At 71.5% G+C, this 53,719-nt stretch carries 43 protein-coding genes and 1 riboswitch; of the genes, 14 read left to right on the top strand and 29 right to left on the bottom strand.

What is annotated here, in order from left to right:
* Positions 1 to 155 precede the first annotated feature (155 nt).
* The 9 genes from B073_RS0128550 to B073_RS0128505 all read right to left on the bottom strand — a co-directional run bounded on the left by B073_RS0128550 (position 156) and on the right by B073_RS0128505 (position 14,119).
* Positions 156 to 689 (bottom strand): GNAT family N-acetyltransferase, encoded by a 534-nt coding sequence (locus B073_RS0128550; protein WP_026247819.1) that lies wholly within the window; start codon positions 687 to 689, stop codon positions 156 to 158.
* 24 nt (positions 690 to 713) lie between these two features.
* A complete protein-coding gene (locus B073_RS0128545; RefSeq protein ID WP_018541503.1) occupies positions 714 to 1,559 on the bottom strand; it encodes a GNAT family N-acetyltransferase in 846 nt (281 codons plus the stop codon).
* Positions 1,560 to 1,832: 273 nt separating this feature from the next.
* Positions 1,833 to 2,990 carry a flavodoxin-dependent (E)-4-hydroxy-3-methylbut-2-enyl-diphosphate synthase gene (gene ispG, locus B073_RS0128540; RefSeq protein WP_026247818.1) on the bottom strand — a complete coding sequence of 386 codons (1,158 nt, stop codon included), beginning with the start codon at positions 2,988 to 2,990 and terminating at the stop codon, positions 1,833 to 1,835.
* A gap of 196 nt (positions 2,991 to 3,186) precedes the next feature.
* A complete protein-coding gene (locus tag B073_RS0128535; RefSeq protein WP_018541501.1) occupies positions 3,187 to 4,488 on the bottom strand; it encodes a M50 family metallopeptidase in 1,302 nt (433 codons plus the stop codon).
* The gene (dxr, locus tag B073_RS0128530) at positions 4,485 to 5,801 is read right to left on the bottom strand and encodes a 1-deoxy-D-xylulose-5-phosphate reductoisomerase (protein WP_018541500.1); all 1,317 of its coding nucleotides are present in this window, start codon (positions 5,799 to 5,801) and stop codon (positions 4,485 to 4,487) included. Before dxr ends, B073_RS0128535 begins: the two co-directional genes overlap by 4 nt.
* Positions 5,802 to 5,900: 99 nt before the next feature.
* A complete protein-coding gene (locus B073_RS0128525) occupies positions 5,901 to 7,820 on the bottom strand; it encodes an acyl-CoA dehydrogenase family protein (RefSeq protein WP_018541499.1) in 1,920 nt (639 codons plus the stop codon).
* Positions 7,821 to 8,372: 552 nt separating this feature from the next.
* Positions 8,373 to 9,830 (bottom strand): aldehyde dehydrogenase family protein, encoded by a 1,458-nt coding sequence (locus B073_RS0128520; RefSeq protein WP_018541498.1) that lies wholly within the window; start codon positions 9,828 to 9,830, stop codon positions 8,373 to 8,375.
* Between the two features lie 200 nt (positions 9,831 to 10,030).
* Complete coding sequence (locus B073_RS0128515; RefSeq protein ID WP_026247817.1) at positions 10,031 to 11,731, bottom strand: PucR family transcriptional regulator; 1,701 nt, start codon at positions 11,729 to 11,731, stop codon at positions 10,031 to 10,033.
* Between the two features lie 243 nt (positions 11,732 to 11,974).
* Complete coding sequence (locus tag B073_RS0128505) at positions 11,975 to 14,119, bottom strand: ATP-binding protein (RefSeq protein WP_018541496.1); 2,145 nt, start codon at positions 14,117 to 14,119, stop codon at positions 11,975 to 11,977.
* A 254-nt stretch (positions 14,120 to 14,373) separates the two neighbouring features.
* On the opposite strand from B073_RS0128505, the gene gabT reads away from it, so the two are divergent.
* Positions 14,374 to 15,723 carry a 4-aminobutyrate--2-oxoglutarate transaminase gene (gabT, locus tag B073_RS0128500; RefSeq protein ID WP_018541495.1) on the top strand — a complete coding sequence of 450 codons (1,350 nt, stop codon included), beginning with the start codon at positions 14,374 to 14,376 and terminating at the stop codon, positions 15,721 to 15,723.
* A 512-nt stretch (positions 15,724 to 16,235) separates the two neighbouring features.
* The gene (locus B073_RS0128495; RefSeq protein WP_018541494.1) at positions 16,236 to 16,949 is read left to right on the top strand and encodes a phosphatase PAP2 family protein; all 714 of its coding nucleotides are present in this window, start codon (positions 16,236 to 16,238) and stop codon (positions 16,947 to 16,949) included.
* Between the two features lie 256 nt (positions 16,950 to 17,205).
* Here B073_RS0128495 and B073_RS0128490 read toward each other — a convergent pair whose 3' ends face one another.
* From B073_RS0128490 to B073_RS0128465, 6 genes are all read right to left on the bottom strand, one after another.
* The gene (locus tag B073_RS0128490; RefSeq protein WP_234025185.1) at positions 17,206 to 18,657 is read right to left on the bottom strand and encodes an NAD(P)/FAD-dependent oxidoreductase; all 1,452 of its coding nucleotides are present in this window, start codon (positions 18,655 to 18,657) and stop codon (positions 17,206 to 17,208) included.
* A gap of 14 nt (positions 18,658 to 18,671) precedes the next feature.
* A complete protein-coding gene (locus tag B073_RS0128485) occupies positions 18,672 to 19,550 on the bottom strand; it encodes an ABC transporter permease (RefSeq protein WP_018541492.1) in 879 nt (292 codons plus the stop codon).
* Positions 19,550 to 20,488, bottom strand: coding sequence for an ABC transporter permease (locus B073_RS0128480; RefSeq protein WP_018541491.1), 939 nt, complete (start codon positions 20,486 to 20,488; stop codon positions 19,550 to 19,552). Before B073_RS0128480 ends, B073_RS0128485 begins: the two co-directional genes overlap by 1 nt.
* On the bottom strand, positions 20,485 to 21,666 hold the full coding sequence (locus B073_RS0128475; RefSeq protein ID WP_018541490.1) for an ABC transporter ATP-binding protein: 1,182 nt from the start codon (positions 21,664 to 21,666) through the stop codon (positions 20,485 to 20,487). The genes B073_RS0128480 and B073_RS0128475 overlap by 4 nt, the downstream gene beginning before the upstream one ends.
* A gap of 79 nt (positions 21,667 to 21,745) precedes the next feature.
* Positions 21,746 to 23,005, bottom strand: a complete 1,260-nt coding sequence (locus tag B073_RS0128470) for a polyamine ABC transporter substrate-binding protein (RefSeq protein WP_018541489.1) — start codon at positions 23,003 to 23,005, stop codon at positions 21,746 to 21,748.
* 105 nt (positions 23,006 to 23,110) lie between these two features.
* Positions 23,111 to 24,637 (bottom strand): gamma-aminobutyraldehyde dehydrogenase, encoded by a 1,527-nt coding sequence (locus B073_RS0128465; RefSeq protein ID WP_018541488.1) that lies wholly within the window; start codon positions 24,635 to 24,637, stop codon positions 23,111 to 23,113.
* 202 nt (positions 24,638 to 24,839) lie between these two features.
* Between B073_RS0128465 and B073_RS0128460 the strand changes: the two genes are divergently transcribed.
* Both B073_RS0128460 and B073_RS0128455 read left to right on the top strand, forming a co-directional pair.
* The gene (locus B073_RS0128460) at positions 24,840 to 25,460 is read left to right on the top strand and encodes an NADAR family protein (protein WP_018541487.1); all 621 of its coding nucleotides are present in this window, start codon (positions 24,840 to 24,842) and stop codon (positions 25,458 to 25,460) included.
* Between the two features lie 79 nt (positions 25,461 to 25,539).
* A complete protein-coding gene (locus B073_RS0128455) occupies positions 25,540 to 26,562 on the top strand; it encodes an adenosine deaminase (RefSeq protein WP_018541486.1) in 1,023 nt (340 codons plus the stop codon).
* 50 nt (positions 26,563 to 26,612) lie between these two features.
* On the opposite strand, the gene B073_RS0128450 is transcribed toward B073_RS0128455, so the two are convergent.
* The 3 genes from B073_RS0128450 to B073_RS0128440 all read right to left on the bottom strand — a co-directional run bounded on the left by B073_RS0128450 (position 26,613) and on the right by B073_RS0128440 (position 30,102).
* A complete protein-coding gene (locus B073_RS0128450; RefSeq protein ID WP_018541485.1) occupies positions 26,613 to 27,188 on the bottom strand; it encodes an HXXEE domain-containing protein in 576 nt (191 codons plus the stop codon).
* A 144-nt stretch (positions 27,189 to 27,332) separates the two neighbouring features.
* Entirely contained in the window at positions 27,333 to 28,514 is a 1,182-nt protein-coding gene (locus B073_RS0128445; RefSeq protein WP_026247815.1) for a polyamine ABC transporter substrate-binding protein, read from the bottom strand.
* 133 nt (positions 28,515 to 28,647) lie between these two features.
* The gene (locus tag B073_RS0128440) at positions 28,648 to 30,102 is read right to left on the bottom strand and encodes a gamma-aminobutyraldehyde dehydrogenase (protein ID WP_018541483.1); all 1,455 of its coding nucleotides are present in this window, start codon (positions 30,100 to 30,102) and stop codon (positions 28,648 to 28,650) included.
* Positions 30,103 to 30,277: 175 nt separating this feature from the next.
* On the opposite strand from B073_RS0128440, the gene B073_RS0128435 reads away from it, so the two are divergent.
* The 4 genes from B073_RS0128435 to B073_RS0128420 all read left to right on the top strand — a co-directional run bounded on the left by B073_RS0128435 (position 30,278) and on the right by B073_RS0128420 (position 34,271).
* On the top strand, positions 30,278 to 30,772 hold the full coding sequence (locus tag B073_RS0128435; protein WP_026247814.1) for an Lrp/AsnC family transcriptional regulator: 495 nt from the start codon (positions 30,278 to 30,280) through the stop codon (positions 30,770 to 30,772).
* 2 nt (positions 30,773 to 30,774) lie between these two features.
* A complete protein-coding gene (locus B073_RS0128430; protein WP_018541481.1) occupies positions 30,775 to 32,136 on the top strand; it encodes an aspartate aminotransferase family protein in 1,362 nt (453 codons plus the stop codon).
* Positions 32,137 to 32,376: 240 nt separating this feature from the next.
* Positions 32,377 to 33,117: an ABC transporter ATP-binding protein gene (locus B073_RS0128425; protein ID WP_018541480.1), complete on the top strand. Its 741-nt coding sequence runs from the start codon at positions 32,377 to 32,379 to the stop codon at positions 33,115 to 33,117.
* The gene (locus B073_RS0128420) at positions 33,099 to 34,271 is read left to right on the top strand and encodes a hypothetical protein (protein ID WP_018541479.1); all 1,173 of its coding nucleotides are present in this window, start codon (positions 33,099 to 33,101) and stop codon (positions 34,269 to 34,271) included. The genes B073_RS0128425 and B073_RS0128420 overlap by 19 nt, the downstream gene beginning before the upstream one ends.
* 499 nt (positions 34,272 to 34,770) lie before the next feature.
* Here the strand turns inward: B073_RS0128420 and B073_RS0128415 are convergent, their stop codons facing one another.
* On the bottom strand, positions 34,771 to 35,193 hold the full coding sequence (locus B073_RS0128415; RefSeq protein ID WP_018541478.1) for a RidA family protein: 423 nt from the start codon (positions 35,191 to 35,193) through the stop codon (positions 34,771 to 34,773).
* Between the two features lie 156 nt (positions 35,194 to 35,349).
* On the opposite strand from B073_RS0128415, the gene B073_RS0128410 reads away from it, so the two are divergent.
* From B073_RS0128410 to B073_RS0128400, 3 genes are all read left to right on the top strand, one after another.
* Positions 35,350 to 35,757 (top strand): MarR family winged helix-turn-helix transcriptional regulator, encoded by a 408-nt coding sequence (locus tag B073_RS0128410; protein WP_018541477.1) that lies wholly within the window; start codon positions 35,350 to 35,352, stop codon positions 35,755 to 35,757.
* 231 nt (positions 35,758 to 35,988) lie between these two features.
* Positions 35,989 to 36,930: an LOG family protein gene (locus tag B073_RS0128405; protein ID WP_018541476.1), complete on the top strand. Its 942-nt coding sequence runs from the start codon at positions 35,989 to 35,991 to the stop codon at positions 36,928 to 36,930.
* A 230-nt stretch (positions 36,931 to 37,160) separates the two neighbouring features.
* Positions 37,161 to 38,189 (top strand): membrane protein, encoded by a 1,029-nt coding sequence (locus B073_RS0128400; RefSeq protein WP_018541475.1) that lies wholly within the window; start codon positions 37,161 to 37,163, stop codon positions 38,187 to 38,189.
* A gap of 99 nt (positions 38,190 to 38,288) precedes the next feature.
* Here the strand turns inward: B073_RS0128400 and B073_RS41400 are convergent, their stop codons facing one another.
* Entirely contained in the window at positions 38,289 to 39,608 is a 1,320-nt protein-coding gene (locus B073_RS41400; RefSeq protein ID WP_018541474.1) for a glycosyltransferase 87 family protein, read from the bottom strand.
* A 295-nt stretch (positions 39,609 to 39,903) separates the two neighbouring features.
* On the opposite strand from B073_RS41400, the gene B073_RS0128390 reads away from it, so the two are divergent.
* Complete coding sequence (locus tag B073_RS0128390) at positions 39,904 to 41,058, top strand: sensor histidine kinase (protein ID WP_026247813.1); 1,155 nt, start codon at positions 39,904 to 39,906, stop codon at positions 41,056 to 41,058.
* Entirely contained in the window at positions 41,052 to 41,738 is a 687-nt protein-coding gene (locus tag B073_RS0128385; protein WP_018541472.1) for a response regulator, read from the top strand. Before B073_RS0128390 ends, B073_RS0128385 begins: the two co-directional genes overlap by 7 nt.
* Before the next feature lie 54 nt (positions 41,739 to 41,792).
* Here the strand turns inward: B073_RS0128385 and B073_RS0128380 are convergent, their stop codons facing one another.
* The 9 genes from B073_RS0128380 to rpsB form a co-directional block, all read right to left on the bottom strand.
* Positions 41,793 to 42,866, bottom strand: a complete 1,074-nt coding sequence (locus B073_RS0128380) for an ABC transporter ATP-binding protein (RefSeq protein ID WP_018541471.1) — start codon at positions 42,864 to 42,866, stop codon at positions 41,793 to 41,795.
* On the bottom strand, positions 42,867 to 44,552 hold the full coding sequence (locus tag B073_RS41395; protein WP_018541470.1) for an ABC transporter permease: 1,686 nt from the start codon (positions 44,550 to 44,552) through the stop codon (positions 42,867 to 42,869). It abuts the gene before it with no gap.
* A 53-nt stretch (positions 44,553 to 44,605) separates the two neighbouring features.
* Positions 44,606 to 45,685 carry a thiamine ABC transporter substrate-binding protein gene (locus tag B073_RS0128370; protein WP_018541469.1) on the bottom strand — a complete coding sequence of 360 codons (1,080 nt, stop codon included), beginning with the start codon at positions 45,683 to 45,685 and terminating at the stop codon, positions 44,606 to 44,608.
* Between the two features lie 103 nt (positions 45,686 to 45,788).
* Positions 45,789 to 45,912, bottom strand: a riboswitch (TPP riboswitch).
* Positions 45,913 to 45,945: 33 nt separating this feature from the next.
* Positions 45,946 to 47,058 (bottom strand): 23S rRNA (adenine(2503)-C(2))-methyltransferase RlmN, encoded by a 1,113-nt coding sequence (gene rlmN, locus B073_RS0128365; RefSeq protein ID WP_018541468.1) that lies wholly within the window; start codon positions 47,056 to 47,058, stop codon positions 45,946 to 45,948.
* A 168-nt stretch (positions 47,059 to 47,226) separates the two neighbouring features.
* On the bottom strand, positions 47,227 to 48,378 hold the full coding sequence (locus tag B073_RS0128360; protein WP_018541467.1) for a phosphatidate cytidylyltransferase: 1,152 nt from the start codon (positions 48,376 to 48,378) through the stop codon (positions 47,227 to 47,229).
* Positions 48,378 to 48,935, bottom strand: a complete 558-nt coding sequence (gene frr, locus B073_RS0128355) for a ribosome recycling factor (RefSeq protein WP_026247812.1) — start codon at positions 48,933 to 48,935, stop codon at positions 48,378 to 48,380. The genes B073_RS0128360 and frr overlap by 1 nt, the downstream gene beginning before the upstream one ends.
* Positions 48,936 to 49,110: 175 nt before the next feature.
* Positions 49,111 to 49,881 (bottom strand): UMP kinase, encoded by a 771-nt coding sequence (gene pyrH, locus B073_RS0128350; RefSeq protein ID WP_018541465.1) that lies wholly within the window; start codon positions 49,879 to 49,881, stop codon positions 49,111 to 49,113.
* Positions 49,882 to 50,043: 162 nt separating this feature from the next.
* Positions 50,044 to 50,880, bottom strand: coding sequence for a translation elongation factor Ts (gene tsf / locus B073_RS0128345; protein ID WP_018541464.1), 837 nt, complete (start codon positions 50,878 to 50,880; stop codon positions 50,044 to 50,046).
* Positions 50,881 to 50,987: 107 nt separating this feature from the next.
* Complete coding sequence (gene rpsB / locus B073_RS0128340) at positions 50,988 to 51,851, bottom strand: 30S ribosomal protein S2 (protein WP_018541463.1); 864 nt, start codon at positions 51,849 to 51,851, stop codon at positions 50,988 to 50,990.
* 1,045 nt (positions 51,852 to 52,896) lie between these two features.
* On the opposite strand from rpsB, the gene B073_RS49400 reads away from it, so the two are divergent.
* Positions 52,897 to 53,484 carry a hypothetical protein gene (locus B073_RS49400; RefSeq protein WP_420706465.1) on the top strand — a complete coding sequence of 196 codons (588 nt, stop codon included), beginning with the start codon at positions 52,897 to 52,899 and terminating at the stop codon, positions 53,482 to 53,484.
* Positions 53,485 to 53,719: the final 235 nt, after the last annotated feature.

The raw sequence follows: 53,719 nt of genomic DNA, 5'->3' as shown, positions 1-53,719 counted from the left end.
GCGGTGCCGGGTCTGCGGGGCAGGGGGTGTGTCCGGACTGCTTCGCTTTACGTCCGGACACACCCCCTGCCCCTCCGACCCGTCCCCTCCCGTGGGTGGGTGGGGAGCTGGTGGGTGGGGGCTGGTGTGGGTGGTCCGGTGCGGGTCGTGGGCCGTCAGCGCTTCAGGGGGAGGGGGGCGCCCATGACTGCGTAGGGGGTGGGGGCGCTGGGGAAGAGGACGCGGCGGGCGATGTCGTGGTAGCCGAGGGAGCGGTAGAGGCCGCGGGCGGGGCTGTCGGTGTCGATGGCGGAGAGGATGCTGCGGGGTTCGGTGGCCACGTCGGTGAGGCGGGTGATCAGAGCGCGGCCGATGCCGCGGTTCTGGTAGGCGGGGTGGACGTGCAGCTCGGTGATGACGAAGGAGTCGTCGAGCCAGTGGTCCAGGCCCTGGCTGCGCAGGTAGGGCTCGACGACGGTGGACCACCAGTGGGTGCGTTCGTTGGGCATGCCGTAGACGAAGCCGACGAGGCGGCCGGCGGGGGTGGTGGCGCCCAGCGCACGGGCGCCGCGGCACCCGAGGTGGCGGAGGACGATGTGACGGCGGACGGCGATCTCCTCGTCGCCGAGTCCGAAGGCGAGGGCCTGTACGGCGAGCGCGTCGTCCACGCGGGCAGTGAGATCGAGGGGGCCCACCGCGACGTCATCCATGCTCGGAGCGTACAAGGCCGGGGCTCAGAACAGCACGCTCATGAAGGCGCCGACTTCCTCGAAGCCCACTCGGCGGTAGGCGGCGCGGGCGGCGGTGTTGTAGTCGTTGACGTAGAGGCTGGCGACGGGGGCGACGTCGGCGAGTGCGTAGCGGAGCACGGCGGCCATGCCCGTCTCGGACAGGCCGCGGCCGCGGTGCGCGGGGTCGACCCAGACGCCCTGGATCTGGCAGGCGAGCGGGGTGGCGGCGCCGATCTCGGCCTTGAAGACGACCTTGCCGTCGTCGATGCGGGCGAACGAGCGGCCGGCGCCGACGAGTTCGGCGACCCGGGCCTGGTAGAGCAGGCCGCCGTCGCCGGCGAGCGGGGAGATGCCGACCTCTTCGGTGAACATGGCCACGCAGGCGGGCATGATCATGTCGAGTTCGTCCTTGCGGATCCGCCGGACGCGTGGGTCGGGGGCGATCTCGGCGGAGGGGGTGCGGGTGACCATCAGCGGCTGGTGCGCGCGGATCTCGCGGGCCGGGCCCCAGTGGGGTTCGAGCAGCTCCCAGAGGGCGGCGGTGGGGCCGGCCGGGCCGACGACGGAGGAGCAGCGGCGGCCCTGGCGGCGGGCGCGTTCGGCGAAGCCGCGGATGGCCTCGGGGGTGGCGCAGACGGGGACGAGGTTGGCGCCGGCGTAGCAGAGGGACTCCAGCCGGCCGCCGACGTACCAGCCCCACATCTCGCCGCCGAGCCGCCAGGGGTCGAGGCCGGCGACCTGGACGCGGGCGGCGACGAAGGCGTTGGCGACCGGTTCGCGGTCCAGGACCGCGAGGGCCGCGTCGAGCTCTCCCGGTTCGAGGACCTTGAGGGCGGTGGTCGTCAGCACGAGTCGGAAAGCCTCACCGTTGTGGGGCCTGGGAGGCCAGGCGGGAGCAGGTCCTGGCACTGTACCTCCACCGGGCCGACGGCCACCTGGGCAGCGGTGGGACGGACCGTGCGGACGGGACCTGGCATCACGCGCCCGGTCATGGGACGTGCGGCGGCAAGCGGGACGGCGGGGCCGGGGCCGGAATACCGCTCCGGCCCCGCCACGTTGGGGCCCCGCAGGGGGGTCGTGCACCCCCTACGGGATCTGTTCGCCCGTGCCCTAGGTACCCGCTCAGCCGGCGGTGCTGACCGTCGGCGTCCCGGAGGCGACGCCGTCGGCCTCCATCTGTGCGGCGATCTTCATGGCCTCTTCGATGAGGGTCTCGACGATCTTGGACTCGGGGACGGTCTTGATGACCTCGCCCTTGACGAAGATCTGGCCCTTGCCGTTGCCGGAGGCGACGCCGAGGTCGGCCTCGCGGGCCTCGCCGGGGCCGTTGACGACGCAGCCCATGACGGCGACCCGGAGCGGGACCTCCATGCCTTCGAGGCCGGCGGTGACCTCGTCGGCGAGCTTGTAGACGTCCACCTGGGCGCGGCCGCAGGAGGGGCAGGAGACGATCTCCAGGCGGCGGGGGCGGAGGTTCATCGACTCCAGGATCTGGATGCCGACCTTGACCTCTTCGACGGGCGGCGCGGAGAGCGAGACCCGGATGGTGTCGCCGATGCCCTCGCTGAGCAGGGCGCCGAAGGCGACCGCGGACTTGATGGTGCCCTGGAACGCCGGGCCGGCCTCGGTGACGCCGAGGTGGAGGGGGTAGTCGCACTGGGCGGCGAGCTGGCGGTAGGCGTTGACCATCACGACCGGGTCGTTGTGCTTGACCGAGATCTTGATGTCGCGGAAGCCGTGCTCCTCGAAGAGGGACGCCTCCCACAGGGCGGACTCGACCAGGGCCTCGGGGGTGGCCTTGCCGTACTTCTGGAGCAGGCGCCGGTCCAGGGAGCCGGCGTTGACGCCGATCCGGATCGGGGTGCCGGCGTCGGAGGCCGCCTTGGCGATCTCCTTGACCTTGTCGTCGAACTGCTTGATGTTGCCGGGGTTGACGCGGACCGCGGCGCAGCCGGCGTCGATGGCGGCGAAGACGTACTTCGGCTGGAAGTGGATGTCCGCGATCACCGGGATCTGCGACTTCTTCGCGATCACCGGCAGCGCGTCGGCGTCGTCCTGGGTGGGGCAGGCGACCCGGACGATCTGGCAGCCGGAGGCCGTCAGCTCGGCGATCTGCTGGAGCGTGGCGCCGATGTCGGAGGTGCGGGTGGTCGTCATCGACTGCACCGAGACCGGTGCGTCTCCGCCCACGGCGACCGTACCGACCTGGATCTTGCGGCTGACCCGGCGGTCGGCGAGCTTGGTCGGTACGTCCGGCATTCCCAGTGAAATGGCAGTCATCTGGCGAGCAACCCCAAGGTATGGATCAGGGCCCTGATTCGGCGGGCTTCCGGTCATCGAGCCTACGGCACCCGGCTCGCGGGAGGCACATCGAACCCTTATGCCCCTCGAAAGGGGGCGGCCGGGCACGCCCATACGGTCGCCGCGTGCCCGGCCGTGGGTTTTACGAGGCCGGTTCTGCCCCGCGGGGCAGAACCTAGGTGAGCTTCACCGGGTTCACCACATCCGCGACCAGGACGAGCAGGGTGAAGCAGACGAAGATCCCGGCGACGACGTAGGCGACCGGCATCAGCTTGGCGACGTCGAAGGGGCCGGGGTCGGGGCGCCGGACGATCTTGGCGAAGGCGCGGCGCAGCGACTCCCACAGGGCGCCGGCGATGTGGCCGCCGTCGAGCGGCAGCAGCGGCAGCATGTTGAACAGGAACAGCGAGAGGTTGAAGCCGGCGACCAGGAAGAGCATGGTCGCCACCCGCTGCTCCGGCGGGATGTGCAGGGAGAAGACCTCGCCGCCGACCCGGGCCGCGCCGACCACGCCCATCGGGGAGTCCTGCTTGCGCTCGGCGCCGTTGAAGGCTGCGTTCCACAGGTCGGGGATCTTGCCGGGGACCTGCACCAGCGAGTCCACGCCCTGCGAGACCATGTTGCCCATCCGGTCCACGGACTGGCCGAAGGTCTGCTGGACGATGCCGCTGGCCGGGGTGAAGCCGAGGAAGCCGGCGGTGACGTACTGGCCGGGGACGTAGCCGCCGTGGCCGTCGGTCTTGGCGACCTTGTTCTCGATGAGGTCGGCGTGCAGGGTCTGCCGGGTGCCGTGCCGCTCGACGACGAGGGTCGCCGGGCCGGTGGTCCTGCGGATCTGGTCCTGGAGGGTGCCCCAGTCGGGGACGGGGTGGCCGTTGAACGTGACGATCTTGTCGCCGGCCCGCAGCCCGGCGGCCTTGGCCGGGGAGTCCTTGGCGCCGGCCGGGCACTTGTCGGTCTTGGCGGAGGCCGAGATGACGCAGTCGGAGACCGAGCTGACCTGGGTGGTCTGGGTGTTGATGCCGAAGCCCATCAGCACGCTCATGAAGATCACCACGGCCAGGACGAGGTTCATGAACGGCCCGGCGAACATCACGATGACGCGCTTCCAGGGCCTGCGCGTGTAGAACAGCCGGTGCTCGTCGCCGGGCTGGAGCTCCTCGAAGGCCGCCGAGCGGGCGTCCTCGATCATGCCGCGGAACGGGGAGGTGGAGCGGGCCTGGAGCTTCCCGTCGTCGCCGGGCGGGAACATGCCGATCATGCGGATGTAGCCGCCCAGCGGGACCGCCTTGATGCCGTACTCGGTGTCGCCCTTCTTGCGGGAGAAGATCGTCGGCCCGAAGCCCACCATGTACTGCGGCACCCGGATGCCGAACATCTTGGCCGTGGTGAGGTGGCCGAGTTCGTGCCAGGCGATGGAGAACAGCAGGCCGACGACGAAGACGACTATGCCGAGGATGGTCATCCAGGTCGTCATGCGCGAGCCTCCGAGGGGGTGCGTGCCGCCGCGGCGGCCAGTTCGCGGGCGCGGGCGCGCGCCCAGGTCTCGGCCTGCAGGACGTCCGCGACGGTGAGGGAGGTTCCGTCGGCGGCCGTGCCGTCCGGGCGTGCGCCGTCCTGGCTCTGCTTCATCACCACTCCGGTTGCCAGCCCTTCGTCGACCACTGCCGCGACCGTATCCACAATCCCTGTGAACGGCAGCCCGCCGGTGAGGAACGCCTCGACGCACTCCTCGTTCGCGGCGTTGAAGACGGCCGGGGCGGTGCCGCCCAGTTCACCGACCCGGCAGGCCAGCGGCACGGACGGGAAGGCTTCCTCGTCGAGCGGGAAGAACTCCCAGCTCAGGGCCCGGGTCCAGTCCACGCCGGGGGCCGCGTCGGGGACCCGCTCGGGCCAGCCCAGGCCCAGCGCGATCGGCATCCGCATGTCGGGCGGGCTGGCCTGGGCGAGGGTGGAGCCGTCGGTGAACTCCACCATCGAGTGGACGTAGGACTGCGGATGGACGACGACCTCGATGCGGTCGAAGGGGACGTCGAAGAGCAGGTGCGCCTCGATGACCTCCAGGCCCTTGTTGACCAGGGTCGCGGAGTTGATGGTGACGACCGGGCCCATCGACCAGGTGGGGTGGGCCAGCGCCTGCTCGGGCGTGACGCCGGCCAGTTCGCGCCGGGTGCGGCCGCGGAACGGGCCGCCGGAGGCGGTGACCACCAGCTTGCGGACCTCGGCGCGGGTGCCGCCGGCCAGGGCCTGGAAGAGCGCGGAGTGCTCGGAGTCGACGGGGATGATCTGGCCGGGCCGGGCGAGGGCCTTGACCAGGGGGCCGCCGACGATCAGCGACTCCTTGTTGGCGAGCGCCAGCACCCGGCCGGCCTTCAGGGCGGCGAGGGTGGGCGCGAGGCCGATGGAGCCGGTGATGCCGTTGAGGACGGTGTGGCAGGGCGAGGCGGCGAGATCGGTGGCCGCGTCGGGGCCGGCGAGGATCTCCGGCAGCGGCTCCCCCACGCCGTAGCGCGCGGCCAGCGCCTCGCGGAGCGCGGGCACCGCCTCCGCGCGTGCCACCGCGACGGCGGTGACCCGCAGCCGGTGCGCCTGCTCGGCCAGCAGCTCGACCCGGCCGCCGGACGCGGCGAGCGCGGTGACCCGGAACCGGCCGGGGTTGCGCAGCACGATGTCGATGGCCTGGGTGCCGATCGAACCCGTCGAGCCGAGGATCACGATCTCCCGGGGGCCGGCGGGGTCGCCGGCGGCCGGCTCGAAGCGCAGGTGCGGGTGGGCGAGGGTGTCCGTCATGTGGTCCATTGTGGCCGGTCGGCGGGGCGCCCCGGCCACCGAGGGCGCCCCCGCCCCGTACGGGCGACGCGCGGGCCGCCCGTACGAGACGTGCGGGGCTCAGCGGAAGGGGCGGCGGGCGTTGTCCTGGGTGCTGGGGCCGGGGGTGGCGTCGGCGATCCAGGGGCCGTCGCCGCTGGGGTCGACGACGCCCTCCTCCAGCCAGGTGTAGCGGCCGCCGAGGACGCCGGAGACGACCTTGCGGTCCAGGGCGTCGGTGTTGGTCCACAGCCGGTGGAACAGCTCCTCGACGCGGATCCGGGCCTGCCGGCAGAAGGCGTCGGCGAGCTGGTGGGCCTCCTGGCCGTGGTCGCCGGTGAGCCGCAGGTGCTCGGCGCGGACGCAGGCCGCGCTCATCGCGAACAGCTCGGCGCCGATGTCGACGATCCGGCCGAGGAAGCCCTGCTTGGTCTCCATCTTCCCCTGCCAGCGGGACATCGCGTAGAAGGTGGACCGGGCGAGCTTGCGGGAGGTCCGCTCGACGTACCGCAGATGGCCCGCCAGCTCGCCGAACTCCGCGTAGGTACGCGGGAGTTGGCCGGGTCCGGCGACGAGCCTGGGGAGCCAGCGGGCGTAGAAGCCGCCGGCCTTGGCGGCCGCCCTGCCCTTGTCGCCCAGGGACTTGTCGGGGTCGATGAGGTCGCCGGCGACGGAGAGGTGGGCGTCGACCGCCTCGCGGGCGATCAGCAGGTGCATGATCTCGGTGGAGCCCTCGAAGATCCGGTTGATGCGCATGTCGCGCAGCATCTGCTCGGTGGGGACGGCGCGTTCGCCGCGGGCGGCGAGCGAGTCGGCGGTCTCGAAGCCGCGGCCGCCGCGGATCTGGACGAGTTCGTCGGCCATCCGCCAGCCCATCTCGGAGCCGTAGAGCTTGGCGAGGGCGGCCTCGATACGGATGTCGTTGCGGTTCTCGTCGGCCATCTGGGAGGCGAGGTCGACGACGGCCTCCAGGGCGAAGGTGGTCGCCGCGATGAAGGAGATCTTGGCACCGACCGCCTCGTGCCCGGCGATCGGGCGGCCCCACTGCTCGCGGGCGCCGGACCACTCGCGGGCGATCTTCAGGCACCACTTGCCGGTGCCGGCGCACATCGCGGGCAGCGAGAGCCGGCCGGTGTTGAGGGTGGTGAGGGCGATCTTCAGGCCGGCGCCCTCGGGGCCGATGCGGTTGGCGGCCGGGACCCGGACCCGGTGGAAGCGGGTGACGCCGTTCTCCAGGCCGCGCAGGCCCATGAAGGCGTTGCGGTTCTCGACGGTGATGCCGGGTGCGTCGGCCTCGACGACGAAGGCGGTGATGCCGCCCTTGTGGCCCTCGGAGGCGGGGACCCGGGCCATCACCACCAGCAGGTCGGCGACCACGCCGTTGGTGGTCCACAGCTTCACGCCGTCGAGGAGGTAGTCCTCGCCGTCCGGGACCGCGGTGGTCGCCAGGCGGGCCGGGTCGGAGCCCACGTCGGGCTCGGTGAGCAGGAACGCGGAGATGTCCGTGCGGGCCAGCCGCGGCAGGAACGTCTCCTTCTGCTCCTGGGTGCCGAAGAGTTTCAGCGGCTGCGGTACGCCGATCGACTGATGCGCCGAGAGCAGCGCGCCGATCGCCGGGCTGGCGGAGCCGACCAGGGCGAGGGCGCGGTTGTAGTAGACCTGCGTGAGGCCGAGACCGCCGTACTTGGGGTCGATCTTCATGCCCAGGGCGCCCAGTTCCTTCAGGCCGCGCACGGTCTCGTCGGGGATCCGGCCCTCGCGCTCGATCCGGGCGCCGTCGATCTCCGTCTCGCAGAACTCCCGCAGTGTGGCCAGGAACTTCTCCCCTCGCCGGACGTCGTCCACCGCGGGGGTCGGGTGCGGATGGATGAGGTCGAGCCGGAAGCGCCCCAGGAACAGCTCCTTGGCGAAGCTGGGCTTGTGCCAGTCCTGCTCACGGGCCGCCTCGGCGACCTGGCGGGCTTCGCGTTCGGAAACGTTGCGGATGGACGGAGCGGTCATCAGGAACTCACCTCGCCGCGAATCGGGGGTGCTGCCGGCGGACCGGTCGGCCCGCCGGGCAGTGCTACTTGTGACAAGTACCCGATCCGGGCGGGTTGCACCAGCGGAGGGGAGGCCGGGGGCGGGTCCTTGCCACCGGTGGGCCGGGCGGTCCCGGAGGCGGTGCCCGCGGGGTGTGCGCGGGCCGGCGCGGCCCGGCCTTCCGGGGGGTGCGGCATACCGCGCTGGTTGTACGCGCGGGTGGTTCCTCCTCCCCCCCGCGTACGGCCCCGCATCCGCCTCGGTCAGGAGTAACCGGGGCGGAACGGGGCCGTAGCGTCTGAAGTCCGGGCCGGCGGGGGCGGTGCCGGAGAACGGGGGGCGCGGCGCGCTCCGGAAACAGGGTGCCGGAGCGCGCCGCGCGAGGTGGCCGGCGCCGGGGGGTGCGCCGGCCGGGACCTGGCGGGCGGTACGGCCCGAGGGATGGCCGTCGCTGTCCACCGGGCCAGGCCGGTTCGGGACGTGGTGCGGGCCGGGGCCGCCGGCCCGCACGGTGCCGGGATCTCCCGGGGGCTACAGGTCCAGTCCGGTGAGGACCAGGACCCGCTCGTAGGTGTAGTCGTCCATGGCGTAGCGGACGCCCTCGCGGCCGACGCCGGACTGCTTGACGCCGCCGTAGGGCATCTGGTCGGCGCGGTAGGACGGCACGTCGCCGATCACCACGCCGCCGACCTCCAGCGCGCGGTGCGCGCGGAAGGCGGTCCGGGCGTCGTGCGTGAACACGCCGGCCTGGAGGCCGAACTTGGAGTCGTTGACGGCTGCGAACGCCGCGTCCACGCCGTCGGCCTTCTGGAGGGTGAGCACCGGGCCGAAGACCTCCTCGGTGGCGAGGGTCGCGCCGGCCGGGACGTTCTCCAGCACGGTCGGCGCGTAGGAGGCGCCGTCGCGCTTGCCGCCGGTGAGGAGGCGGGCGCCGCGCTCGACGGCGTCGTCCACCCAGGACTCCACCCGCTTGGCGGCGTCCTCGCTGACCAGCGGGCCGACCTCGGTGGCCGGGTCGGTCGGGTCGCCGGTGACCTGGGCCTCGACGCGCTCGACGACCTTGGCCACCAGCCGGTCGTAGACCGAGGTGTCGGCGACGACCCGCTGCACCGAGATGCAGGACTGGCCGCCCTGGTAGTTGGCGAAGGTGGCGATGCGCTGCGCGGCCCAGTCCAGGTCCTCCTCGGAGGACCAGTCGGACAGCACCACGGCCGCGCCGTTGCCGCCCAGCTCCAGGGTGCAGTGCTTGCGCGGCACCGAGTCGAGGATGGCGTAGCCGACGGTGTCGGAGCCGGTGAAGGAGATGACCGGCAGCCGCTCGTCCTGGACCAGCGCCGGCATCCGGTCGTTGGGGACCGGGAGGATCGACCAGGAGCCGGCGGGCAGGTCGGTGCCGGCCAGCAGCTCGCCGATGACCAGGCCGGAGAGCGGGGTGGCCGGGGCGGGCTTGAGGATGATCGGGACGCCGGCGGCGATGGCCGGGGCGATCTTGTGGGCGCAGAGGTTCAGCGGGAAGTTGAACGGGGCGATGCCCAGGACCGTGCCGCGCGGGAAGCGGCGGGTGAGCGCGAGCCGGCCGGCGCCGCCGGCGTCGGTGTCCAGGCGCTGCGCCTCGCCGCCGTTGAAGCGGCGGGCCTCCTCGGCCGCGAAGCGGAACACCGAGATGGCGCGGCCGACCTCGCCGCGCGCCCACTTGATGGGCTTGCCGTTCTCCGCGGAGATCAGCTGGGCGAGCTCCTCGGTGCGCTCCACCAGCCCGCGCACCACGTGGTCCAGGGCGGCGGCCCGGACATGGGCGGGGGTCGCGGCCAGCTCGTCCTGGACGGCGACGGAGGCGGCCACGGCCTCCTCGACCTGGGCCTCGGTGGGAACGCTCACCGTGCCGACGAGACGTCCGTCCCACGGGGAGGTGACATCGAAGGTGGCCTCGCCGGTGGCCTCACGGCCGGCGAGCCAGAAGGCGGTGGGGGCTGCAGCAGTGTTCGGCACAGTGGATCCCGGCCCTTCAGTGATGGTGGGTGGTGCGCGCGCAGCTCTGGGAGCGGCTTGGCACAGGACTCTGCAGCCCACCGTAGGGGTGCGGCGGCCTCGTGGCGCTTGTCCGAAGCGGCGTAATCCGCGGGGCCGTCCCTCCGTGGTGGAGTCCGGGGCGGGGTGGGGCGCGGGCGGGTCGCGTCTCCCCGCTCCCGCTACTCCCCCACCGGCCCCGACGTCGCCTTCAATGCCAGCCACAGCTCCATCCGGACGTCCGGGTCGTCCAGCGAGCGGCCCAGGATCTCCTCGACGCGGCGCATGCGGTAGCGCAGGGTGTGACGGTGGACGCCCAGGTCGGCGGCGGCCGCGTCCCACTGGCCGTGCCGGGCGAGCCAGGCGCGCAGCGACGCCACCAGGTCGCCGCGGCCGGTCTTGTCGTGTTCGCGCAGCGCCCGCAGCAGTCCGTCGGCGAAGGCCCGGACCGCGTCGTCGGCGAGCAGCGGCAGGACCGAGCCGGCCGCCACGTCCTCGTGTTCCACCAGGGTGCGGCCGCGCCGGCGGGCCACCGAGAGCGCCTGCTCGGCCTGGCGGTAGGCGTTGGCGGCGGCCATCGGGCCGGTGGGCGCGGAGAGGCCGACGGCCAGGACCTCGCCCTCCCGGCCGGTGCCGTTGCGGGAGTTCCGGCCGCGCGGGCGCGGGTGCTCGCCCCGGCGGGCGTCGGTCGAGGCGGCGAACGCGGTACAGGCGTCCGCGGCCGCGCCGCCGTCCGTGACCAGCACGATCAGCCGGCCGCCGCCCGGTACGGCGAGCACCGCCTCGCCGGCGCGGGCGGCGGCGGACTCCACGGCGTCGGCCAGCGCGTCCAGCGCGGACGGGGTGCCGGCGCCCGAGGACGACGACGGTCCCCCCTGGTCGAACGAGGCCGGGAGCTTGGCCGGGAGCTTGGCGGAGGCCGGCTGCTCGTCGGCGGGCACCGGCTCGGCCACCACGATCCGGAACGGGGCGTCCAGCAGCCCTCCGTAGAGCCGTCCGGCCACCGCCCGGGCGTGGTCCGGCTCGCCGGCCAGCAGCATCTTCAGGACCGCGGCGCCCAGCCGCTGCTCGGCGTCCTGGAGCGCCCGGGACCGCTCGGTGGTCAGGGTCAGCAGCGCGACCGCCGAGTGCACCGCATAGCGCGCGGCGGTGCCCAGCGGCGCGTCGGTCCCGACGGCGAGCACCCCGCGGGCCCGGCGGCCGGTGCCCAGCGACTGGAGCTCCACCCGGTCGTCGCCGTCGGTGTCGCTCACCACGGAGCTGGCGGGCGCGGGCCGTTCGCGCAGCCGCGCCACGTCCTCGGCGAGCCGGGACGCGCGCCGCGCCGCCCAGTCGGGGGCGGCCGCCACCACCGCTCCGGACGCGTCGTAGAGCGCCGCCCAGCCGCCCAGGTGCGCCGCGAGCCGGGCCAGCAGCTCGGCCGGGCCCTCGGTGCCGAGCGCCGCCCGGGTCAGCTCCCGCTGCGCCTCGAAGCCGGCGGTGACCGCGCGGTACTGGTCGGCCGCCACGGCCGCCGACACCGCCTTGCTGATCGCGATGAACGGCGTGCGGCGGGGCACCCCCAGCAGCGGCAGGTGGTGCCGGCGCGCGGCCTCGACCAGTGCCTCCGGTACGCCTTCGTAGTTCACCCCGACCGCGAACCCGAGCCCGACCACGCCGGCCTCGGCGACCCGCCGCACATAGCGGTCGGCGGTATCCGGATCCTCCGCGTCCAGCTTGAGCGCGGTGATCAGCAGCAGCTCGCCGCCCTCCATGTACGGCACCGGGTCGATCAGCTCGCTGGCGTGTGCCCAGCGCACCGGGGCGTCCAGCCGGTCCTCGCCCGCGAGCACGGTCAGCTTGAGCGCGGTGTGGTTGACCAGGGAGGCGAGGGTGTGCGGCATGAGACCTTCGATGGCTCCGGCGGACGGCACGACCGCGACCGGCTGCCGAGTACCCCTGCCGGCCTCCTGCCGGCTCCCGCCGATCGTCCGCGCCGCCCGCATGAACGGCTGACGTGTACGCCGCCCTGTATGAACGGCTGCTGTCGATTCTGCCTCAACGGAGGGTTTCGAGGACACTCCCCGGCGCCGGTCGCCCAGGGACCGGGGGCCGGGGGCGGGCGCGCACGTATACGGGCCGGGCGGTCAGGAACGGAGATCGACGAGAACGGGCGGGGCGTGCTCCCCCTCGACCGTGGTCACCGACAGCACCGCATGGCCGGCCGGCAGCGCGTTCGCGAGGTCCGAGGCGGACCAGCGTTCGCGTTCGACGGTGCGGACGGTGATGGCCTTGGAGGTGGCGGCCTTGCCGGTGACCAGTTGGCGGACGAGGTGGAACGCCTTCATCCCGGCACCGTGCGCGATGATTTGACGGTCCGTCACATCACGCGTCTCCACCCACTCCTTGCCCCACACCTCGGCGAACGGCGCCCCGTCCCAGGGTGTGACGCCCGCGAACGCCATCCGGCAGCCGACCGAGCCGAGCAGCGCGCTGCGCAGCGCCTCGGGGACGTCGTCCAGCGAACGCAGCGTCAGCACCGCCCCGGCGTTGGCCGAGCGGAGACGCTGCAGACCGCGCAGCGCCTCGGCCGTGATGGTGTGCGCCGCCTCGTCGAGGACCAGGCAGGCGAACAGCGAACGGTCCGCGCGGGCCACCGCGCACTCGGTGAACTGCGCCAGGACCAGCCGGGCCAGGATCCGGGACGCCTCGGCGTGGCCGCGTTCGGGCAGCTCGATACGGACCCGGAGGGGGTGGTCCAGGGCGCGCAGCGACACCTGCCGGGTGGTTCCCGTGGGGTCGAAGAAGGCGGCGAAGGCCGGGCGGTCGAGGAGCGCGATCCGGTCCGCGAGCAGAAGGGCCACATCGCCGGGACGCTCGGACTGGCGTGCACGGGCGTCGAGTTCGCGCAGCAGGGTGTGGTCGCCGACCGCTTCCAGGGCGGTGCGCAGTGCGGCCACCGCCTGCGGCGCGCCGTCCAGCAACTCGCGCAACTCGGGCACGGTCGGGAAGCGGCCATGGGCGGCACGGAACGGCCCGAGCAACTGGGCCAACGCGGTCGCGGCACGCCGGCTGTCACCACCGGGAAGCTGTTCCGCAAGGTCCCCGACAAGCCCCTCGGCCAGAATCCCGGCCGCCTCGTCGGGGTCGGTGGTGCCGCCGTAGAGGTCCAGATCGCAGTCCGGATCGGGACGGCCGATCCGCACCACCACGTCGAACGCGTCGTCGGGACCGAGCGCGGAACCGGCCGGGCCGACGGCGACCACCGCGCACTGCCCGGCCAGCGCCTGCAGGCACATCGCCTCCACCACCGGGCGGACGAGTCGGGTGGTCTTGCCGCTCCCGGCGGGCCCGACCGCCAGCAGCGAGGTGCCCAGCACCCGGGGCTCCAGGGCGCAGCCGCTGCCCCGGTGCTGGTACGGGTTGCGCGGATGCTCGGCGGCGGTGCCGATCCGCACCTGGTGCGCGAGCAGGTCGTGCGGGGCGGTGCGGCGGGCCAGGTCGCGCTGCCCGGAGGGGTGGGCGCAGGCCGCGGCGCCGTGCCGCAGCACGGTGTCGGTGAAGGAGGCCAGGGAGTTCCGCCCCGAGCGCACCGAACGCCAGGCCCGCGAAATGCGCGCCACGTCCACGTCGTTCATGGCACCCGAGCGGGCCTCGGCGGCGAGCCTGTCGGCGGCGTCCGGGGCACCGTGGGCACGGAGTTCGGGCCACTGCGCGGGGTCGGTGGCCGCTTGGGGCTTGGCGGCGGGGTCACGGGTGCGGAGGTGGCGGAGGACAGGCCCCAGGACCCGACGGCCGAGCTCCGGCCAGCGTCCGAGACGGCCGAAGATGACGGTGATGAGGGCCAGCAGCAATCCGTAATAGATGTAGGTGGCCCAGACGAACGCCATCTTGTCGCCACCGGGCATCCGCCAGGAATCCGGAGTGAGCAGCAGGAGCGGCCAGAGCCAGTAGTTGCCGAGGTATCCGTTCGACAGCAACGACCACAGCAGCCAGCCGCACAGGAGCGAGATCACGGCCCCGCTGATCAGCTGCCGCAGCGGGATGCGTTCGGGTTCTTCCGTGGCACGCGGGCGGTGCCCGTATGTCCAGATGCCGGGCGCCGCCGCGGGCCGCGGTGTGCGCAGCCAGTTCAGCAGGGGCGGCTGGCCTGCCGCCATCGCCGGCGGTGCGCTGGGCCGCGGTGGGGTCGGCGGCGCCGCCGGCCGAGGCACCGCGGGGCCGGGGCACCGCTCCCCGGACGGCGGAGGTGCGGCGGTGTGCTGTGCGTCCTGCGTGCCCTCGGTGTCCATCCGGTGCCCCTTGTCCCCCTTGAGACGTGGCCTGCCGCGTCGGTTCGCCGGCCTGTCGTTGTCATGCCCGCGCTGGCGCGCCGTCGCCGGGCGTGCCGCCGCTCAATTTACTGGCCGCGCCCCGCCGCTATGTCCGGTGCGGACAACGCAACACGCGCACTTCTCCCGAACGGAACATGCCACACCTGCCCCACCGCCCCTAACCTGCGAGAACAAGACCTCTGTACGTCCGTGTTCCACCCCAGGAGACTGCCATGACCGAACTGTCCGGAGGGCCCGCCCTCCCCCAGGAGCGTCGCGTCGTCACCGCGATCCCCGGCCCCAAGTCCCAGGAGCTGTGGGCCCGCAAGCAGGAGACCGTGGCCGCCGGTGTCGGCGCGGTGCTGCCCGTCTTCGTCAAGCGCGCGGGCGGCGGTGTGCTGGAGGACGTGGACGGCAACTCCCTGATCGACTTCGGCTCCGGTATCGCGGTGACCTCGGTCGGCAACAGCGCGGAGGCCGTGGTCCGCCGGGCCGCCGCGCAGCTCGCGGACTTCACCCACACCTGTGCGATGGTGACGCCGTACGAGCCGTACGTCGAGGTCTGCGAGCAGCTGGCCGAGCTGACGCCGGGCGACCACGCGAAGAAGTCGGCGCTGTTCAACTCCGGTGCGGAGGCCGTCGAGAACGCCGTCAAGATCGCCCGTGCGTACACCAAGCGCCAGGCGGTCGTCGTGTTCGACCACGGCTACCACGGCCGGACGAACCTCACGATGGCGCTGACCGCGAAGAACATGCCGTACAAGCACGGCTTCGGCCCGTTCGCGCCCGAGGTCTACCGCGTGCCGCTGGCCTACCCCTTCCGCTGGCTGACCGGCCCGGAGAACTGCGCACAGGAGGCCACCGACCAGGTGATCACGCAGATCACCAAGCAGATCGGCGCGGAGAACGTCGCGGCGATCATCATCGAGCCGGTGCTCGGCGAGGGCGGCTTCATCGAGCCGGCCAAGGGCTTCCTCCCGGCGATCGCGAACTTCGCGAAGGAGAACGGCATCGTCTTCGTCGCGGACGAGATCCAGTCCGGCTTCTGCCGTACCGGCCAGTGGTTCGCGTGCGAGGACGAGGGCGTCGTGCCGGACCTCATCACCACCGCCAAGGGCATCGCCGGCGGTCTGCCGCTGGCCGCCGTCACCGGCCGCGCCGAGATCATGGACGCCGCGCACGCGGGCGGCCTGGGCGGCACCTACGGCGGCAACCCGGTGGCCTGCGCCGCCGCGCTCGGCTCGATCGAGACCATGCGCGAGCTGGACCTGAACGCCAGGGCCAGGCGCATCGAGGAGGTCATGAAGGGCCGCCTGACCGCGATGCAGGAGAAGTACGACATCATCGGCGAGGTCCGCGGCCGCGGCGCGATGATCGCGATCGAGCTGGTCAAGCCCGGTTCCAAGGACCCGGACCCGGAGGTCACCGCGGCGCTCGCCAAGGCGTGCCACCAGGAGGGCCTGCTGGTGCTGACGACCGGTACGTTCGGCAACGTGCTGCGCTTCCTGCCGCCGCTGGTCATCGGCGAGGACCTGCTGAACGAGGGTCTGGACATCCTGGAGTCGGCGTTCGGCACGCTCTGAGCGGGACCTGCCTTCCGGGCGCCCGGAGGGCGTGAAGAAGATGTGCGGGGGCAATGGCGGGCGCGTGATGCGGCTTACCGGGCGCGCTTCCGGTGCCGTACGGTTTCTGCAGATGAGAGAAACACCCCGCCCGCAGGGGACTGCGGGCGACGCCCGGTCGGTGCTTCCCGGCTTCGACCTGGCTGTGCCCTCGCGCACACCACCGGGACCCCTGGCACGGGGCTCCGGGAATCCTCACCGATCGGCTGTCCGCCCGCCCCAGACCCCCCGGGGCGCGCGGCACACCGGTCCTCGCGGCCGCTCCGGAGCCACCCCCCCTGTTCCGGAGCGGCCGCATCTTTTTGCCTTGCGGGGAGTTTCACGGGTTTTTGCGTTGCGGGGAGTTTCACGGGCGCTTGATGGCGTGCTTCATGGGGCGGTCGATGACTTGACGTGGTGGTGTGCGGAGGGGGTGTGAGGGGGTGGCTCTGGCCGGGAGTGGCTGAACGGGTGTGGCTGATGGGGTGTGGGTGATGGGGCGGGGTTTCCGGCGTTCCTTCGGGGGGCGGTCGGTTCGACGGTATGCCCTTCTCGCGCTGTGCAGTGCGCTGCTCTTCGGGCTGGTCACCTGGCAGGTGGCGGCCCACGGGGCGGTGCGCGGGCTCGACGAGCGGCTGGGCCGCGGGGTGGCGGCCGGTGCGGTTCCCGGGCCGCTCGCCCAGTTCTTCGCCGATCTGGGCAATGCGACGGTGGCCGTGCCGGTGCTGTTGGCGGCGGCCGGGTGGGCGGTGTGGCGGACCCGCCGCGGAGGCGCCGGACCGGGGCGGGTGTGGCCGGCGCCGGTGGCAGCGGTGGGGGCGCTGGCCGCCGTGCCGGCCCTCGTCGTCCCGTTCAAGGTATGGCTGGACCGGCCGGGGCCGCCCCGGATGGCCGGCGTGCACGAGGGGTTCTATCCGTCGGGGCACGGGGCGACGGCGGCCGTGGCGTACGGGCTGGTGGCACTGCTGCTGCTCCGGGCGTACGCGAAGCGGCAGCGCCGCGCCGGGGTCCGCGTCACGTGGGTGGTCGCGGCGGTGACCGGGCTGCTCAACGCGGGCGTCGGGCTGGGACTGGTGCGGCAGGGATACCACTGGCCGCTGGACGTGCTCGGCGGCTGGTGTCTGGCGGGTGTGCTGTTGCCGCTGTGGTGCGTGGTGTGCGACCGGTGGGGCAGACAGCGTGACGGGCGGCAGGACGACGGGCACTGACGGGCACACCGACTATCCCTGACGCGCCATCAACTCCCGACCGCACACGAGTCGTTAGGAGCCAACCGCCGGATCGGCGATCGCCCCGGGAGCGCTGCGTGGCGGCGCCGCACCCGCCCGAGAGTGCTCGCCGGCCGCACGCCACCGCGAGCGCCGCCGCCCCGGCCGTGCCTTGCCCGACCGGGGCGAGCGCCCGAACGGGGCGAACGGCCACGCAGGCCGTCCGCCCCGTTCGGGCGCCGGAAGGCGGGCCCGGTCAGCTGTCGAAGCCCAGGCCGACCTTGTCCATGGCCTTCAGCCACAGGTTGCGCCGGCCGCCGTTCTCGTCGGCGCGGGTCATGGACCACTGGGTGAGGCCGATGCCCAGCGAGCGCACCGGCTCGGGCGGGAACGGCAGCGGCTTGGTCCGCACCATCTCCAGCTCGGTGCGCTCGGTGCGCTCCCCTGCCAGCAGGTCCAGCATCACCTCCGCGCCGAAGCGGGTGGCGCCGACACCGAGCCCGGTGTAGCCGAGCGCGTACGCGGTCCGGCCGCCGTGGGCGGTGCCGAAGAAGGCGGAGAAGCGGGAGCAGGTGTCGATCGCGCCGCCCCAGGTGTGGGTGAAGCGGATGCCCTCCAGCTGCGGGAAGCAGGTGAAGAAGTGCTCGGCAAGCTTGCGGTAGGTGTCGGGGTGGTGGTCGTACTCGGCCCGGACGCCGCCGCCGTAGTGGTAGATGATGTCGTAACCGCCCCACAGGATGCGGTGGTCGGCGGTGATGCGGAAGTAGTGGAAGTGGTTGGCGCTGTCGCTCAGGCCCGGCCGGTTCTTCCAGCCGAGGGCGGCGAGTTGCCCGTCGGTGAGCGGCTCGGTCATCAGCGCGTAGTCGTAGACCGGCGCGACGAACGGGCGGAGCCGCTTGACCAGCGACGGAAAGGCGTTGGTGGCCAGCGCCGCGTGCCGGGCGAAGACCCGGCCGTAGGGGGTGCGGACGGCGATCCCCGCGCCGCGCGAGGACAGCTGGGTGCCGGGGGTGTGCTCGTAGATCCGGACGCCCAGGGAGCGGCAGGCCCGCTTCAGGCCCCAGGCGAGCCTGGCCGGGTGCACCATGGCGACGCCGGTGCGGTTCCACAGGCCGGCCAGGAAGGTGGGCGAGTCGACCTCGGCGCGGACCGCCTCGCGGTCGAGGAACTCGTAGCCGCCCAGGCCCAGTTGACCGGCCTCCTCGGCCATCTCACGGAGTTCGGCGACCTGGTGCGGGGCGGTGGCGACGTCGATCTCGCCGGTGCGCTCGAAGTCGCAGTCGATGCCGTGGCGGGCGACCGTGTCCTCGATGGCGTCGAGGTTGCGGGCGCCCAGCTCCTCCAGCTTGGTCAGTTCGCCGGGCCAGCGAGCCAGTCCGTTGCCCAGGCCGTGGGTGAGGGAGGCGGCGCAGAAGCCGCCGTTGCGGCCGGAGGCGGCCCAGCCGACCTCCTGGCCCTCGATGAGGACGACGTCGCGCTGCGGGTCGCGCTCCTTGGCGAGCAGCGCGGTCCACAGTCCTGAGTACCCGCCGCCGACGACCAGCAGGTCGCAGTGCTCGTCGCCGACGAGGGCCGGCTCGGCGTCCGGCCGGGCCGGATCCTCCAGCCAGAACGGTGTGAGGGCGGCGTCGGCCAGGGCGTGGACGGGGGACGGGGCCGGGGCGGCCCCCGGGGTCCCCGAGGTGTTCGGCATGGCAGCTCGTGCCATGGTTCTCAGCTCCTCTAGCTGCGTTTACTGCGCTGACGTCGTTTCCCGGCCAGTTGGCCGACGAACACGCACAGGACGGCGACCAGGAACATCGCCGTTCCGATGACATTGATCTGAACGGGTGTGCCCCGCTGTGCCGATCCCCAGACGAACATGGGGAAGGTCACGGTGGAGCCGGCGTTGAAGTTCGTGATGATGAAGTCGTCGAAGGAGAGCGCGAAGGAGAGCAGGGCGCCGGCGGCGATGCCGGGCGCGGCGATCGGCAGCGTCACCCGCAGGAAGGTCTGCACCGGTGTGGCGTAGAGGTCCTGGGCGGCCTGTTCCAGCCGCGGGTCCATGCTCATCACGCGGGCCTTGACGGCGGTGACGACGAAGCTCAGGCAGAACATGATGTGCGCGATGAGGATCGTCCAGAAGCCGAACCGGATGCCCATGTTGAGGAAGAGGGTGGCCAGCGAGGCGGCCATGACGACCTCGGGCATCGCCATCGGCAGGAAGATCAGGGTGTTGACGCCGGCCCGGGCGCGGAAGCGGTAGCGGGCCAGCGCGAACGCGATCATGGTGCCGAGGACGGTCGCGCCGACGGTGGCCCAGACGGCTATCTCCAGGCTCAGCCCGAGCGAGCCGCACATGTCGGCGACGCCGCACGGGTCGGTCCAGGCGTCGGTGGAGAACCGCGTCCACTGGTAGTTGAAGCGCCCGTTGGGCTTGTTGAAGGAGAAGACCATCACCACGACGTTGGGCAGGATCAGATAGGCCAGGGTGGCCAGTCCCGCCAGGGTGACGAGGTTGCGGCGCAGCCGGCGCAGGCCCTTGCCCGGGGTGCGCCGGGGCGCGGGGGCCGGGGCCGGGGTCGCGGCCGCGTCCTTCGTGGGGGTGTCGGTGGCCGCCATCAGACCAGGTCCTCCGTCCCGGACTTGCGGATGTAGAGCGTGACCATGGCGAGGATGGCCGCCATGAGGAGGAAGGAGAGCGCGGCGGCGGTCGGGTAGTCCAGCACCCGCAGGAACTGCGACTGGATGACGTTGCCGATCATCTTCTGGTCCGTGGAGCCCAGCAGTTCGGCGTTGATGTAGTCGCCGGCGGCCGGGATGAAGGTGAGCAGGGTGCCGGCGACGACGCCGGGCATGGACAGCGGGAAGGTGACCCGGCGGAAGGTGGTGGCCGGGCGGGCGTAGAGGTCGCCGGCGGCCTCGTGCAGCCGCGGGTCGATCCGCTCCAGCGAGGTGTACAGCGGCAGGACCATGAACGGCAGGAAGTTGTAGGTCAGGCCGCAGACCACCGCCAGCGGGGTGGCCAGCACCCGGTGCCCTTCGGTGATGCCGAGGGCGCTGGTGACGTCGAGGAGGTGCAGCGCGTCGAGCGCGCCGACGACCGGGCCGCCGTCGGCCAGGATCGTCTTCCAGGCCAGGGTGCGGATCAGGAAGCTGGTGAAGAACGGGGCGATGACGAGGATCATCACGAGGTTCCGCCAGCGGCCGGCCTTGAAGGCGATCAGATACGCCAGCGGGTAGCCGAGCAGCAGGCAGAGCACGGTGGCGACGGCCGCGTAGCCGACCGAGCGGAGGAACTGCGGCCAGTATTCGGCCAGCGCGTCCCAGTAGGTGGCGAAGTGCCAGGTGACCTTGAAGCCCTCTTCGAGGGAGCCGGTCTGGATCGAGGTCGACGCCTGGTAGACGAGCGGGGCGGCGAAGAAGACGATCAGCCAGAGGATGCCGGGGAGCAGCAGCCAGTAGGGGACCAGGCGCTTGCGGGTCGGGGCCTTCCGGAGGGGCAGTGCTTCGTCCTCGGACTGCTCGTCCGGTGGTGCGGGGGCGGCGGTGGCGGTCATGCGGCCTCCTCGTCGAGGTCCGCGCCGGCGTCGCCCACTGTCCCGGCAAGCAGGGACTGGTCGGCGTCGAGCCCGAAGGTGTGCTCCGGCTCCCAGTGCAGGACGACGTCCGCGCCGGGGACGAGGCGGCCGTCGCGCCCGATGTTCTGCTCGTAGACGGAGAGTTCGCCGACGCCGGGGACGTCGACGACGTACTGGGTGGAGACGCCGATGAAGCTGGCGACCCTGACCCGGCCGGTCATCCGGTTGTGGCCCTCGGGGACCGCCGGGGCGTCGTCGGCGTGCGCCAGGGCGACCTTCTCGGGGCGGACACCGGCCAGCACCTTGTCGCCCTGGCGGGCCGGGGTGCTGCATCGCCGGGTGGGCAGCCGGAGCGTGGCACCGCCGGCCGCGAGGACGAGTTCCGCGCCGCCCGCCTCGGTGACCTCGGCCGCGATGAGGTTGGAGGTGCCCAGGAAGTTGGCGACGAAGGTGGTGGCGGGGTTCTCGTACAGCTCGGCGGGGGCGCCGAGCTGCTCCACCCGGCCGCCGTTCATCACGGCCACGGTGTCGGCCATCGTCATGGCCTCCTCCTGGTCGTGGGTGACGTGCACGAACGTGATGCCGACCTCGGTCTGGATGCGCTTGAGCTCCAGCTGCATCTGGCGGCGCAGCTTGAGGTCGAGGGCGCCGAGCGGCTCGTCCAGCAGCAGCACCTGCGGGTGGTTGATCAGTGCGCGGGCGACCGCGACGCGCTGCTGCTGGCCTCCGGAGAGCTGCTGCGGCTTGCGGCGCGCCAGCGGGCCGAGCTGGACGAGGTCGAGCATCTCCTCGACCTGCTTCTTGACGGACTTGATGCCGCGGCGGCGCAGGCCGAAGGCGACGTTCTCGTAGATGTCCAGGTGGGGGAAGAGCGCGTAGTTCTGGAAGACGGTGTTGACCTGGCGCTTGTAGGGCGGCAGGGCGGTGACGTCCTGGCCGGAGAGGGCGACCGTGCCGGTGGTGGGCTCCTCCAGGCCGGCGATCATGCGCAGGGTGGTGGTCTTGCCGCAGCCGGAGGCACCCAGCAGTGCGAAGAAGGACCCGGCGGGGATGGTGAGGTCGAGCGGGTGGACGGCGGTGAAGGAGCCGTAGGTTTTGCTGATCCGGTGCAGACGGACGTCGCCGCCGCTGCTCTGCGGGGTCTCGGTAGTGGTCATGTGGGTCGTCCCGTGGGTCGGAGGGGGCAGAACGGCTCGGGCGGGACCGGTGGTGCGGACCGGGCGCCGCGGGGCCGGCTCAGGTGCCGGTGAGGTCGGAGAACTTCTGGTTGAACACCCGGTTCTCCAAAGGGGTCAGGGCGCGGAAGGAGTGGGACCGGGCGGCCATCTCCTCGTCCGGCAGGATCAGCGGGTTCTTCGCGAGTTCCGGATCGATTTTCGCGAGTTCCCCGCGCACGCCGTCGACGGGGCAGGCGTAGTTGACGTACGCGGCGAGCCGGGCCGCCACCTTCGGCTCGTAGTAGTAGTCGACGAGCCGTTCGGCGTTCCCCTTGTGGCGGGCCTTGCTGGGCACCATCAGGTTGTCGGTGGAGGTCATGTAGCCGGCCTTGGGGACGGTGTAGCGGATGTGCGGGTTGTCGCTCTGCAGCTGGACGACGTCGCCGGCCCAGGCGACACACGCGGCGAGGTCGCCCTTGTCCAGGTCGCCTGTGTAGTCGTTGCCGGTGAAGCGGCGGATCTGCCGAGTGTCGACGCCCCTCTGCAGCCGAGCCAGCGCGGCGTCGTAGTCGTCGGCGGTGACGTCCTCGGGCCGCTTGCCCATGTCCAGCAGGGTCAGTCCGACGGTGTCGCGCATCTCGGAGAGGAAGCCGACCCGGCCCTTGAGCTGCGGGTCCTCCAGCAGCTGGCTGATCGAGTCGACGGAACGGCCGCCGGTGGCCTTGGTGTTGTACGCGATGATCGCGGGGATGGCCTGCCAGACGTAGGAGTGCTTGCGGCCGGGGTCCCAGGCGGGGTCGCGGTACTGCGCCGACAGGTTGGCGCGGGCGTGCGGGAGGCGGTCCGCGTCCAGCGGCTGGATCCAGCCGAGGGAGATCATCCGGGCGCACATCCAGTCGGTGAGCACGATCAGGTCGCGTCCGGTGTCCTGCCCGCCTGCGAGCTGTGCCTGGATCTTGCCGAAGAACTCGTCGTTGTCGTTGATGTCCTCGGTGTACGTGACGGCGATGCCGGTGCGCCGCTGGAAGGCGTCCAGTGTGGGGTGGTGCTTGCCGTCGTCGCTGACGTCCATGTACTCGGTCCAGCTGGAGAAGTTCAGGCGCTTCTCCGCCGGGGAGTGGTCCACGGTCAGTGCGGCGTCGGTGCGGCCGGCGGGCGCGATCCCGCAGGCCGACAGGGCCGCGCCGCCGCCGGCCGCGGCCGCCAGGGCCCCGCCGGCCCGCAGCAGCGAGCGGCGGGTCATGGCGAGCCGGCCGGTGGTCAGGCTGCGGCGCAGGGCGGTGAGCTCGGCCGGGGAGAAGGGGGCCGGGGGTGCGGGCTGCTGCTCGTGGTGCTCCATGCGCGTGGCCTTTCAGGGTGTGCCCGGCGTGCGGCCGGTGGTGACGGTGGTGCGCGGCCCCGGCCGCGGGCGGCGGGGCACCCCGGGCGCCCCACCGGACTCAGGTCAGCCGCGGTCCCCGAAGACCGTCCGGTGCCAGTCCTTCGCGGCCACCCCGGTGATGTCGTACATCACGTGCTTGACCTGCGTGTACTCCTCGAACGAGTATGCCGACATGTCCTTGCCGAAACCGGACGCCTTGGCGCCGCCGTGCGGCATCTCGCTGATGATCGGGATGTGGTCGTTGACCCAGACGCAGCCGGCGTTGATCTCGCGGGTGGCCCGGCCGGTGCGGTAGACGTCCCGGCTCCAGGCGGACGCGGCCAGCCCGTAGGGGGTGTCGTTGGCCAGCGCGATGCCCTCGTCGTCGCCGTCGAAGGGCAGCACGACCAGCACCGGGCCGAAGATCTCGGCCTGGACGATCTCGCTGTCCTGTGCGGCCCCGGTGATCAGCGTGGGCCGGTAGTACGCGCCCTTGGCCAGCTCGCCCTGGGGGGCCGCGCCGCCGGTGACCACGGTGGCGTAGCCGCGGGCGCGCTCGACGAAGCCGGCCACCCGGTCCCGCTGGGTGTGCGAGATCAGCGGTCCGAGGTCGGTGGACGGGTCGAACGGGTCGCCCAGCCGCACGGTCGCCATCAGGTCGGCGACGCCGCCGACGAACGCGTCGTAGAGCGGCCGCTGGACGTAGGCGCGGGTGGCGGCGGTGCAGTCCTGGCCCGTGTTGATCAGCGCACCGGCGACCGCCCCCTGGACGGCGGCATCCAGGTCCGCGTCGTCGAAGACCACGAACGGGGCCTTGCCGCCGAGCTCCAGGTGGAGCCGCTTGACGGTGCCGGTGGCGAGCTCGGCGACCCGCTTGCCGACGGCGGTGGAGCCGGTGAAGGAGGTCATGGCGACGCCGGGGTGGCCGACGAGGTGCTCACCGGCGTCCCGGCCGGCCCCGGAGACGATGTTGAGGACGCCGTCCGGAAGCCCCGCGCGCTGTGCGGCCTGCGCGAAGAGCAGCGAGGTCAGCGGGGTGATCTCGGCGGGCTTGAGGACGATGGTGTTGCCCGCGGCGAGGGCCGGCAGCACCTTCCAGGCGGCCATCTGGAGCGGGTAGTTCCACGGCGCGATGGAGCCGACCACGCCGACCGGTTCCCGGCGGATCATGGAGGTGTGGTCGCCGCTGTATTCCGCGGCCGCCCTGCCCTCCAGGTGGCGGGCGGCGCCGGCGAAGAACGCGGCGTTGTCGACCGTGCCGGGAACGTCGAACTCCCTGCTGAGCTTGAGGGGTTTTCCGCAGTTGAGGGATTCCGCGGCGGCGAGGTCCGCGGCGTCCTCGGCGAGCGCCGCGGCGAAGCGGTGCAGGGTGTCCGAGCGCTCGGCGGGCGTGGCCCCGGCCCAGCCCGGGAAGGCCGCCGCGGCCGCGGCCACCGCGGCGTCCACCTCGTCGGTGCCGGCGAGTTCGTAGCGCAGCACGGTCTCGCCGGTGGCCGGGTCGACGACGTCCTGGGTACGGCCGGAGGTGCCGCTCCGGAGGCTTCCGGCGATGAATTGCGCGCCCTCGGCGAATCGTTCGGTCACTTCGAAGCGCTGGAACCGTTGATCCATCGTGCTCTCCTCCGCCGAGCGCCGGGGCCGCTCAGCGGCACTGCCAGGCGTAGCTATTTCCGGAATCGATGGCCGATCCTGGCAGAGCAGAAGGCAACCAACAAGTGATTCCGTTGTTGCCTTTTGGTTACGCGACGAATTCTGCGAATTCAGTGGCGGGGGTGCCCGACACGTTGTCGGTGCCCGCTGACAGAATCCCGGCATGATGCACAACAGCCCGGCCACGGCCACCGACCACACCGCCGACGGACCGCGCTCCGTCGAGGAACTGACCGCCCTGACCGCCCGCGGTGAGCGGCTCGAGTACGTCTGTTTCTGGGGCCATCGCCCGCCCCGCGGCGGCGGAGTCGGAGCGAGCTGTTTCAGCCAGTGGTGGCCCGCCCTGTTCACCGTCGACGGCGTCCGGTACGCCACCGCCGAGCACTGGATGATGGCCGCCAAAGCCCGCCTGTTCGGGGACGCGGAGGCCGAGCGCCGGGCCCTCGCGGCCGCCCACCCCAAGGAGGCCAAGGACGCCGGGCGGACGGTCCGCGGCTTCGACGAGGAGGTCTGGCGGCAGCACCGCTTCGCCCTCGTCGTCGAGGGCAGCACGCACAAGTTCGGCCAGCACGCGGAGCTGCGGGAGTTCCTGCTGGGCACCGGCTCCCGCGTCCTGGTGGAGGCCAGCCCCCTGGACCGCATATGGGGCATCGGCCTCGCCGCCGACGACGACCGCGCCGCGGACCCGGCCTGCTGGCGCGGCCTGAACCTCCTCGGCTTCGCCCTGATGGCGGCCCGGCAGCACCTGGCCGAAGAGCGGCAGGACGCGGCCGACGGGGCGTGACCCCTCCCCCCTACGATGGCCCGACCGCACCGTCCGCTCCGCGCACCCCGTCCCGCGCCCCCTCACCCAGGAGGAACCGTTGTCCGACCTCGACGCCTTCATCGCGGGCCTGCCCAAGGCGGAGCTGCACGTCCACCACGTCGGCTCGGCCTCGCCGCGGATCGTCTCCGCGCTGGCCGCCCGGCACCCGGACTCCGCCGTGCCCAGCGACCCCGAGGCGCTCGCCGACTACTTCACGTTCCGCGACTTCGCCCACTTCATCGAGGTCTACCTCTCCGTCGTGGACCTGATCCGCGACGCCGAGGACGTCCGCCTGCTGACGTACGAGGTCGCCCGCGACATGGCCCGTCAGCAGATCCGCTACGCCGAGCTGACGATCACGCCCTACAGCTCGACCCGCCGCGGCATCCCGGACGCCGCCTTCGTCGAGGCGATCGAGGACGCCCGCAAGGCCGCCGAGGCCGAGCTGGGCGTGGTGCTGCGCTGGTGCTTCGACATCCCCGGCGAGGCGGGGCTGGAAGCCGCCGAGGAGACCGCCCGGATCGCCTGCGAGCTGCAGCCCGAGGGCCTGGTCTCGTTCGGCCTGGGCGGCCCCGAGATCGGCGTGCCGCGGCCGCAGTTCAAGCCGTACTTCGACCGGGCGATCGCCGCCGGGCTGCACTCCGTCCCGCACGCCGGCGAGACCACCGGCCCGGGCACCGTCTGGGACGCCCTGACCTTCCTGCGCGCCGAGCGGATCGGCCACGGCACCAGCGCCACCCAGGACCCCGCGCTGCTGGCCCACCTCGCCGAGCACCGCATCCCGCTGGAGGTCTGCCCGACGTCCAACATCGCCACCCGCGCGGTGCGCACCCTGGAGGAGCACCCGGTGAAGGAGATGGTCGACGCCGGCGTCCTCGTCACCATCAACAGCGACGACCCGCCGATGTTCGGCACCGACCTCAACACCGAATACGCCGTCGCCGCCCGCCTGTTGGGCCTGGAAGCCACCGGCGTGGCCGCCCTCGCCAAGAACGCGGTCACCGCCTCCTTCATGGACGACACCGCCAAGGCCCGCCTCGCGGCCGAGATCGACACGTACACGGAGGGCTGGCACGGCTAGCCGGCATCCCAGCGGGATCGGGGCCGAGTGACGGTCGCCCCGCCCGCCCCTTACCTCTCGATCAGCCGCCGCGCCACCCCGTGCGAGACGACGGTGGCGGCGGCCGCGAGGGCGATACCGCGCGCCGCGCCGCCCGGGGTCGCGGGCCGCAGCACTCCGGCCCGCCGCAGCCGGCCGCGGGCCCAGAGCGTGAACGGGAGGACGAGCACGGGCGAGGTGGCCGAGCCCGGCGTATAGCCGCGGACGGCGGCGGCCTGCGCGAGGTGCATCAGACCGTGCAGCCCGAAGCCGTCCAGCACCGCCTGGAAGTACGCCGACCGGCCGCCGGTGCGGTGTCCGCTCACCACCGCGCTGCCCACGATGACCGCCATCACCCCCACCGCCGCCGTGAACTCCCGCTGGGTGACGCCCTCCAGGGCCCGCCACACCTTCTCGGGCACCCGGGGGAACCGTTTCCGCAGCGTCGGTACGTTCTCCCGCACCCAGCGCGGCCCGAACGCCACCTCCTCGGCGTCGTGCAGCGCCCAGGCGGCGAACAGCCCCAGCGTGACGGCCGGCGACGGCGCACAGGGAGACGGCTTCGACGGCAGCGCCGGAACCGGCGGCCATGTTCTCTCGGACGACATGACTCCGCAGTCTGACACGGGCGTTGACGCCCCCTTGCGCCACCCCGCCAGTTCACCGGTCCACCGCCCACCGCTCCGCGGAGGGCAGGCCCCGCCGGCACCCGGCCCGGCACGGCACGGCCCGGCCCGGCCCGGCTCCCGCGGCTACAGCCCCACGATCGCGTTCCACTCCTTGGCGAACCCGGTCCGCTCCTCGGCCGTGATGTCCCGCGCGATCGCCAGCCGCTTGCGCATCGCCGCGTCGGGGAAGATCAGCGGGTCCTCCGCGAGCTGCGCCCGCTCCTTGTCCTTGGAGGAGGCGAGCACCTCCCGCGCGGCCGGCACCGGACAGACGTAGTTGACCCATGCGGCCAGTTCGGCCGCGACCTCCGGCTGGTAGTAGTAGTCGATCAGCCGCTCCGCGTTCCGCTTGTGGGCCGCGAGGTTGGGGATCATCATGCTCTCCGCCCACAGCTCCGCGCCCTCCTCGGGAACCACGAACTCGATGTCTGGGTTGTCCGCCTGGAGTTGGATCACATCGCCGGAGTACGCCTGGGCGGCGAGCACGTCGCCGGAGTCCAGGTCCTTGATGTAGTCGTTGCCGGTGAACCGGCGGATCTGCCCCTTGTGGACCAGCCCGCGTATCTGGTCGATCATCCGGTGGAAGTCGTCGGCGGTCCAGCGGGTGATGTCCACGCCGTTGCCCTGCAGCAGCATGGCGAACGCCTCGTCGAGCCCGGAGAGCAGCGTGACCCGGCCGCGCAGTTCGGGCCTCCACAGGTCGCAGGTGTGCTTGATCTCCCGGCCCAGCTTCTTCCGGTTGTAGGCGATGCCGGTGATCCCGGACTGCCAGGGCACCGAGTGCCTGCGGCCCGGGTCGAAGTGCGGGGAGGCCAGCAGCGGGTCGAGGTGGCGGGCGACGTTCGGCTGGGCGGCGCGGTCCATCGTCTCGACCCAGCCGAGCCGGACGTAGCGGGCGCACATCCAGTCGCTGATGACGACCAGGTCGCGGCCGGTGGGCTGGTGGTTCATCAGCGCGGGACTGACCTTGCCGAAGAACTCGTCGTTGTCGTTGATCTCCTCGGTGTACGTCACGGAGATCCCGGTGCGCTTCTGGAACGCGTCGAGCGTGGGGCGGCGCTGCTTGTCGTGGTCGTCGACGTCGATGTAGAGCGGCCAGTTGGCGAAGACCAGTCGGCGGTCGCGGTCGGAGCGGTCGGGGGCCTCACGGTCGGCTGCCTCGACGTACGCCGGCGGCACTCCGCATCCCGTCAGAGCGGCCAGCGCCCCGGTCGCACCGATTCCGCCCATGCCCCGAAGCAGCCAACGCCGCGAAAGATCAGCCATGGTGAGCACTCTCACGTGCCGCGGGCGGAGGCGGCAAGAGACAGAGCGTCCATTGCCGGGCCTCCGCCCGCGACGGTGTGTCGAGCGTTCCGTACCGCCCGACGCCGCCGATCCCCCTTCGGGGACGGCCGGTTCAGCCGTCCAGCGAGGTCATCACGTGCTTGATCCGGGTGTAGTCGTCGAAGCCGTAGGACGACAGGTCCTTGCCGTAGCCGGACTTCTTGAAGCCGCCGTGCGGCATCTCGGCGACCAGCGGGATGTGGGTGTTGATCCACACGCAGCCGAAGTCGAGCGCCTTGGACATCCGCATCGCGCGGGCGTGGTCCTTGGTCCACACCGAGGAGGCCAGGGCGTACTCGACGCCGTTGGCCCACTCCACCGCCTGCTTCTCGTCGGCGAAGGACTGCACGGTGATCACCGGGCCGAAGACCTCCTGCTGGACGATCTCGTCGTCCTGCTTCAGGCCCGAGACGACGGTCGGGGCGAAGAAGTAGCCCTTCTCGCCGACCTGTTCGCCGCCGGCCTCGATCTTGGCGTGCGCGGGCAGCCGCTCGATGAAGCCCTTGACCTGCGCCAGCTGGTTGGCGTTGTTCAGCGGGCCGTAGAGCACGTCCTCGTCGTCGACCGCGCCCGTCTTGGTCTCCGAGGCGGCCTTGGCCAGCGCGGCGACGAACTCGTCGTGGATGGACTCCTGGACGAGCACCCGGGTGGCGGCCGTACAGTCCTGGCCGGCGTTGAAGTAGCCGGCGGTGGCGATGTCCTCGACGGCCTTGGCGATGTCGGTGTCCTCGAAGACCACGACCGGCGCCTTGCCGCCGAGCTCCAGGTGGACCCGCTTGAGGTCCTTGGACGCGGACTCGGCGACCTGCATGCCGGCCCGGACCGAGCCGGTGATCGAGGCCATCGCCGGGGTCCGGTGCTCGACCATCAGACGGCCGGTCTCCCGGTCGCCGCAGATGACGTTGAACACGCCGCGGGAGTGGCCGAGTTCGTCCAGGACGCCGCCGATGATCTCGGCGATCAGCACCGTCGAGGCGGGGGTGGTGTCGGAGGGCTTGAGGACGACGGTGTTGCCCGCGGCGAGCGCCGGGGCGAACTTCCATACGGCCATCATCATCGGGTAGTTCCACGGCGCGACCTGCGCGCAGACGCCCACCGGCTCACGGCGGATGATGGAGGTGAAGCCGTCCATGTACTCGCCGGCCGAGCGGCCTTCGAGCATCCGGGCGGCACCCGCGAAGAAGCGGATCTGGTCCACCATCGGCGGGATCTCCTCGGAGCGCACGAGGGCGATCGGCTTGCCGCAGTTCTCGGACTCGGCGGCGATCAGGTCCTCGGCCCGCTCCTCGAAGCGGTCGGCGATCTTGAGCAGGACCTTCTGGCGCTCGGCCGGGATCAGGTCGCGCCAGGCGGGGAACGCGGCCTCGGCGGCCGCCATGGCCGCGTCCACGTCCGTGGCACCGGAGAGAGGGGCGGTGGCGTACGGCTCACCCGTGGCCGGGTTGACCACCTCCGTGGTCCGGCCGTCGGCGGCGTCCCGGAACTCCCCGTCGATGTAGTTGCGCAGACGACGCAGTGCGGTGGTCACTGTGCGCCCCCTTCAGTGTCGGATGTACCGGTGGTTGGATCGTTCCCACAGTAGCCGCGCGAACCACGTTTTCAACACACCCACACCACTCGAACAACGGAATCCGTGAAATCTCGATCGATCAACAACTGATTTCATTGATTCGGGGTTGCCATACCGTCGAACCTCGTGCACAGTGAATGACGTGGCGCCCCGTAATAGCAGTCCTGACAGAACCGGCACTCCGTCGATCGACTCCGTCTCCCTGGCGATCATCGAGCAGCTCCAGGAGGACGGGCGCCGTCCGTACGCCGCGATCGGCAAGGCCGTCGGCCTGTCCGAGGCGGCGGTGCGGCAGCGCGTACAGAAGCTGCTCGACCAAGGCGTGATGCAGATCGTCGCGGTCACCGACCCCCTCACGGTCGGTCTCCGCCGGCAGGCAATGGTCGGCATCAACGTCGAGGGCGACCTCGACCCCGTGGCCGACGCCCTGACGACCATGGAAGAGGTCGAGTACGTCGTCATGACGGCAGGCTCCTTCGATCTCATCATCGAGATCGTCTGCGAGGACGACGACCACCTTCTGGAAATGATCAACAAGCGGATCCGCACGCTTCCCGGCGTCCGATCCACCGAGAGCTTCGTGTACCTCAAGCTCCGGAAGCAGACCTACACCTGGGGAACGAGATAGCAATGAGCGGCGACCTCTCCAAGACGGCGTACGACCACCTGTGGATGCACTTCACCCGCATGTCCTCGTACGAGAACGCCCCGGTGCCCACCATCGTGCGCGGTGAGGGCACCAACATCTACGACGACAAGGGCAAGCGCTACATCGACGGCCTCGCCGGCCTCTTCGTGGTCAACGCCGGCCACGGCCGGGTCGAGCTCGCCGAGACCGCCTACAAGCAGGCCCAGGAGCTGGCCTTCTTCCCCGTCTGGTCCTACGCCCACCCCAAGGCCGTGGAGCTGGCAGAGCGCCTGGCGCACTACGCCCCCGGCGACCTGAACAAGGTCTTCTTCACCACCGGCGGCGGCGAGGCGGTCGAGACCGCCTGGAAGCTCGCCAAGCAGTACTTCAAGCTCGTCGGCAAGCCCACCAAGTACAAGGTCATATCCCGCGCGGTCGCGTACCACGGCACCCCGCAGGGCGCCCTGTCGATCACCGGTCTGCCGGGCCTGAAGGCCCCCTTCGAGCCGCTGGTCCCCGGCGCGCACAAGGTCCCGAACACCAACATCTACCGCGCCCCGCTCCACGGCGACGACCCCGAGGCGTTCGGCCGCTGGGCCGCCGACCAGATCGAGCAGCAGATCCTCTTCGAGGGCCCGGACACCGTCGCCGCGGTCTTCCTGGAGCCGGTGCAGAACGCCGGTGGCTGCTTCCCGCCGCCCCCCGGCTACTTCCAGCGGGTCCGCGAGATCTGCGACCAGTACGACGTGCTGCTCGTCTCCGACGAGGTCATCTGCGCCTTCGGCCGCGTCGGCACGATGTTCGCCTGTGACAAGTTCGGCTACGTCCCGGACATGATCACCTGCGCCAAGGGCATGACCTCCGGCTACTCCCCCATCGGCGCCTGCATCATCTCCGACCGCCTCGCCGAGCCGTTCTACAACGGCGACAACACCTTCCTGCACGGCTACACCTTCGGCGGCCACCCGGTCTCCTCGGCCGTGGCGCTCGCCAACTTCGACATCTTCGAGCGCGAGGGCCTCAACCAGCACGTGCTCGACAACGAGGGCAACTTCCTCAGCACCCTGCAGAAGCTGCACGACCTGCCGATCGTCGGCGACGTCCGCGGCAACGGCTTCTTCTACGGCATCGAGCTGGTGAAGGACAAGGCCACCAAGGAGTCGTTCAACGAGGAGGAGACCGAGCGCGTCCTCTACGGCTTCCTCTCCAAGGCCCTCTACGACAACGGCCTCTACTGCCGCGCCGACGACCGTGGCGACCCGGTCATCCAGCTGGCCCCGCCGCTGATCGCCGACCAGCCGGTCTTCGACGAGATCGAGCAGATCCTCCGCTCCGTCCTGACCGAGGCGTGGACCAAGCTCTGATCATCGCGTCACCTCCTGGTGCGCCGGTGCACTGCAGAACAACTGAACAACAGTGCACAACCGAACATCCGACGGCCTGGATTCGCTCGTTCTCATCCATACGAGTGAATCTGGGCCGTTCTGGCTGCCGAGCCACAAATGACCGGGGAGGCGATTCCTTACCGTGCTGGTGACCGATACCCTCCGTGGTCGTTCCCCCGGCCGGGGGAAGCGCGCAGCGAACAAGCGAGAGGTGTGCAGATGGTGGCCCTGCCTGACAACGACGTTCTCCGGGCTAGCGGCTTGTACCACACACACGGAACCACCGTCGCCCTGACCGATGTCTCGCTCGATGTCCGCAAGGGCGAGATCCTCGCCGTCACCGGCCCCCGTGGCAGCGGCAAGACCACACTCCTCAAGTGCCTCTCCGGACAGCTCGTCCCGACCGAGGGCGAGATCTGGTTCGACAACACCCCCGTACACACCCTCTCCTCCCCCAGCCGCGAACGGCTGCGTCTGGACCGGTTCGGCTGGATCGACACCGAACCCCATCTCGTCCCCGAACTCACCGCCTGGGAGAACGCCGCCCTCCCGCTCCTGCTGCGCGGAACCGGCCACCGGGCAGCCAAGCACACCGCCGTCGAGTGGCTGGAGCGCCTCGACGTCGGCATGTGCGCCCGCCAACGCCCCGTCCGGCTGGACCAGTCCCAGCGCCAGCGCGTCGCCATCGCCCGCGCCCTGGCCGGCACCCCGCAGCTGCTCTTCGCCGACGAGCCCACCGCCCCGCTGCACAGCGCCGACGGCACCCAGCTGCTGCGCACCCTGACCACCGCGGCCCGCTCGCACCACATCACCGTGGTCCTGGCGACCTACGATCCCCAGGTCGCCGCACTCGCCGACCGGACCCTCACTCTGCTCGACGGCCGCCGCTCGGGCGCCGTCCCCGAGACCACCGGCGCCTCCGATGAGGAAAGCAGGGCAGCGTGCTCGCTCTCCGTCTAGCCCGTGGCACTCACCCCCTCGTCCTGCTGCGCCGTCTCCTCGTCACCGCCGCCGCGGCCGGTACCGGCTTCCTGGTGCTGGCCGCCCTCGGCCACGCCGCCGCCCATCCCTCCGCGGACGGCCCCTCCCTGGACCGGCTCCTGTGGTGCGCCGCCCCGCTCGCCGCCACCGCCCAACTCGCGGTCGCCGTGGCCCGTACGGATCCGGCCGCCCGCCTCCAGCGCGGCATGACCGCCGCCGGCCTGGGCCCGTTCCGCCTCACCCTGCTCGCCACGGCCTCCACCGCTCTCTCCTGCGCCTTCGGCGTCCTCCTCTCCCTCTTCGCCTTCCTCTCCCTACGCGGCGACCTCGGCGACGGCTCCGGCACCGGCTCCCGCGCCATCGACACCGGCCTGCTCGGCGCCGGCCACCCGCTGCCGCTGGTCGGTGCCCTCATGCTGCTGTCCGTCATCCCGCTGACCGCCGCAGCGGCCACCGCCTTCTCGCTCCGGCCCCGCGCCGAGGCCGGCGACGTCGACACCGGCCCCACACCAGCCACCGAAGCCCCCTCCGGCCTGCCGTGGGGTGTCGCCCTGGCCGCCGCGGGCCTGGCCATCGAGGCGTACACCAGCCCCGCCGCGGGCGCCCGCGGCGACCTGCTGCCCCTCCCCGGCCGGCTGATCGGCAGCCCTCCGGGCGTCCTGGCCGGCTGGGCCCTCGCCGCCCTCGGCCTCGTACTCGCCGGCCCCGGCCTGGTCCACCTGTCCGGCCAGCTGCTGTGCACGGGCCGCCCCGGTGCCCTGCGGCTACTGTCCGGGCGCGTCCTCCAGCAGGAGTCGCACCGCCTGGGCCACCCGCTCGGCGTCCTGTGCGCGGTCGCCTCCGGCACCTATGCCGCCGGTGTCGTGTATCAATCCGCTCCTTCCCGCCCCGTCGGCCCGTTCACCGCGATCGGCGCCGCGATCGTCCTCGCCTGCGTCACCGTCAGCGCGCTCAGCGCCACCCTGGAATCCCGGGCGGCCCGCGCCGGCACCACCGCCGCCCTGCGCCGCCTCGGAGCCTCCGCCCTCGCCCTCCACCGCGCCACGGCCCTCCGCGCCCTGGCCCTCGCTCTCGTCCTCGGCCCCCTGACCTGGACCGTCGCCGAGATGGCGACCCTTCCGCTGGTGCATTGAGCCGCGGCGGGGGCTCGGGCCTGTGCGGCCTGGGGGTCGACTGGGGCGCGTGGGGCTGTTGTGGGGCGAGGTGGGGAGTGGGGGTGGGAGTGCGGGCGATGCAGGGGTGTTGGGGCTGGGTCGGTGAGGCTGGAGTGGTCTGGTCTGGGTGGTGGGTTGGTGTGTCTGAGGTTCTGAAGTGGTGCTCCGTAAGGGGACGTTGCTTGCGGTAGGGCTCCTTGGGGCGTGTTGGTTTGGTGGCGCCGGGGTTGGGGCGTCGGCTGACGGTACGGCGGTCTGTGACGGCGTGGCGGTGGGCAGGGTTCGGTCGGGCCGCGGCGCGGGGCGATGCGTGCGGTGGGTGTGGTGGATGCGGTGGGTGGAGTGGCCGCAGCCGGGGCGGTCGTAGGGGGGTCGGCTCGGCGACGTTCCGCAGGATTGGATGCCGTCGTCCCTCGTGCCCTTGGGGCGGGAACGGCCGGCGCCGGACCATGTCCCGGCCCCGACCCGGGCACGGGCGTCAGCGGGCGAGAGCGGTGACCTCGACCTCTATTCGCCACTCCGGCTGGGCCAGCGACGAGACCTCGAGCAAGGTGTCCGCGGGGTAGGGCTCGGACAGGAACTCCTCGCGCAGGGTGATGACATGGGCTAGATCGGCGGCCATGTCCGTGACGAAGATGCCCACCTTGACCACATCGGCGAGCGAGGCGCCTGCCTCGGCCAGGACCCTCTCGACATTGGCGAACGCCTGCCGGCCCTGCGCCAGGAAGTCGTCCGAGACGGTCCGCCCCAGCTCGTCGATCCCGGCCTGACCCGATACATGGATCAGCCCACCGGCCTTGATGGCCTGTGAAATCTTGTACGGCTCATACCAGTCGGGCGTGGTGGCGATCCGCTCGATCTCCCGGACACTGCCCGCCTCTGCGACACCCGTCGACGTCATGACGCCCCCTCATTGATCCATGTACACACATCTCTTGCATGCACATACATAAGTTTCAGGCGCATGTACGCTGATGTCAAGAGCGCAAAGCGAAATGCCTCGGAACGCGCCGGAGAAGGGCGCCGGGGCAGGCGGCGACGGAAGAGAGCGGAATCGATGGACGCGGAGCACTGGGACCGGCTCGGAGCGCTGCACACCCGCGTCGAGCAGGAGCTGGCGAAGGCACTGCAGCAGCACCACAGGCTCGGCCTTTCCGAGTACCGCGCGCTGGCCCGCCTGGCGGAGTCGGAGGACGGCGAGCTGCGGATGCAGGAACTCGCCGATCTGATCGGCCTCAACCAGAGTTCGGTCAGCCGGCTGGCCTCACGCCTGGAGTCGTCCGGCCTGACCCGCCGGGACTTGTGCCCCGACGACCGGCGCGGCGTCTACAGCGTGATCACCGACCAGGGCCGCGAAGTGCAGAGCCTGGCGCGCCCGACGTACGACAGCGCACTGCGCACCGCCCTCGACACCGCGTCCGAGGACGGTCTGCTCGGCCCCCTGGTGAAGTCGCTGCGGTCCTAACATGGCGGATGTGCAGTCGAGTAGCGAGCCCGCGACGCCCCGAGGCGCCGCGAGCGCGGTCATGAGACCGACTCGCTCGCGGAGCTCGACCGGATCGCTGCGACCGGCAGTCTCGCCGGTTACCACGTCCAGTCCCTCGACCTGACGGACTGCACGTTCACCCTGCTCGCCACGGAAACCGCGGACTCCGTCTTCCTCGGCTGCGCGAGGGAACCGGACGCCGCCGCGAAGGTGCGCGCCGGGGGCGCCCTGGTCTTCCCTCCGGTGCCGGGCCTGCCGTTCGACCCGTATCGCGGCACCCTCTACACACCGGACGAGCTCTTCTCAGGGCTGCTCGACGCCGGTTACGACACCACCCTGGACGCCCGCGCCTACCGCTGGTACCAGGAGACCAAGGCGGTCGGCGACGTGGTCGCCGGCATGCTGCGCAGCATCCACGACGATGCCGTCTCGGACGCGCTCGACGGCCACCTCGCCGGTGCCCGCGCGGTGGGCATCCTGGGCGGGCACGCCATGGAGCGCGGCTCCGCCGCCTACGCGGGCGCGGCCAGGCTCGGGCGCCGGCTCAGTCGCGGTGGCCTGACCGTCGCGACCGGCGGCGGCCCCGGCGCGATGGAGGCGGCGAACTTCGGGGCCTACACCGCGCCGTTCGAGGACGCCATGCTCGACAAGGCACTCGAACTCCTCGCCCAGGCGCCGCACTTCAGGCTCTCGGTCACGACTTGGGCCGGCGCCGCCTTCGAAGTGCTCCGGGCCCGGCCGGGCGGCGGACAGTCCGTCGCCATGCCCACGTGGTTCTACGGTCACGAGCCGCCGAACGCCTTCGCGACCCATATCGCGAAGTATTTCGTCAAGACGCTGCGCGAGGAGGGGCTGCTGGCCCGGTCCAACGCCGGCGTGGTGTTCCTTCCCGGTGCGGCGGGGACCGTGCAGGAGCTCTTCGACGCCGCGACGCTGAACTATTACCGGTCGCACGGCGCGCCGACCCCCATGGTGCTGGTGAACCGCGAGCACTGGACGGAGACCCTGCCGGCCTGGCCCCTGCTCCGGCCGCTCGCGGCGGACCAGGCGATGGAGCCCCGGATCGCCCTCGTCGATTCCGTGGACGACGCCCCGGAGGCACTGATCCGCGTCTCTCCTGACGAGACCAACCGTGGCGACCTCCCTTCCTGACCGTCGCTCGCGATCGTGACCGTCACTTCCGAGGCGACGTTCCCGGCGGCTGTTCGTGATCGCCTTTTGCTGCCGGCTGTCCTGAAGCCGCTGCTCGGGACTGCGGTGATGCTCACGGCGCGACAACACCCGAAAGATCTTTTTGCCCGCCGAGGCAACTCACGTCCCGAAATGCGCGTCTGCCAGTCCAGGTAATGAACAGGTAATGCAGTGCGCGAACGGAGCTCTCGGTGATCATCGGCCTTCTGACGGCCATAGCAGCGTCCGTCTGCTACGGCACGGGTTCGGTCCTGCAGGCGGTGGGCTCGCGGAAGTCCGCTCGCCAGGAGGCGGCGAAGGCAGCCGGCAGCGCCGTTACCGAGCATGGCGGCCCCAGCCTGTCGTCGACCGCCAAGGCAGCTGTGACCTGGGAATTCATGGTCGGCACCGTGCTGGACTTCATAGGCTTCGGGCTCGGCGCGCTCGCGGCGCGGATGCTGCCGCTCTTCCTTTCGCAGACCGTGATCAGCGCGAACCTCGTGATCACGGCGGTGCTGAGCACCAAGCTCCTCAACATCCGGCTCACCCGTCCCGAATGGGCCTCCATCGGCGTGGTCTGCTCGGCGTTGGTGCTGCTGGCCACCGCCGCCGGGCCGGAAGGCAGCGGGCATACACCGATCGACACCCACTGGTGGCTGCTGGTCGCTTCTGTCGTGATCATCGGCGGTGGCACCCTGATCGTGCGGCTGCTCGGCGGGCGGGCCGCGATCCTCGCGGGTCTGCTGTCCGGCCTCGGCTTCGGCGCCCTCGGCGTCGGCGTGCGCGTGCTGAACGGTCTGGATCCGTTCCATCTGCCGTCCCTCCTCGGTGACCCGGCGCTGTACGCGATCCTCGTCGCGGGCATCGGCGGCATGTACCTCCACACCGTCGCCCTGCAGATCGGTTCGGTGAACGGCGCCACGGCGGCCCTGGTGGTGGGTGAGACCGTGGTGCCCGGCATCCTCGGGGTGCTGTGGCTGGGTGACTCCTCTCGTCCGGGTTTCGCCTGGATGGCGATCCTCGGCTTTGTGGTCGCAGTGGCCGGGGCGGTCGCAGTCGCCTGGTTCGGCGAACCGGAGGCGGCCCCTGGAGCAGCGGGGGCAGACCAGGAGGGCCAGCGGGGTCCGGAGGACCGGAAGGCAGAACCGAGCCCTGAAGCGGGTGCCGATCCGGCGTCCGGGACGGAGGACGAGAGCGGGTCGGGCCGGCCGGCGGCTCTGCTCGACCGGCCGAGAGTGTGACCGTCAGCCGCGAGGTCCAGCCGACGGACAGGTCTCGTCGCGCTGCGGTGTGAGGCAACTGCCGACGGCGTGGGTGCGCCGTCACTCCAGCGTTGCGGTTCATCGAGCGGCCTCCTCTCTGATTTCGGGCTTCGCTCGCTTCCGGTCAGACCCGTCCGTGGTGTGCAGCGAACCGCACAAGCGGCTTTCCCCTGGACCGGTTCGTACCGCGGTGTCCGCCGGGGACGGGGCCAGTACGAAGCGACGGTTCGCCGTGCGTCGTGCCAGCGCCGCAGACGTCAGGCGTGGCCACACCCAGAGCACCAGGGGATAGGCGAGGTACCCGAAGCGGGTGGCCGGCATGAGCGCCATGGCGAGGGCCAGGCCGAGCACCAGGCGATCGGCCGCCGCCGGCACCGTCCGCGGTGGCCGTATCAACAAGGAGGCGGCCATACCGAAGGCTGCGACCGCCAGCAGGACCATGGCGAGGAGCGTCCCGTCGGGAACGTAGGCAGCCAGGAGCCGACCGGGCAGCGGGCTTTCGGCAGGGGATGCCGTCATGCCCAGCCCCATCGGGAACGCCAGGACGTTCTCGGCGAAGGCGCCGGGTGTGGTCAGTGCGAAGGGGAGCACCGCTGTTGCCGTCGTCAGCGTGGTGATGGCGCCACAGGTGATGACCTGGCGCCGACCGTGGCGGGCGGCTATCAGGGCAAGGGCGACAGGGACGGCAGGCCAGGCCGTCCACTTCAGCGCTGCGCCGAGGCCCAGCAGGAGTCCCGCCCACCCCGGCTTGCCGCGTCCGGCCGTGGCCAGGCCCCAGCACATCAAGCCGATGACGGGGAGGTCGATCCCGCCAACCGCCAGTGGCAGGGCCACCAGTGGGCAGGCCGCGAGCCAGCGCACTACGGGTCTGCTGTAGCCATGGGGCATGGTACGCAAGCCGGGCCGGTGATGAGTCCCAGCCCGTCGAGGGCGGACGAGCATGGTGGCCACCGCGCCGCTCATCGACACGAAGAAGGTGCCGGCCATCCACCCTCGCGCGTCCGTCAGGGGCCCGTCGCCGAACAGCGCGTGCGGCAGGCCGAAGGCCGCCATGCCCGGCAGGTAGGGGTTGTAGTCGCCGACGGTGGTGGGGGCGGCTGTGTAGGGGCTCCCGGAGTGCAGCAGCAGATCGCCCGAGCGCTCGACGACCCTCACTTCGAGCTGTGCGCTGCCGGCCAGCACAAGCAGCAGCAGTGGCAGGGCCACCGCGCCCATCAAGGCCAGTATCAGCGGGAGTTGGGAGGAGGCGGTGGGGGCGCGTGCCGTATCGCGCCCTCTCGCGCGGAGTGCCGCGGCCAGTGCCGCGCAGCCGTATCCGGCCGCCGCCAAGAGACCCCAGGTGCGGTGCGTGGGGAGGGTGGTGAAGAGCCCGAGGCCCAGTGCGGTGAGCGCGCACACACCCCATCCTCTGACCTCGTCGCTCCCGCGTCCGCGGTGCGCAGCGCTCGAACACCGCGGCGCGCGCGGATGCCGCAGCGCCTTCCCGATCAACGCCAAGTTCCGTTTCGCACGATCGAGTTGAGTCTTCATGACGCTCCCTTCCTCGCATTGATCACGAGGCTATGGACGGCCGGGCCGCGAAGCGTCAAACGAGCAACCGAACTTCGGCGTCAACCCGTGGCATGACATGCCTGTCGTGGATCAACCCGTGCGGCGACGCCAGCGACTGCCACGAGCCGAAAAAATATCGGCCATGAGCACTTCTCTCCGGCAGCGGCTTCGCGCATGGATCGTGTCGCCGTCTTATCCCTGGGCCACCGGCGGGGCACTCACGGCGTTCGCGGCCGTGGAGCTGGTGGTCGTACCGCGGCACTCGCTGGTGATCGCGGCCTGCGTGCTGCTCTCCGCGGCGATCTTGCCGTGGCGTCGTGCGCGCCCGGCCACCGCGGTCCTTTCGGCCTCGGCGGTGCTGGTGAGTTTCGCGGCCGGCTCAGACCTCTATATTGCGGCGGCCATCAGCGGACTCATGGCGTGCTACACCCTCGGTCGCCATCGCGTGGCGCATCCGGCGCTGCTCGTCGGCGGCGGTTCGACACTTTCCCTCGCGGTGAACGTCTGGCACATCGCGTCCCGGCACCCGAGGCCGTACTCCGTCGACCTGCTCGCCGAGTGGTTCGTGCTGACCGTGGCGATCCTGGCCGCGGTGTCGATGGGCGACGCGGTACGCGCGCGCGAGGAGACACAGCGCGAGCGGGCGGCCGCGCAGGCGCGGGTCCTCGCGATGGAGCGGCGGCAGGCGGCGGAGGCCGAACGGGCGGCTATCGCCCGCGAGTTGCACGATGTCGTCGCGCACTCGGTGTCGGTGATCGCGGTGCAGGCGGAGAGCGCCACCTACACCACGCCGGGGCTGTCGCCGCAGGCCCGCGACGGCTTCCAGCAGATCGCCGCGTCCGCCCGCGCGTCGATGGCCGAGCTGCGGCGGCTGCTGGGGGTGCTGCGCACGGACGGCGAGGACCGCACCGGCACGGCGCCCCAGCCGACTCTGGACGGGCTCGGCGACCTGATAGCGCAACACCGGTCGGTGGGCGGCGAGGTGGAGCTGCGGATCAGCGGAGACCGTGTCGAGTTGCCCACGTCCTGCGAGCTGTCCGCCTACCGGATCGTGCAGGAGGGGCTGACCAACGTGCGTCGGCACGCCCCGGGAGCCCATGCGGTGGTGGAGATCGACTACCGGCCCGATCGGCTGGCGGTGCGGATCGCGGACGACGGGCCGGGCCCGCCGGTCGTGGTCCACTCCGGCCATGGCCTGGCCGGGATGCAGGAGCGGGCGGCGCTGCTCGGCGGGAAGCTCTCCGCCGGCCGGGGCCGGGACGGCGGCTTTCTCGTGGAGGCAGAAATCCCGTGGTGATCAGGGCAATCGTGGCCGACGACCAAGCCATCGTGCGCACCGGGTTCGTCAACCTCCTCGGCACACAGGACGACATCGAGGTGGTGGGCGAGGCGGAAGACGGTGTCCAGGCGGTCCGGCTCGCCGCGGAGCAGCACCCGGACCTCGCGCTGCTGGACATCCGGATGCCGCACAAGAACGGTATCGAGGCGGCCCGCGAGATCACCCGGGCATCCGGTGGCTCCACCAAGGCACTGATGCTGACGACGTTCGGCCTCGACGAGTATGTGTACGACGCGCTCGCGGCCGGGGCGAGCGGCTTCCTGCTGAAGGACACCACGTTTCCCGAACTCCTGCATGCCGTGCGGGTCGTGGCGGAGGGCAACGCGCTGTTGGCGCCCGAGCTGACCAAGCGGCTGATCGCGGAGTTCGTCAAGCAGCGGTCGGCGCCGGTTCCCGTACGCACGGTGCAGGAGCTGACCGGCCGCGAGGTGGAGGTGCTCGTCCACATCGCCCAGGGACTGTCCAACGCGGAGATCGCCGATCGGCTGACGATCACCGATCACACCGTCAAGACCCACATCAACCGGCTCTTCGCGAAGATGGGCCTCCGTGACCGCGCTCAGGCGGTGATCCTCGCCTATGAGCTGGGGCTGGTCGTGCCGCAGGGCCGACGCCCCGCCCCTCCCCCACGCGCCTAGTGGCGCCCATCCCTCAAGGAGCGATCCATGGCATGGCAACGGTTTGCGGCGCGGCTACTCCGCCGTGTCATCGTCCAGCATCACCACGTCCTCGGCGGCGAAGGAGATCCCCACCCGGTCTCCCGTCTCCGGCGCCTCGTGGAGTGGGCACGCCGCCTCGATCTGCGGCCCGCCTGCAGGCTGGAGCAGCAGCGCGACATGTGTGCCGCGGAACGTCCGGGCCGCGACGGTGCAGGGCAGACCGTCCGCCGCAGAGGTCAGCCGGACGCCGGCCGGGCGTACGAGCAGACGACAGGGTCCGTCCGAAGTACCGTCCGGTACCGGCACCTTGCCCCAAGGGGTGACGGCGACCCCGTTCTGCGCGGTCGCCTCGACGACGTTGTCGAAGCCGAGGAAGCGCGCGACGAACGCGCTCGCGGGCCGCTGCCAGACCTCCAGCGGGGTGCCGCTCTGCGCGATCTTGCCGTCCCGCATCACCACGACCCGGTCGGCCAGCGCGAACGCCTCCCCCTGGTCGTGGGTGACGGCGAGCACCGTCGTCCCCAACTCGCGGAAGAGCCGCCGCAGTTCGACGACGAGGCGCTCACGCAGCCCGCGGTCCAGTTGCCCGAGCGGCTCGTCCAGCATCAGCAGCCGCGGGCGCGGGGCGAGCGCCCGGGCCAGCGCGACCCTCTGCTGTTCGCCACCGGACAGCGATGCCACGGCCCTGCGGTGGGCGCCCGGCAGCCCGACGAGGTCCAGCAGTCGGGCGACCGTGCGCTCCTGGTCGGCGCGGTTGGTGCGCCGCATGCGCAGTCCGAAGGCTACGTTGCCCGCGACATCGCGCTGCGGGAAGAGCTGGTGGTCCTGGAACATCAGCCCGACGCCGCGCCGGTGGGTGGGGACTCCCGTCTGGTCGCGGCCCTCCAGCAGCACCGCGCCCTGGTCGGCGTGCTGCAGTCCGGCCACCACCCGCAGCAGGGTGGACTTGCCGCTACCGCTGGGGCCCAGGACGCAGACGATTTCCTGCGCGGCCACGTCGAGGTCCACCGCGTCGAGGGCGGGTCGGGCGCCGGGCGCACCGAAACGGACGCTGACGCCGTCCAGCCGCAGCATCTCCGGTGCCGTGGTCCCGGTCCGTACCGTCATCTAGAACTCCCCGGAGTGGTCGATGGGGGCGCCCCCGGCCGAGCCCGTCCGGGGCTGGAGGCGGATGCGTTCCAAGGCCAGGAGGGCGCCGGCGCAGACCACCATCAGGATGGTCGACAGGGCCATCGCCTGGCCGTAGTTGAACTCCCCGGCGCGGCCCAGCAGCCGGGTCACGGCCACCGGCAGGGTGGGCTGGTCGGGCCGTGCGATGAAGACGGTCGCGCCGAACTCGCCGAGCGACACGGCGAAGGCGAAACCCGCCGCGATGAGCAGGGCCCGCCGCACCATCGGCAGGTCCACCTCGCGCCAGACCTGCCAGGGCGAGGCGCCGAGGACGGCCGCCGCCTCCCGCAGCCGGCCGTCGACCGCGCGCAGCACGGGCAGCATGGTGCGGCTCACGAACGGCACGCCCACCAGCGCCTGGGCGAGCGGCACCAGCCACCACGAGGACCGCAGGTCGAGCGGGGGCTTGTCGAGGGTGATCAGAAAGCCGAAGCCGACGGTCACGGCGGAGACGCCGAGCGGCAGCATCAGCAGCCCGTCGAAGCCGCGCAGGAGCCGGGTGAGCATCGGTGTCCGCCCGGCCGGCCCACTCCGCGACCGGGAGCGGGTGAGCGCGGCCGCGGCCAGGCCGCCGATCAGCAGGGCCATCGCGGTGGCCGCCACGCCGTAGGCGAGGGAGTTCCACAGGGCGTCGAGCGGTGCCACGGCGAAGGTGCTGTCGGCGGAGGCTGCGGAGCGCAGCGTCCGGTAGAAGACGAGCCCGTAGCCGTCGGGCCCGGCGAAGGACCGCTCGACGAGTACGGCCAGCGGCAGGACGAGCAGCACGGCGATGACGACGAGCGTGCCCCACAGCAGCGCCCACTGGCCGCGGCCGCGCGGCCGGCGGGCGGTCCGCGAGGCGTCGACGAGCCGCAGAGCGGATTCGCGGCGCCGCACGGTCCAGGCGTGCAGCGCCAACAGCCCCAGTACGGCGGCGAACTGGATCAGGGTCAGTACGGCGGCGGTGGGCAGGTCCAGGAAGTCGGCGGTCTGCCGGTAGACCTCCACCTCCAGCGTCGAGAAGGTGGGCCCGCCCAGGATCTGCACGACGCCGAAGGAGGTGAAGGTGAAGAGGAACACCATCAGTGCCGCGGCCGCCACGGCCGGCCCCAGCGCGGGCAGTGTCACCTTCCGCCAGGCCGCGAACCGTCCGGCGCCGAGCACCCGGGCGGCTTCTTCCTGGCGCGGGTCGAGCTGCGCCCAGAGTCCGCCGACGGTGCGGACGACGACGGCGTAGTTGAAGAAGACGTGCGCCAGCAGGATCGCCCACACCGAAGTGTCCAGCCGCACGCCCCACAGGTGGTCCAGCAGTCCGCCCCGGCCGACCAGGGCCAGGAAGGCCGCGCCGACGACGACGGTGGGCAGTACGAACGGCACCGCCACCGCCGCCCGCAGCAGCTGCTTTCCGGGGAAGTCGAAGCGCGCGAAGACATACGCGCCGGGCAGGGCGACCAGCAGCGTCAAGGCGGTCGAGGCGGCGGCCTGCCAGAGGGTGAACCACAGCACATGGAGTACGTCCGGGTCGCCGAGTACCGCCCCGAACCGTCCGAGCTGCCACTGCCCGCCGTCCTTCAGCCCCCGTCCGACGATCGCGGCGACCGGGTAGGCGAAGAAGAGCGCGAAGAAGGCGAGCGGCACGGCCATCAGACCGAGCCGCACCGCCGTTGCGCGCGCGGGCCCCCTGCGGAGGGTGCGGGCTACTTCAGAACGAGCGAGGACCACTGCTTGATCCACTGGTCGCGGTTCTTGGTGATCGTCTCCGGTGCGAGCGTCGTCGGCTTGTCGATCGCCGTGCCGTAGCGGGTGAACAGCTCCGGCACCTTGGCGTCCTTGCGGGCCGGGTTGACGAACATCTGCAGCGGCATGTCCTCCTGGAACGTCTTCGACAGGAGGAAGTCGAGCAGCGCCTTGCCGCCCTTCTCGTTCTTGGCGCCCCTGAGCAGTCCACCGAATTCGGTCTGCCGGAAGCAGGTACCGGTCGCGACGCCGGTCGGGGCCTCCTTGAGTGCGGGCTTCTTGCCCATCACCTCGGCGGGCGGGCTGGAGGCGTAGGAGACCACGAGCGGCTTGTCGCCCTTGCCCTTGCCGGCCGCGGAGCCCGAGAAGCGTTCGTTGTACGCCTGCTCCCAGCTGTTGACGACCTCGACGCCGTTGGCCTTGAGCTTCCTCCAGTAGTCCGGCCAACTGGCCTCGCCGTGGGTGGCGATGGTGCCCAGCTGGAAGGCGAGCCCCGGAGAGGAGGTGGCGGGGTTCTCCGTGACGAGCAGTCCCTTGTACTGCGGCTTGAGCAGGTCGTCGAAGGTCTGCGGCGGCGCCAGCTTGTGCTGGGTGAAGTAGGCGCGGTCGTAGTTGACGCAGATGTCGCCGTAGTCGAGGGGCGTGACCCGGTGGCCGTCCTTGTCGAGCTGCAGGCCGGCGGGGACGCTGTCGAGGCCCTTGGCCTTGTAGGGGGTGAAGAGGCCGGCGTTCAGGCCGCGGGAGAGCAGGGTGTTGTCGATGCCGAAGAAGACATCGCCCTGCGGGTTGTCCTTGGACAGGATCGCCTTGTTGACGGCTTCGCCGGCGTCCCCGCCCCTGATCACCCTGACCTTGTAGCCGCTCTCCTTCTCGAAGGCGGCCAGCACGGACTTGGAGGCGTTGAACGAGTCATGACTGACGAGCGTCACGGTCTTGGCGTCCGCGCTGTCGCCGCTGCCCGAGCCGCCGCACCCGGCGAGTGCGGTCATGCCGGCCGCGGCGGCCAGCGCTGCCGCGGTGATCCTGCTGGTGGTGCTCACTGATTTCCTCCTGGCTGGCCAGGAAGAGACGCGGCCCCGCCCGGTGTCCGCTGCGTTCTGCGTCGGTGACGTTCGGCGACGGACGGTGGGCGGGGCGCAACAGCATGAGTGACGACCGAACTTCCTACCCGGAATGACCCGGGCGAGGTTCAAGGGTCTGCGGGCGCCGTAGCGTCGCCACGACGTCTCCGCACTCTCAGCGCTGTGGCGCTCCCCTGTCGGAATGTGCGTTTGTTCGACGCCACCGTACCAGCGGGCGGTCAGCGCTCCGAGGCCGCGAGCTGTCCGCAGGCGCCGTCGATCTCCTGGCCCCGGGTGTCCCGGACGGTCACGGGCACGCCGTGTGCCTCGATGGCCCGGACGAACGCCAGCTCGTCCTCGGGGCGCGAAGCGGTCCACTTCGAGCCCGGCGTCGGATTGAGCGGAATGAGGTTGACATGGACCCGCTTGCCCTTGAGCAGCCGTCCCAGCAGGTCACCGCGCCATGCCTGGTCGTTGATGTCGCGGATCAGGGCGTACTCGATCGAGACCCGGCGGCCGGACTTCTCGGCGTACTCCCATGCCGCGTCCAGCACCTCGCGGACCTTCCAGCGGGTGTTGACCGGCACGAGGGTGTCCCGCAGCTCGTCGTCGGGCGCGTGCAGCGACACCGCGAGCCGGCACTTGAAGCCCTCGTCGGCGAACCGCAGCATCGCCGGCACCAGCCCGACGGTGGAGACGGTGATGCCGCGCTGGGACAGCCCCAGTCCGTCGGGCTCCGGGTCGGTGAGCCGCCGGATCGCGCCGACCACCCGCTTGTAGTTGGCGAGCGGCTCGCCCATGCCCATGAAGACGATGTTGGACAGCCGTGCCGGGCCGCCGGGCACTTCGCCGTCGCGCAGCGCCCGCATGCCGTCGACGATCTGGTGCACGATCTCGGCGGTGGAGAGGTTCCGGTCCAGGCCGGCCTGGCCGGTGGCGCAGAACGGGCAGTTCATGCCGCAGCCGGCCTGCGAGGAGATGCACATGGTGACCCGGTCCGGGTAGCGCATCAGGACGGACTCGACGAGGGTGCCGTCGTGCAGCTTCCACAGGGTCTTGCGGGTGGTGTCGTCGTCGCACGAGATGTGCCGCACCACCGACATCAGGTCCGGGAGCAGCTCCGCCGCCAGCTTCTCGCGCGCCGCCGCGGGGATGTCGGTCCACTGCGCCGGGTCGTGCGCGTAGCGGGCGAAGTAGTGCTGCGACAGCTGCTTGGCGCGGAACGGCTTCTCACCGATCGCGGCGACCGCCTCGCGGCGCTCGGCCGGGCTGAGGTCGGCGAGGTGCCGCGGAGGCTTCTTGGCGCCGCGGGGGGCGACGAACGTCAGTTCTCCCGGGGCCGGGCGTGCCATGGGCGGAAACTCCTCTGTGCGACGAGGCCCGGCGGCTTCCGCCGGCGCGCGACCAGGGGCCGGGCGGGGAGGGAAGCAGGAGACCTCACGGATCGTCCCCACGGCCGCGGGGACGGAAAGGGCGCGCCGCGAACGAGCGGCGCGCCCTTCAAGGGTAACCGGCGGCGCTCAGCCCGATCCCACGAAGATCACGAACAGCAGCCAGATCACCGGGGCGGTCGGCAGCAGCGAGTCCAGCCGGTCCATGATGCCGCCGTGGCCGGGCAGCAGAGTGCCCATGTCCTTGATGCCCAGATCCCGCTTGATCATGGATTCGCCGAGGTCGCCGAGGGTGGCGCTGACCGCGACCGCCAGTCCCAGCAGCAGGCCCTGCCACCAGGCACCGCCCTTGATCAGGAACTGCATGCACAGCGCGCCCGCCACCATCGCGAAGAGCACCGCGCCCACGAGCCCCTCGCGGGTCTTGCCGGGGCTGATCCGCGGCGCCAGCTTCTTCTTCCCGAAGCGCCAGCCGACCGCGTACGCCCCGGTGTCGCTGACCACCGTCAGCAGCAGGAACGTCAGCACCCGCTGCGGCCCGTCGTACTCGGCCGCCAGCATCAGGGCCACGAACGTCGCCAGGAACGGGACATAGAAGGCCGCGAAGACCCCGGCGGTGACGTCCCGGAGGTAGTTCTGGGGCGCCTCGGTCATCCGCCAGACGAGGACCGCGAGTGCGGTGAGCGCCATCGCCACCCACGCCCCCTCCGCACCGCGCACATATCCGGCGATCACCATGGCGGTGCCGCCGACCGCGAGCGGAACGAGCGGCACCCGGATGTCCTTGCGCTCCGCCAGACGCGAGGTCAGCTCCCACAGGCCCACGACGACGGCGAGCGCGATGACCCCGATGAACACCGGCTTGTAGACGAAGAGCGACGCGAGGATCACTGCGCCGAGTCCGACGCCGACCCCTATGGCAGCGCGCAGATTGCGCCCCGCGCTCTTCTTCTGCGGTTTCACTGGGTCGCTGTCGGACCCGGGGAGCGAGGTGGGCATGGGCTCCTGCGGCCTGTCGTCGCGGAACAGGGGGCCGCTCAGGCGAGCAGCCCCCCGGTCGTCCGGGTTGTCCTGGTCATCCCGGATGTCCCGATCGTCGTCCTGGTGTCCGCCCGGTTGGGGCACGATGGGCATGGGCCGAGTCTGCGCCGCACCGCCCCCGTCGTGCACGGGACCCGCCGGGACGGGAGGCGCCGCCCCGCGCAGCGAGGCGGCCGGTCCGTGGTCGGGCGTTCCCCAGTGGCCGGCGCCGGGCGGGGTCCCCCAGGATGACTCGTTCATCAGACCTCTAGGAGCTCGGATTCCTTGTGCTTGAGGAGCTCGTCCACCTGCGCGACGTACTTCGCGGTGATGTCGTCGAGCTCCTTCTCGGCGCGACGCACCTCGTCCTCGCCGGTCTCCTTGTCCTTGACCAGCTTGTCGAGCGACTCCTTGGCCTTGCGCCGCACGCTGCGGATCGAGATCTTCGAGTCCTCGGCCTTGTTCTTGGCGACCTTGATGAACTCGCGGCGGCGCTCCTCGGTGAGCTCCGGGAACGTCACACGGATGATGTTGCCGTCGTTGCTCGGGTTGACACCGAGGTCCGAGTCGCGGATGGCCTGCTCGATGTTGCGCAGCGCGCTCTTGTCGAACGGCGTCACCACGGCCATCCGCGGTTCCGGAACCGAGAACGACGCCAGCTGGTTGATAGGCGTCATGGCACCGTAGTAGTCCGCCACGATCTTGTTGAACATCGCCGGGTGCGCACGCCCGGTGCGGATCGCGGCGAAGTCCTCCTTGGCGACCACGACGGCCTTCTCCATCTTCTCCTCGGCTTCGAGGAGGATCTCTTCGATCACCACTTGCTCCTGGTCTTTTCGGTAGGAAGCAGAGCCTCGCCCCTGCCGCGCGTCTTCTCCTGCACGGTGTCCGACCGGCAGGCGGTTGTCCATCCCCGTACCGAGGTCTTCCCGCGGCCGGGGGTTGCCGCCCGTACGGGCCTGCGCCCGCACGGAATCACGGCAGTTGGGGCCGTCAGGCCCGGGTGTTCTGATCGCTGACGAGCGTGCCGATCTTCTCACCCTTCACCGCACGCGCGATGTTCCCCTCGGCGAGCAGCTCGAACACGAGGATCGGGAGCTTGTTGTCCCGGCACAGCGTGATGGCCGTGGCGTCGGCGACCTTCAGGTCGCGGGTGATGACCTCGCCGTATTCGAGGGCGTCGAACTTGACCGCGTCCGGGTTCTTCTTGGGGTCGGAGTCGTAGACCCCGTCCACCCCGTTCTTGCCCATGAGCATGGCCTCGGCGTCGATCTCCAGGGCGCGCTGGGCGGCAGTGGTGTCGGTGGAGAAGTACGGCATGCCCATACCGGCGCCGAAGATGACGACCCGGCCCTTCTCCAGGTGGCGGACCGCGCGCAGCGGAATGTACGGCTCCGCGACCTGGCCCATGGTGATGGCCGTCTGGACGCGGCAGTCGATGCCCTCCTTCTCCAGGAAGTCCTGGAGGGCCAGGCAGTTCATGACCGTACCGAGCATGCCCATGTAGTCGGAGCGGGCCCGGTCCATGCCGCGCTGCTGGAGTTCGGCACCGCGGAAGAAGTTGCCGCCGCCGATCACGATGGCGATCTCATAGCCGTCGCGGACGACTGCGGCGATCTCACGGGCAATGGCGTGCACGACGTCGGGATCGACGCCCAGTCCGCCGCCGCCGGCGAACGCCTCACCCGAGAGCTTCAGAAGGAAACGCCTCCTGTCGCCCTTGTCGGCTTTGTGTGTGTCCGCGCCGTCGGCACCGTGATTCATTGAGCTCTCCTCGTGCACATACGAAGAAGGCCACTGCCGTGGGTCTGGGTCAGATCCCTGTCCGGCAATGGCCTCCTCGTCACATCTGCGGCCGACCGATGAGCGGCCGACTGCGTACGACCCTAGCGGGGCCGCAGGTCATTCGCTGCCTTCGTGGCAGGCTCAGATGCCGACCTTGATACGCGCGAAGCGCTTCAGGGTGACACCGGCCTCCTGGAGGACCTTCTCGACCGACTTCTTGTTGTCGAGCGCGTACGGCTGGCCGAGCAGCGTCGCGTCCTTGAAGAAGCCGTTGAGGCGACCCTCGACGATCTTCGGGAGCGCGGCCTCGGGCTTGCCCTCGGCGCGGGTGGTCTCCTCGGCGACGCGGCGCTCGGCCTCGACGACCTCGGCCGGGACGTCGTCCTTGGCGAGGTACTTCGGGGCGAAGGCGGCGATGTGCTGCGCGATGCCCTTGGCGACCTCGGCGTTGTCCTTGTCGAGCTCGACGAGGACACCGATCTGCGGCGGCAGGTCGGGCATGGTGCGGTGCATGTACGCCGTCACGTAACCGTCGGAGAACTGCGCGAAGCGGTCCAGGACGATCTTCTCGCCGAGGTTCGCGTTGGCCTCGTCGACGAACGCCTGGACGGTCTTGCCGGCCTCGATCTCGGAGGCGAGCAGGGCCTCGATGTCGGCCGGGTTGGTCTTGGCGACGTGCGCGGCCAGGGCGTTGGCGACGGACTGGAACTTCTCGCCCTTGGCGACGAAGTCGGTCTCGCACTTCAGCTCGAGGATCAGGCCGGAGGTGTTGTCGTCGGCGATCACGGAGACCACAGCGCCGTTCTCGGCGGAGCGGCCCTCGCGCTTGGCGACGCCCTTCTGACCCTTGACGCGCAGGACCTCGACGGCCTTGTCGACGTCGCCCTCGGCCTCTTCCAGGGCCTTCTTGCAGTCCATCATGCCGGCGCCGGTGAGCTCGCGGAGCTTCTTGACGTCAGCGGCGGTGTAGTTCGCCATGGTCTGTGAATCTCTTCTCGGAATCGCGAAAGTCGAAAGATCTACGGGTGGACGGCGGGGGCGGCGCCTGTGGCACCCTCCCCCGCCGTCATCAACCGGTCTTGAGGTCAGCCCTGCTCGGCCGGCTTCTCAGCTTCGGCGGCCGGGGCCTCAGCGGCCGGGGCCTCAGCCTTGGCGGCCTCGTCGTCGGCCTTCTTGTCGCCCTCGAGCAGGTCGCGCTCCCACTCGGCGAGCGGCTCGCCGGCCTTCTCGCCCGGCTTCTGGTCGCCGGTGGCGGCGCCGGAGCGGGCGATCAGGCCCTCGGCGACGGCGTCGGCGATCACGCGGGTGAGCAGGGTGACGGAGCGGATCGCGTCGTCGTTGCCCGGGATCTTGTAGTCGACCTCGTCCGGGTCGCAGTTGGTGTCGAGGATCGCGACAACCGGGATGTTGAGCTTGCGCGCCTCGCCGACGGCGATGTGCTCCTTCTTGGTGTCCACGATCCAGACGGCGCTGGGCACCTTCTGCATCTCGCGGATACCACCGAGGGTCTTCTCCAGCTTGGCCTTCTCACGCGAGAGGACCAGGAGCTCCTTCTTGGTGAGGCCGGAGGCGGCCACGTCCTCGAAGTCGATCTGCTCGAGCTCCTTCAGGCGCTGCAGACGCTTGTAGACGGTCGAGAAGTTGGTCAGCATGCCGCCGAGCCAGCGCTGGTTCACGTAGGGCATGCCCACGCGGGTCGCCTGCTCGGCAATGGCCTCCTGGGCCTGCTTCTTCGTACCGACGAACATGACCGAGCCGCCGTGGGCGACGGTCTCCTTGACGAACTCGTAGGCGCGGTCGATGTACGACAGCGACTGGAGCAGGTCGATGATGTAGATGCCGTTGCGCTCGGTGAAGATGAAGCGCTTCATCTTCGGGTTCCAGCGGCGGGTCTGGTGCCCGAAGTGGACGCCGCTCTCCAGCAGCTCCCGCATCGTGACGACGGCCATGGCCGTACTCCTTGTTGTTCTCGGTTCCACCACGACCGGCCGGCCGCGGTGCCTGACGCCCCGACGCGCCTGCCAGGGGAGGAACCGGGTGGAACCTTCCGAGGACCGAGGAGCGCGGCCGACGTGCTGCCCGAACGGGACTGGTGCACTGGTGGCGGGGCGTGCGAAGTCGACCCGGTGACCCGGATCGCCATCAGAAGTGTACGGGACGGGCGACGCACCGGGCGACACGCACCATTTCGTGCCCCCGCAGGGTGACGCCGTTGTCCACAATCGGCCCGTCGTCCACAGCTTTTGACCAAGATCCCCGCGCCAGCCCGGCATCCGCCAAGGTCGAACCATGCGACGACTCACCGGCCCCGCCAGGCGCCGACCCCGGACCACCCGCCCGCCTTCCCTACGACCGACCGTGACCCACTCACGACGCTCCGCCCCACGACGACGCGGTGAGCGCGACGGGCACCGGCCGGGAGAACGCCACCTCGGCAAGCGCATCCGTCATGCCCCTCCCGACCCTCCCAACTCTCCTGTCCCTCCGGACCCTGAAACGCCCCGCCCGCGGGCGCCGGGAACACCGGGCGGTACGGGCGGTCCGGGCGGTCACAAATCGGATGCGGGGCCGGCGCGGCTGAAGCCGGGGCCGAGGACGGGACGGGAATCGGCACCGAGATCGGGATCAGGGTCGGGAACGGGACCCGAATCAGTGCCGGGACCGGCGCCGGCCAGGAAGGTCTGGGAGCACATGCCGTCCGCCGCCCTAAGTGGCCAGGGCGGAAGACGTTCACTCGCTGCGCTCGCCATGTGCGTGCTGTGGGCCGCGCCCCCGGCGGCGGTGATCAGTTCCGCCGGGGTCGCCGACGCCGCGGCCCCCCACGCCGTGGCCGCACCGGTACCCGGACCGCCCCATCCGGCGGCGGACCGCTCCTGGCCGGTCGACGGTCCCGCCGGCACGCACCCTGTGGTGTTGCGCGGTTGGGACCCGCCCCCGACCCCATGGGCGCCGGGGCACCGAGGCGTAGACCTCGCAGCATCCGGTGGCGCGATCGTGAAGGCCGCCACGCCCGGCCGGATCGCCTTCGCCGGCACTGTGGCCGGCCGCGGCGTCCTCACCATCGAAGTCGCCGACTCGGGTCATCCGCCCTTACGCACCACCTACGAGCCGATCCGTGCCACCGCCCGCAAGGGACAGCACGTCGCCGCAGGTCAGCCCGTCGGCGTCCTGGAGGACGGGCCGTACCACTGCCGTGCCCCGTGCCTCCATTGGGGCCTGCTCCGCGGTACGGCCTATCTGAACCCGCTCTCGCTGCTTCCACCCGAGGCACTCCGCAACGGCCCCTCGCGACTGCTCCCGGTCTTCGGCATCCCCGAACCCGAAGCCGTCCCGGAACCCGGACCAGTCCGTCCGCATCATGAACAGCCGGCGCCAGTGGCGCATAAAACGGCGGACTCGTCAGCGGGCACCACTGGCGCGGGCCTGCTCGGCGCGGTCGCGCTGACAGGGGTTGCGGTGTGGGCTCTCGGCCGGCTTCACCGCGGGCGGGAGAAGAGCCTGCACGCCGGGCGGCTCGACTCCGGCCCATGGCCTGCGAACCAGACGGCGGCCGGGGCGAGTCCGGCGTGCCAACGGCCGTGATGAAAAGGAGCAGATGCGAGGGAGGAAGGAGATGGCTACATGAGCGGTGCGAACGAATAGGCCACCCCGTTGGCCGTGGTGGCGGCAGAAGACGCGCGCCCGCAGTGCGGCATCACAAGATCAGCGCACGCCAGGCCATAGCTGCGGGCTGCGGGCTGCGGGCTGCGGGCTGCGGGCTGCGGGCTGCGGGCTGCGGGCTGCGGGCTGCGGGCTGCGGGCTGCGGGCTGCGGGCTG

The sequence above is a fragment of the Streptomyces sp. MspMP-M5 genome (assembly GCF_000373585.1).
GTDB lineage: Bacteria > Actinomycetota > Actinomycetes > Streptomycetales > Streptomycetaceae > Streptomyces.
Note: the sequence above shows the minus strand (reverse complement) of the source record. Positions and strands in the feature narration are given on the sequence as shown.

Coding starts and splice junctions, on each gene's coding strand:
- B073_RS0128550 (WP_026247819.1), bottom strand. CDS start 689: ATGGATGACGTCGCGGTGGGCCCCCTCGATCTCACTGCCCGCGTGGAC.
- ispG (WP_026247818.1), bottom strand. CDS start 2,990: ATGACTGCCATTTCACTGGGAATGCCGGACGTACCGACCAAGCTCGCC.
- B073_RS0128535 (WP_018541501.1), bottom strand. CDS start 4,488: ATGACGACCTGGATGACCATCCTCGGCATAGTCGTCTTCGTCGTCGGC.
- dxr (WP_018541500.1), bottom strand. CDS start 5,801: ATGACGGACACCCTCGCCCACCCGCACCTGCGCTTCGAGCCGGCCGCC.
- B073_RS0128525 (WP_018541499.1), bottom strand. CDS start 7,820: ATGACCGCTCCGTCCATCCGCAACGTTTCCGAACGCGAAGCCCGCCAG.
- B073_RS0128515 (WP_026247817.1), bottom strand. CDS start 11,731: ATGCCGCACACCCTCGCCTCCCTGGTCAACCACACCGCGCTCAAGCTG.
- B073_RS0128505 (WP_018541496.1), bottom strand. CDS start 14,119: ATGGACACCGAGGGCACGCAGGACGCACAGCACACCGCCGCACCTCCG.
- gabT (WP_018541495.1), top strand. CDS start 14,374: ATGACCGAACTGTCCGGAGGGCCCGCCCTCCCCCAGGAGCGTCGCGTC.
- B073_RS0128495 (WP_018541494.1), top strand. CDS start 16,236: ATGGGGCGGGGTTTCCGGCGTTCCTTCGGGGGGCGGTCGGTTCGACGG.
- B073_RS0128490 (WP_234025185.1), bottom strand. CDS start 18,657: ATGGCACGAGCTGCCATGCCGAACACCTCGGGGACCCCGGGGGCCGCC.
- B073_RS0128485 (WP_018541492.1), bottom strand. CDS start 19,550: ATGGCGGCCACCGACACCCCCACGAAGGACGCGGCCGCGACCCCGGCC.
- B073_RS0128480 (WP_018541491.1), bottom strand. CDS start 20,488: ATGACCGCCACCGCCGCCCCCGCACCACCGGACGAGCAGTCCGAGGAC.
- B073_RS0128475 (WP_018541490.1), bottom strand. CDS start 21,666: ATGACCACTACCGAGACCCCGCAGAGCAGCGGCGGCGACGTCCGTCTG.
- B073_RS0128470 (WP_018541489.1), bottom strand. CDS start 23,005: ATGGAGCACCACGAGCAGCAGCCCGCACCCCCGGCCCCCTTCTCCCCG.
- B073_RS0128465 (WP_018541488.1), bottom strand. CDS start 24,637: ATGGATCAACGGTTCCAGCGCTTCGAAGTGACCGAACGATTCGCCGAG.
- B073_RS0128460 (WP_018541487.1), top strand. CDS start 24,840: ATGATGCACAACAGCCCGGCCACGGCCACCGACCACACCGCCGACGGA.
- B073_RS0128450 (WP_018541485.1), bottom strand. CDS start 27,188: ATGTCGTCCGAGAGAACATGGCCGCCGGTTCCGGCGCTGCCGTCGAAG.
- B073_RS0128445 (WP_026247815.1), bottom strand. CDS start 28,514: ATGGCTGATCTTTCGCGGCGTTGGCTGCTTCGGGGCATGGGCGGAATC.
- B073_RS0128430 (WP_018541481.1), top strand. CDS start 30,775: ATGAGCGGCGACCTCTCCAAGACGGCGTACGACCACCTGTGGATGCAC.
- B073_RS0128425 (WP_018541480.1), top strand. CDS start 32,377: ATGGTGGCCCTGCCTGACAACGACGTTCTCCGGGCTAGCGGCTTGTAC.
- B073_RS0128415 (WP_018541478.1), bottom strand. CDS start 35,193: ATGACGTCGACGGGTGTCGCAGAGGCGGGCAGTGTCCGGGAGATCGAG.
- B073_RS0128410 (WP_018541477.1), top strand. CDS start 35,350: ATGGACGCGGAGCACTGGGACCGGCTCGGAGCGCTGCACACCCGCGTC.
- B073_RS0128390 (WP_026247813.1), top strand. CDS start 39,904: ATGAGCACTTCTCTCCGGCAGCGGCTTCGCGCATGGATCGTGTCGCCG.
- B073_RS0128380 (WP_018541471.1), bottom strand. CDS start 42,866: ATGACGGTACGGACCGGGACCACGGCACCGGAGATGCTGCGGCTGGAC.
- B073_RS41395 (WP_018541470.1), bottom strand. CDS start 44,552: ATGGCCGTGCCGCTCGCCTTCTTCGCGCTCTTCTTCGCCTACCCGGTC.
- rlmN (WP_018541468.1), bottom strand. CDS start 47,058: ATGGCACGCCCGGCCCCGGGAGAACTGACGTTCGTCGCCCCCCGCGGC.
- B073_RS0128360 (WP_018541467.1), bottom strand. CDS start 48,378: ATGAACGAGTCATCCTGGGGGACCCCGCCCGGCGCCGGCCACTGGGGA.
- pyrH (WP_018541465.1), bottom strand. CDS start 49,881: ATGAATCACGGTGCCGACGGCGCGGACACACACAAAGCCGACAAGGGC.
- tsf (WP_018541464.1), bottom strand. CDS start 50,880: ATGGCGAACTACACCGCCGCTGACGTCAAGAAGCTCCGCGAGCTCACC.
- rpsB (WP_018541463.1), bottom strand. CDS start 51,851: ATGGCCGTCGTCACGATGCGGGAGCTGCTGGAGAGCGGCGTCCACTTC.